Annotated in this window: 57 protein-coding genes and 5 pseudogenes; 30 read left to right on the forward strand and 32 right to left on the reverse strand. The window is 53.3% G+C overall.

Going from position 1 to position 55,218, the window contains the following annotated elements; genetic code table 11:
- Nucleotides 1-231 precede the first annotated feature (231 nt).
- From M5B43_RS13590 to M5B43_RS13600, 3 genes are read left to right on the forward strand one after another with little or no spacing between them, the layout of a single operon-like run.
- Nucleotides 232-1,353 (forward strand): beta-ketoacyl-ACP synthase III, encoded by a 1,122-nt coding sequence (locus M5B43_RS13590; protein WP_248750596.1) that lies wholly within the window; start codon nucleotides 232-234, stop codon nucleotides 1,351-1,353.
- Nucleotides 1,354-1,398: 45 nt separating this feature from the next.
- Entirely contained in the window at nucleotides 1,399-2,013 is a 615-nt protein-coding gene (locus tag M5B43_RS13595; protein WP_248750597.1) for an RNA polymerase sigma factor, read from the forward strand.
- Entirely contained in the window at nucleotides 2,007-2,240 is a 234-nt protein-coding gene (locus M5B43_RS13600) for a zf-HC2 domain-containing protein (RefSeq protein ID WP_248750598.1), read from the forward strand. The genes M5B43_RS13595 and M5B43_RS13600 overlap by 7 nt, the downstream gene beginning before the upstream one ends.
- 109 nt (nucleotides 2,241-2,349) lie before the next feature.
- On the opposite strand, the gene M5B43_RS13605 is transcribed toward M5B43_RS13600, so the two are convergent.
- Complete coding sequence (locus tag M5B43_RS13605; protein ID WP_248750599.1) at nucleotides 2,350-3,672, reverse strand: putative porin; 1,323 nt, start codon at nucleotides 3,670-3,672, stop codon at nucleotides 2,350-2,352.
- A gap of 283 nt (nucleotides 3,673-3,955) precedes the next feature.
- Between M5B43_RS13605 and M5B43_RS13610 the strand changes: the two genes are divergently transcribed.
- The 3 genes and pseudogenes from M5B43_RS13610 to M5B43_RS13620 all read left to right on the forward strand — a co-directional run bounded on the left by M5B43_RS13610 (nucleotide 3,956) and on the right by M5B43_RS13620 (nucleotide 5,661).
- A complete protein-coding gene (locus tag M5B43_RS13610) occupies nucleotides 3,956-5,080 on the forward strand; it encodes a GNAT family N-acetyltransferase (RefSeq protein WP_248750600.1) in 1,125 nt (374 codons plus the stop codon).
- A gap of 77 nt (nucleotides 5,081-5,157) precedes the next feature.
- Nucleotides 5,158-5,435 (forward strand): annotated as a pseudogene (locus tag M5B43_RS13615) (BrnT family toxin).
- Nucleotides 5,413-5,661, forward strand: a complete 249-nt coding sequence (locus M5B43_RS13620) for a BrnA antitoxin family protein (protein ID WP_248750601.1) — start codon at nucleotides 5,413-5,415, stop codon at nucleotides 5,659-5,661. Before M5B43_RS13615 ends, M5B43_RS13620 begins: the two are co-directional and overlap by 23 nt.
- Nucleotides 5,662-5,716: 55 nt before the next feature.
- On the opposite strand, the gene aqpZ is transcribed toward M5B43_RS13620, so the two are convergent.
- The 5 genes from aqpZ to M5B43_RS13645 form a co-directional block, all read right to left on the reverse strand.
- A complete protein-coding gene (gene aqpZ, locus M5B43_RS13625; protein ID WP_248750602.1) occupies nucleotides 5,717-6,418 on the reverse strand; it encodes an aquaporin Z in 702 nt (233 codons plus the stop codon).
- Between the two features lie 179 nt (nucleotides 6,419-6,597).
- Complete coding sequence (locus M5B43_RS13630; RefSeq protein WP_248750603.1) at nucleotides 6,598-8,430, reverse strand: ABC transporter ATP-binding protein; 1,833 nt, start codon at nucleotides 8,428-8,430, stop codon at nucleotides 6,598-6,600.
- A gap of 82 nt (nucleotides 8,431-8,512) precedes the next feature.
- Nucleotides 8,513-9,109, reverse strand: a complete 597-nt coding sequence (locus M5B43_RS13635; RefSeq protein ID WP_248750604.1) for a peptidylprolyl isomerase — start codon at nucleotides 9,107-9,109, stop codon at nucleotides 8,513-8,515.
- 3 nt (nucleotides 9,110-9,112) lie between these two features.
- A complete protein-coding gene (locus tag M5B43_RS13640; protein ID WP_248750605.1) occupies nucleotides 9,113-9,916 on the reverse strand; it encodes an alpha/beta hydrolase in 804 nt (267 codons plus the stop codon).
- Between the two features lie 14 nt (nucleotides 9,917-9,930).
- Nucleotides 9,931-10,854: a LysR family transcriptional regulator gene (locus M5B43_RS13645; protein WP_248750606.1), complete on the reverse strand. Its 924-nt coding sequence runs from the start codon at nucleotides 10,852-10,854 to the stop codon at nucleotides 9,931-9,933.
- A gap of 49 nt (nucleotides 10,855-10,903) precedes the next feature.
- Between M5B43_RS13645 and M5B43_RS13650 the strand changes: the two genes are divergently transcribed.
- The 3 genes from M5B43_RS13650 to M5B43_RS13660 all read left to right on the forward strand — a co-directional run bounded on the left by M5B43_RS13650 (nucleotide 10,904) and on the right by M5B43_RS13660 (nucleotide 13,041).
- Nucleotides 10,904-11,218: a 3-phosphoglycerate kinase gene (locus M5B43_RS13650; RefSeq protein ID WP_248750607.1), complete on the forward strand. Its 315-nt coding sequence runs from the start codon at nucleotides 10,904-10,906 to the stop codon at nucleotides 11,216-11,218.
- A 151-nt stretch (nucleotides 11,219-11,369) separates the two neighbouring features.
- Nucleotides 11,370-11,969, forward strand: coding sequence for an FMN-dependent NADH-azoreductase (locus M5B43_RS13655; RefSeq protein ID WP_248750608.1), 600 nt, complete (start codon nucleotides 11,370-11,372; stop codon nucleotides 11,967-11,969).
- A 202-nt stretch (nucleotides 11,970-12,171) separates the two neighbouring features.
- Nucleotides 12,172-13,041, forward strand: a complete 870-nt coding sequence (locus M5B43_RS13660; protein ID WP_248750609.1) for a carboxylate/amino acid/amine transporter — start codon at nucleotides 12,172-12,174, stop codon at nucleotides 13,039-13,041.
- On the opposite strand, the pseudogene M5B43_RS13665 reads toward M5B43_RS13660, so the two are convergent.
- Together M5B43_RS13665 and M5B43_RS13670 are read right to left on the reverse strand one after the other, a co-directional pair.
- Nucleotides 13,038-13,634, reverse strand: a pseudogene (locus tag M5B43_RS13665) (mechanosensitive ion channel family protein); the annotation flags it as partial. The gene M5B43_RS13660 and the pseudogene M5B43_RS13665 overlap by 4 nt on opposite strands.
- Nucleotides 13,635-13,954: 320 nt before the next feature.
- On the reverse strand, nucleotides 13,955-14,416 hold the full coding sequence (locus M5B43_RS13670) for a helix-turn-helix transcriptional regulator (protein WP_248750610.1): 462 nt from the start codon (nucleotides 14,414-14,416) through the stop codon (nucleotides 13,955-13,957).
- A 130-nt stretch (nucleotides 14,417-14,546) separates the two neighbouring features.
- On the opposite strand from M5B43_RS13670, the gene M5B43_RS13675 reads away from it, so the two are divergent.
- From M5B43_RS13675 to M5B43_RS13685, 3 genes are all read left to right on the forward strand, one after another.
- Complete coding sequence (locus M5B43_RS13675; protein ID WP_248750611.1) at nucleotides 14,547-14,942, forward strand: hypothetical protein; 396 nt, start codon at nucleotides 14,547-14,549, stop codon at nucleotides 14,940-14,942.
- A 54-nt stretch (nucleotides 14,943-14,996) separates the two neighbouring features.
- A complete protein-coding gene (locus M5B43_RS13680) occupies nucleotides 14,997-15,443 on the forward strand; it encodes a hypothetical protein (protein ID WP_349292373.1) in 447 nt (148 codons plus the stop codon).
- A gap of 91 nt (nucleotides 15,444-15,534) precedes the next feature.
- A complete protein-coding gene (locus tag M5B43_RS13685; RefSeq protein WP_248750613.1) occupies nucleotides 15,535-15,918 on the forward strand; it encodes a hypothetical protein in 384 nt (127 codons plus the stop codon).
- Nucleotides 15,919-16,645: 727 nt separating this feature from the next.
- On the opposite strand, the gene M5B43_RS13690 is transcribed toward M5B43_RS13685, so the two are convergent.
- Nucleotides 16,646-17,275, reverse strand: coding sequence for a hypothetical protein (locus M5B43_RS13690; protein WP_248750614.1), 630 nt, complete (start codon nucleotides 17,273-17,275; stop codon nucleotides 16,646-16,648).
- A gap of 323 nt (nucleotides 17,276-17,598) precedes the next feature.
- On the opposite strand from M5B43_RS13690, the gene M5B43_RS13695 reads away from it, so the two are divergent.
- Together M5B43_RS13695 and M5B43_RS13700 are read left to right on the forward strand one after the other, a co-directional pair.
- Nucleotides 17,599-18,585, forward strand: a complete 987-nt coding sequence (locus tag M5B43_RS13695) for a nucleoid-associated protein (protein WP_248750615.1) — start codon at nucleotides 17,599-17,601, stop codon at nucleotides 18,583-18,585.
- On the forward strand, nucleotides 18,582-20,021 hold the full coding sequence (locus M5B43_RS13700; RefSeq protein ID WP_248750616.1) for a hypothetical protein: 1,440 nt from the start codon (nucleotides 18,582-18,584) through the stop codon (nucleotides 20,019-20,021). The genes M5B43_RS13695 and M5B43_RS13700 overlap by 4 nt, the downstream gene beginning before the upstream one ends.
- Before the next feature lie 400 nt (nucleotides 20,022-20,421).
- Here M5B43_RS13700 and M5B43_RS27270 read toward each other — a convergent pair whose 3' ends face one another.
- From M5B43_RS27270 to umuD, 3 genes are all read right to left on the reverse strand, one after another.
- Complete coding sequence (locus M5B43_RS27270) at nucleotides 20,422-20,550, reverse strand: hypothetical protein (RefSeq protein ID WP_283099472.1); 129 nt, start codon at nucleotides 20,548-20,550, stop codon at nucleotides 20,422-20,424.
- 243 nt (nucleotides 20,551-20,793) lie between these two features.
- Entirely contained in the window at nucleotides 20,794-22,074 is a 1,281-nt protein-coding gene (gene umuC / locus M5B43_RS13705; protein ID WP_248750617.1) for a translesion error-prone DNA polymerase V subunit UmuC, read from the reverse strand.
- Entirely contained in the window at nucleotides 22,061-22,492 is a 432-nt protein-coding gene (umuD, locus tag M5B43_RS13710) for a translesion error-prone DNA polymerase V autoproteolytic subunit (RefSeq protein ID WP_248750618.1), read from the reverse strand. Before umuD ends, umuC begins: the two co-directional genes overlap by 14 nt.
- A 98-nt stretch (nucleotides 22,493-22,590) precedes the next feature.
- On the opposite strand from umuD, the gene M5B43_RS13715 reads away from it, so the two are divergent.
- From M5B43_RS13715 to M5B43_RS13730, 4 genes are all read left to right on the forward strand, one after another.
- Nucleotides 22,591-23,301, forward strand: a complete 711-nt coding sequence (locus M5B43_RS13715; RefSeq protein ID WP_248750619.1) for an SOS response-associated peptidase family protein — start codon at nucleotides 22,591-22,593, stop codon at nucleotides 23,299-23,301.
- A gap of 295 nt (nucleotides 23,302-23,596) precedes the next feature.
- Nucleotides 23,597-23,896 carry a hypothetical protein gene (locus M5B43_RS13720; protein ID WP_248750620.1) on the forward strand — a complete coding sequence of 100 codons (300 nt, stop codon included), beginning with the start codon at nucleotides 23,597-23,599 and terminating at the stop codon, nucleotides 23,894-23,896.
- Between the two features lie 168 nt (nucleotides 23,897-24,064).
- Nucleotides 24,065-24,430: a histone-like nucleoid-structuring protein, MvaT/MvaU family gene (locus M5B43_RS13725; RefSeq protein ID WP_248750621.1), complete on the forward strand. Its 366-nt coding sequence runs from the start codon at nucleotides 24,065-24,067 to the stop codon at nucleotides 24,428-24,430.
- A 281-nt stretch (nucleotides 24,431-24,711) separates the two neighbouring features.
- A complete protein-coding gene (locus M5B43_RS13730; RefSeq protein ID WP_248750697.1) occupies nucleotides 24,712-25,977 on the forward strand; it encodes an APC family permease in 1,266 nt (421 codons plus the stop codon).
- Nucleotides 25,978-26,192: 215 nt separating this feature from the next.
- Here M5B43_RS13730 and M5B43_RS13735 read toward each other — a convergent pair whose 3' ends face one another.
- From M5B43_RS13735 to M5B43_RS13755, 5 genes and pseudogenes are all read right to left on the reverse strand, one after another.
- Entirely contained in the window at nucleotides 26,193-26,867 is a 675-nt protein-coding gene (locus M5B43_RS13735) for an HAD family hydrolase (RefSeq protein ID WP_248750622.1), read from the reverse strand.
- Between the two features lie 87 nt (nucleotides 26,868-26,954).
- A complete protein-coding gene (locus tag M5B43_RS13740; RefSeq protein WP_248750623.1) occupies nucleotides 26,955-27,137 on the reverse strand; it encodes a hypothetical protein in 183 nt (60 codons plus the stop codon).
- Nucleotides 27,138-27,395: 258 nt separating this feature from the next.
- On the reverse strand, nucleotides 27,396-27,716 hold the full coding sequence (locus tag M5B43_RS13745) for a hypothetical protein (protein ID WP_248750624.1): 321 nt from the start codon (nucleotides 27,714-27,716) through the stop codon (nucleotides 27,396-27,398).
- A 282-nt stretch (nucleotides 27,717-27,998) separates the two neighbouring features.
- Nucleotides 27,999-28,265, reverse strand: a pseudogene (locus M5B43_RS13750) (short chain dehydrogenase); the annotation flags it as partial.
- 84 nt (nucleotides 28,266-28,349) lie between these two features.
- Complete coding sequence (locus tag M5B43_RS13755) at nucleotides 28,350-28,574, reverse strand: hypothetical protein (protein ID WP_248750625.1); 225 nt, start codon at nucleotides 28,572-28,574, stop codon at nucleotides 28,350-28,352.
- Nucleotides 28,575-28,922: 348 nt separating this feature from the next.
- On the opposite strand from M5B43_RS13755, the gene M5B43_RS13760 reads away from it, so the two are divergent.
- Both M5B43_RS13760 and M5B43_RS13765 read left to right on the forward strand, forming a co-directional pair.
- A complete protein-coding gene (locus M5B43_RS13760; protein ID WP_248750626.1) occupies nucleotides 28,923-29,744 on the forward strand; it encodes an alpha/beta hydrolase in 822 nt (273 codons plus the stop codon).
- On the forward strand, nucleotides 29,734-31,245 hold the full coding sequence (locus M5B43_RS13765) for a PAS domain-containing sensor histidine kinase (RefSeq protein WP_248750627.1): 1,512 nt from the start codon (nucleotides 29,734-29,736) through the stop codon (nucleotides 31,243-31,245). The genes M5B43_RS13760 and M5B43_RS13765 overlap by 11 nt, the downstream gene beginning before the upstream one ends.
- 44 nt (nucleotides 31,246-31,289) lie before the next feature.
- Here the strand turns inward: M5B43_RS13765 and M5B43_RS13770 are convergent, their stop codons facing one another.
- A complete protein-coding gene (locus M5B43_RS13770) occupies nucleotides 31,290-31,568 on the reverse strand; it encodes a DUF6555 family protein (RefSeq protein WP_248750628.1) in 279 nt (92 codons plus the stop codon).
- 325 nt (nucleotides 31,569-31,893) lie between these two features.
- On the opposite strand from M5B43_RS13770, the gene M5B43_RS13775 reads away from it, so the two are divergent.
- Nucleotides 31,894-32,160 carry a DUF1652 domain-containing protein gene (locus M5B43_RS13775; protein WP_248750629.1) on the forward strand — a complete coding sequence of 89 codons (267 nt, stop codon included), beginning with the start codon at nucleotides 31,894-31,896 and terminating at the stop codon, nucleotides 32,158-32,160.
- Between the two features lie 351 nt (nucleotides 32,161-32,511).
- Here the strand turns inward: M5B43_RS13775 and M5B43_RS13780 are convergent, their stop codons facing one another.
- Nucleotides 32,512-32,922: a response regulator gene (locus M5B43_RS13780; RefSeq protein WP_248750630.1), complete on the reverse strand. Its 411-nt coding sequence runs from the start codon at nucleotides 32,920-32,922 to the stop codon at nucleotides 32,512-32,514.
- A gap of 265 nt (nucleotides 32,923-33,187) precedes the next feature.
- On the reverse strand, nucleotides 33,188-34,411 hold the full coding sequence (locus tag M5B43_RS13785) for a zinc-dependent alcohol dehydrogenase (protein ID WP_248750631.1): 1,224 nt from the start codon (nucleotides 34,409-34,411) through the stop codon (nucleotides 33,188-33,190).
- A 186-nt stretch (nucleotides 34,412-34,597) separates the two neighbouring features.
- Between M5B43_RS13785 and M5B43_RS13790 the strand changes: the two genes are divergently transcribed.
- Nucleotides 34,598-35,299 carry a glycosyltransferase gene (locus tag M5B43_RS13790; RefSeq protein ID WP_248750632.1) on the forward strand — a complete coding sequence of 234 codons (702 nt, stop codon included), beginning with the start codon at nucleotides 34,598-34,600 and terminating at the stop codon, nucleotides 35,297-35,299.
- A 30-nt stretch (nucleotides 35,300-35,329) separates the two neighbouring features.
- Complete coding sequence (locus tag M5B43_RS13795) at nucleotides 35,330-35,575, forward strand: hypothetical protein (protein WP_093543584.1); 246 nt, start codon at nucleotides 35,330-35,332, stop codon at nucleotides 35,573-35,575.
- Here the strand turns inward: M5B43_RS13795 and M5B43_RS13800 are convergent.
- Entirely contained in the window at nucleotides 35,566-35,823 is a 258-nt protein-coding gene (locus tag M5B43_RS13800) for a YgjV family protein (protein WP_248750633.1), read from the reverse strand. The genes M5B43_RS13795 and M5B43_RS13800 overlap by 10 nt on opposite strands.
- A gap of 373 nt (nucleotides 35,824-36,196) precedes the next feature.
- Here M5B43_RS13800 and M5B43_RS13805 point away from each other — a divergent pair, with 373 nt between their 5' ends.
- Both M5B43_RS13805 and M5B43_RS13810 read left to right on the forward strand, forming a co-directional pair.
- Nucleotides 36,197-36,640, forward strand: a complete 444-nt coding sequence (locus M5B43_RS13805) for a DNA methylase (protein WP_248750698.1) — start codon at nucleotides 36,197-36,199, stop codon at nucleotides 36,638-36,640.
- A 45-nt stretch (nucleotides 36,641-36,685) separates the two neighbouring features.
- Nucleotides 36,686-37,513: an alpha/beta hydrolase gene (locus M5B43_RS13810; RefSeq protein WP_248750634.1), complete on the forward strand. Its 828-nt coding sequence runs from the start codon at nucleotides 36,686-36,688 to the stop codon at nucleotides 37,511-37,513.
- 31 nt (nucleotides 37,514-37,544) lie between these two features.
- Here the strand turns inward: M5B43_RS13810 and M5B43_RS13815 are convergent, their stop codons facing one another.
- Together M5B43_RS13815 and M5B43_RS13820 are read right to left on the reverse strand one after the other, a co-directional pair.
- Complete coding sequence (locus M5B43_RS13815; RefSeq protein WP_027613487.1) at nucleotides 37,545-38,357, reverse strand: DUF1206 domain-containing protein; 813 nt, start codon at nucleotides 38,355-38,357, stop codon at nucleotides 37,545-37,547.
- Between the two features lie 112 nt (nucleotides 38,358-38,469).
- Nucleotides 38,470-39,003 (reverse strand): SH3 domain-containing protein, encoded by a 534-nt coding sequence (locus M5B43_RS13820; RefSeq protein ID WP_349292374.1) that lies wholly within the window; start codon nucleotides 39,001-39,003, stop codon nucleotides 38,470-38,472.
- 251 nt (nucleotides 39,004-39,254) lie between these two features.
- On the opposite strand from M5B43_RS13820, the gene M5B43_RS13825 reads away from it, so the two are divergent.
- Nucleotides 39,255-40,556 (forward strand): hypothetical protein, encoded by a 1,302-nt coding sequence (locus M5B43_RS13825; protein ID WP_027613486.1) that lies wholly within the window; start codon nucleotides 39,255-39,257, stop codon nucleotides 40,554-40,556.
- A 365-nt stretch (nucleotides 40,557-40,921) separates the two neighbouring features.
- Here M5B43_RS13825 and M5B43_RS13830 read toward each other — a convergent pair.
- Nucleotides 40,922-41,529: pseudogene (locus M5B43_RS13830) on the reverse strand (histidine phosphatase family protein); the annotation flags it as partial.
- Between the two features lie 171 nt (nucleotides 41,530-41,700).
- On the reverse strand, nucleotides 41,701-42,342 hold the full coding sequence (locus M5B43_RS13835; RefSeq protein WP_155953507.1) for a helix-turn-helix transcriptional regulator: 642 nt from the start codon (nucleotides 42,340-42,342) through the stop codon (nucleotides 41,701-41,703).
- 74 nt (nucleotides 42,343-42,416) lie between these two features.
- Here M5B43_RS13835 and M5B43_RS13840 point away from each other — a divergent pair, with 74 nt between their 5' ends.
- Both M5B43_RS13840 and M5B43_RS13845 read left to right on the forward strand, forming a co-directional pair.
- Nucleotides 42,417-42,974: a hypothetical protein gene (locus M5B43_RS13840; protein WP_027613483.1), complete on the forward strand. Its 558-nt coding sequence runs from the start codon at nucleotides 42,417-42,419 to the stop codon at nucleotides 42,972-42,974.
- 225 nt (nucleotides 42,975-43,199) lie between these two features.
- The gene (locus M5B43_RS13845) at nucleotides 43,200-43,607 is read left to right on the forward strand and encodes a hypothetical protein (protein ID WP_248750636.1); all 408 of its coding nucleotides are present in this window, start codon (nucleotides 43,200-43,202) and stop codon (nucleotides 43,605-43,607) included.
- Nucleotides 43,608-43,700: 93 nt separating this feature from the next.
- Here the strand turns inward: M5B43_RS13845 and M5B43_RS13850 are convergent, their stop codons facing one another.
- The 6 genes from M5B43_RS13850 to M5B43_RS13875 form a co-directional block, all read right to left on the reverse strand.
- Nucleotides 43,701-43,919 (reverse strand): hypothetical protein, encoded by a 219-nt coding sequence (locus M5B43_RS13850; RefSeq protein WP_248750637.1) that lies wholly within the window; start codon nucleotides 43,917-43,919, stop codon nucleotides 43,701-43,703.
- 207 nt (nucleotides 43,920-44,126) lie between these two features.
- Nucleotides 44,127-44,606 carry a hypothetical protein gene (locus tag M5B43_RS13855; RefSeq protein ID WP_248750638.1) on the reverse strand — a complete coding sequence of 160 codons (480 nt, stop codon included), beginning with the start codon at nucleotides 44,604-44,606 and terminating at the stop codon, nucleotides 44,127-44,129.
- Nucleotides 44,607-44,824: 218 nt separating this feature from the next.
- Nucleotides 44,825-46,807, reverse strand: a complete 1,983-nt coding sequence (locus tag M5B43_RS13860) for a DUF3732 domain-containing protein (protein ID WP_248750639.1) — start codon at nucleotides 46,805-46,807, stop codon at nucleotides 44,825-44,827.
- On the reverse strand, nucleotides 46,791-47,297 hold the full coding sequence (locus M5B43_RS13865; protein ID WP_248750640.1) for a three component ABC system middle component: 507 nt from the start codon (nucleotides 47,295-47,297) through the stop codon (nucleotides 46,791-46,793). The genes M5B43_RS13860 and M5B43_RS13865 overlap by 17 nt, the downstream gene beginning before the upstream one ends.
- Nucleotides 47,294-48,487, reverse strand: a complete 1,194-nt coding sequence (locus M5B43_RS13870) for an ABC-three component system protein (protein WP_248750641.1) — start codon at nucleotides 48,485-48,487, stop codon at nucleotides 47,294-47,296. Before M5B43_RS13870 ends, M5B43_RS13865 begins: the two co-directional genes overlap by 4 nt.
- A 435-nt stretch (nucleotides 48,488-48,922) precedes the next feature.
- Entirely contained in the window at nucleotides 48,923-49,960 is a 1,038-nt protein-coding gene (locus tag M5B43_RS13875) for a hypothetical protein (protein WP_248750642.1), read from the reverse strand.
- Between the two features lie 1,056 nt (nucleotides 49,961-51,016).
- Between M5B43_RS13875 and M5B43_RS13880 the strand changes: the two genes are divergently transcribed.
- Together M5B43_RS13880 and M5B43_RS13885 are read left to right on the forward strand one after the other, a co-directional pair.
- Complete coding sequence (locus M5B43_RS13880; RefSeq protein WP_248750643.1) at nucleotides 51,017-51,520, forward strand: 3'-5' exoribonuclease; 504 nt, start codon at nucleotides 51,017-51,019, stop codon at nucleotides 51,518-51,520.
- Nucleotides 51,513-51,909: pseudogene (locus tag M5B43_RS13885) on the forward strand (hypothetical protein). Before M5B43_RS13880 ends, M5B43_RS13885 begins: the two are co-directional and overlap by 8 nt.
- Nucleotides 51,910-52,068: 159 nt before the next feature.
- Here the strand turns inward: M5B43_RS13885 and M5B43_RS13890 are convergent.
- Nucleotides 52,069-55,044, reverse strand: a complete 2,976-nt coding sequence (locus M5B43_RS13890; RefSeq protein WP_248750644.1) for a TrlF family AAA-like ATPase — start codon at nucleotides 55,042-55,044, stop codon at nucleotides 52,069-52,071.
- Nucleotides 55,045-55,218 lie beyond the last annotated feature (174 nt).

Genomic DNA, 55,218 nt, shown 5'->3' on the forward strand with positions numbered 1-55,218 from the left:
GTGGATCAGTCAGCTTATCCTCAGTTGACCCATTCCCATCGGGAGCAAGCCCCCACATTTGGGTGTTTGTCTGGCAGATGGCGCCAAATCACCGGCGTTGTGGCAAACTTCGCGGTTACAAGATTGAATAAAGCGTTGCCAGTTTGATGCCCGCTGGACGGAATCAAACGCCTTAAAGTTTGGTACGACAGTACCAATATCTTCTGCCTGACAGCTATTAGAGGAACGACCGTGCATAACGTCGTGATCAGCGGCACTGGCCTGTATACCCCGGGCAACAGCATCTCCAACGAAGAGCTGGTGCAGTCTTTCAATGCCTACGTGCAACAGTTCAATAGCGACAACGCGGCCGCCATCGGGCGCGGTGACGTGCAGGCGCTGACCGAGTCCAGCGCCGCGTTTATCGAGAAGGCCTCCGGCATCAAGAGCCGTTTCGTGATGGACAAGGACGGCATTCTCGACCCGCAGCGCATGGCCCCACGCCTGCCCGAGCGCAGCAACGACGAATGGTCGGTGCTCTGCCAGATGGCCGTTGGCGCCGCCGAGCAAGCCCTGCAACGCGCCGGCAAGACGGCCGCCGATATCGACGGTGTGATTGTTGCCTGTTCCAACCTGCAGCGTGCTTACCCGGCCATCGCCATCGAAGTCCAGGAAGCCTTGGGCATCCAGGGCTTTGGTTTCGACATGAACGTGGCCTGCTCATCGGCTACGTTCGGTATCCAGAACGCGACCAACAGCATCCAGCTGGGCCAGGCCCGGGCGATCCTGATGGTCAACCCGGAAGTGTGTACCGGCCACCTGAACTTCCGCGACCGCGACAGCCATTTCATCTTTGGTGACGCCGCCACTGCCGTGATCCTCGAACGCGCTGACCTGGCGACTTCCGAGCACCAGTTCGACGTCGTGAGCACCAAGCTGCTGACCAAGTTTTCCAACAACATCCGCAATAACTTCGGTTTCCTCAACCGTACGGCGCAAGAGGGCATCGGTGCGCCCGACAAGCTGTTCGTGCAGGAAGGTCGCAAGGTTTTCCGGGATGTCTGCCCGATGGTGGCCGAGCTGATCGGTGCGCACTTGGCCGAAAACCAGCTGAATGTCACTGATGTGAAGCGCTTCTGGCTGCATCAGGCCAACCTGAGCATGAACCACCTGATCGTCAAGAAGCTGCTGGGCCGTGAAGCCTCGCTGGAAGAAGCGCCAGTGATCCTTGATACTTACGCCAATACCAGCTCGGCGGGTTCGGTGATTGCGTTTCACACTTATCAGGATGATTTGCCCAAGGGGTCTGTGGCCGTACTCAGTTCCTTTGGTGCCGGCTATTCGATTGGCAGTGTGATCCTGCGCAAGCGCTGATCTTGTGTGAGCTGGCTGTATTTTCAAGGCAAGATCGAGGTTTGAATGGCAGCAGCGGACGACGCGCACCTGCTTGAACGCCTGCTCAAGGGCGAGCAGCAGGCCTACAAGGAATTGGTCACTACCTACCAGAGCGCCATGCGGGCGGTGGCTTACGCCATCGTCGGCCAGCGCCACGCCGACGAGGTGGTGCAAGACGCCTGGCTCTCAGTGGTACGCAACCTGGCCAGGTTCGAAGGGCGTTCCAGCCTCAAGACCTGGCTGTTGACCATCACCGCCAACTCCGCCAAGGGCCGCTATAAACAGAATCGGCGGGAAGTGTTGCTCGACGATTTGCCTTCGCCCCACGGCACCATCGGTGATGACCGCTTCGTCCCTGACGATGGCCATTGGGCTGTTGCGCCCTATGCCTGGCATCAGGACACCCCGGAAGCCTTGCTGACCGAGGATGAGCTGCGTAAATGCCTGGAGCATACGATTCTGAGCTTGTCCGAATTGCAAAGCAGTGTGCTGGTGTTGCGTGAGCGCCAGGGCCTGGAACTGGAAGAGATCTGTAATCTTCTGACCCTCTCGCTCTCCAATGTCCGTGTGCTGTTGCATCGAGCACGGCTTAAAGTCTTCGCCACGGTGGAGCATTTTGAGGAAACGGGCGAATGTTGACCTGTAAAGAGCAAGTAGCGCGTTCCAGTGACTATCTCGATGGGCAATTGACCTTTCGCGAGCGTCTGATGGTGCGTCATCACTTGATGTTTTGCCCGAACTGCCGACGATTTATCCGTCAGATGCGCCTGATGCAGGCGACGTTGAAGATGCTGCCGGACGAACCGGTCAAAGAGGCTGATGCCTTGGCTGCACGGCTGGCGGCCGAACGGTTGAAGGACCAGTAAGGGCAGGCTCGCGTGGGGGAGTCGAACGGATGATGGGGATCGACCCACCCACGCAAGGCTGTTGAAACGACCTCGGGCCGTCCTGGCCCAAGGCTTATTGCTCACACCTTTAGAACTTGGCTTCAGCATCCAACTGCAGGGTGTTGGTGTTGGCGTCACGTTGCGTGCGGCTGGCGTAGTCGGCTTTGGTCAGGAAGTAGGTGGCGCCGAGGGCGAAGTTCTTGTCGATGTCGTAACTGACCTTGAACTTGTGGCCGCGTGAACCCGTGGTGCCGTTGGCGAAGTCCGAATCGGTGAAGGCACCCACGACGGCATCGCGTTGGAGATCGCGGTAGTTGTAGTCCAGGTTGAAGCCGAACACTTTGGATTTGGCCCCCAGCAACCAGGCGGTGTCCTGATCGGTCACGGCATCGTTGTTTTTCACGTACTGGCCGTAGAACGCCAGAGGGACTGCCAAACCGCCGATGTCCGCTTGGGCAAAGCCTTCATACAGACGGAACTGGTTGTTGGCCGAGTTGCCGTTGACCGCCAGTGCGCAAGGCGTTGTGGTGGTTGTGCAGCGGCTGTCCTTGTCGTTCTGGTAGGCGTAGACACTGCCGCCCAGGGTCAGCTTCAGGTTGTCGGTAACCGAGAAGCGCGTCCCCAACTGGCCGGAAGTCAGGCGCAGGTCGTGGCGGAATTGCACGCCATCACCGTCGACGTTGTCCTTGAGGTTGTAGTTGCCAAGGCTACCGAACAGCTCCGCGCTGCTCCCCAATGGATACTTGTAGGTCACTGCCAGACCTTCCGGGTTGATATCGCTATCCCAGATCACATCACCCATGTTCACCCACGGCTGGAGCATCTTGCCGCCGATCACATGCAGGTTCTTGATCTGGTCCGGGTGGTAGTCGATATAGCCGAGGTCGAGCCAGATCTGCTTCTTATCGAAGTAGTTGTCCTGATCCTGGTTGGTGGAGCGGGCATCGTCGCTGCTGCCAGTGGCGATACGAATACCGGTGTCCACTTGCGAGTTGATCTCGGTGTAGGCGCCCAGGCGGGCACGGATGCGCTGACGGTCCTTGTCACGACCACCGTTGTTGGACTCGCCCTGGATCTTCACGGTTTCCTGACGGAAACGTACATCACCCTTGAGCTGAGTACGGGCGGCCCAGGCCAGCTTCTGGTCGAACACGCTCAGGTCGTTGGTTTTTTTCGCGGTGGCCGCGATCTGCTCGTTGGTCTCTTGTTGAGCTTGCTGTGCGATCTGCTTTTCTTTCTGGTCCTTGGCCAATTCCGCTTGCAGCTCGTTGTACTGCGCAGCGGAAATCTGGCCGTTGGCCTTGAGCATGTCGAGCAATTTAGCGTCGACTGCAGCGCTGGCCGGAACGCTCAGGGCCAGCAACAGGCCGCCACACAGGACCGCCGCAGTTTTAGTGGAAGCAAGACGCATATCAATCTCCGAAAGTGAGGAGGGATGGCAAACCATCCAGGACACAACCGACCGATGACGGACGGAAAATAGCCGCCTGCTAGAACCAGGCGCTCTAAAAACAGGCGTCAGTATCGCGATCGTTTATGACGGAGTAGTGGCTAAGTGATTTCACGTAGATGACAAAATATTTAAGAATGGAACTATTTGTTTCAAGGCTTGTCCGCGTGTTTTCGAGGTGTGTCCGGGGCTGTGATAAGCGATACTCGCGAGGCTTTCACGCCAAGAAACAGTGAGGATGCCAATGCCGTTGCAACGCCTGGACAGCCTGTCCGAAATCGCCCCTGCGGCCTGGGATGCCCTGGTGCCGCAGGCGCAGCCTTTTGTGCGGCATGGGTTCTTGAGTGCGTTGGAAGACAGCGCCAGCCTGGGCCCGCAATCGGGCTGGCAGCCGGAGCATTTGCTGCATTGGGAAGGCCAGCGCCTGGTCGCGGCATTGCCCAGCTATCGCAAATGGCACTCTTACGGCGAGTACGTGTTTGATCATGGTTGGGCGGATGCCTGTGAGCGCGCAGGCATTGATTACTACCCCAAGCTACTGACCGCAGTACCCTTCAGCCCCGTGAGCGGGCCACGTTTATTGGCCGCGCGTGCCGAGGAGGGGCTGGAGCTGCTCAAGAGCCTGCCGGGCTACCTGGAAATCGAAGGGCTCTCCAGCGCCCATATCAATTTCACCGACCCTCTGGCCGACGAGGCGCTGGCGCAGCAGCCGGGTTGGTTGCAACGCCTGGGCTGCCAGTTTCATTGGCAAAACCGTGGTTATCGTGACTTCCAGGATTTTCTCGATGCCCTGAGCTCACGCAAGCGCAAACAGATGCGTAAAGAACGCGAACAAGTGGCGGGGCAGGGGATCGAGTTCGAGTGGTTGCAGGGCCATGAATTGAGCGAGGCGCAGTGGGATTTTGTCTACGCCTGCTACGCCAATACCTACGCGGTGCGCCGCCAATCGCCTTACCTGACCCGTGCGTTTTTCAGCCTGCTGGCCGAACGCATGCCCGAGGCGATCCGCGTGGTGCTGGCCAAACAAGGTTCACGCCCGGTGGCCATGGCCTTTAGCCTGATCGGCGGTGACAGCTTCTATGGCCGCTACTGGGGCTGCCTGGCGGAGTTCGACCGGCTGCATTTCGAGACCTGTTTCTATCAAGGCATGGACTACGCCATTGCCCACGGCTTGCAGCGCTTCGACGCCGGCGCCCAGGGCGAGCACAAGTTGATTCGCGGGTTCGAGCCGGTGATCACCCATTCGTGGCACTACCTGCGCCATCCGGGGTTGAAGACGGCCGTGGAGGATTTCCTGGAGCGCGAGCGGGTGGGCATGCTGGCGTATGCGCAAGAGGCGAGGGCAGCCCTGCCTTATCGACAGGGCTGAACCATCGGTCTGGCCGCGCTGCCAATAAACAATGAAATCGCTATCCTGTATGTACAAAAGTACATACAGGATGTGCCATGCGTTTTGAGTGGGATGAATCCAAGAATAAAGCCAATATTTCTAAGCACGGCATCGATTTCAACGACGTTCCTGACATTTTCGGCATCCGATGCTGGCCTTGCGCGATGATCGAGCGGATTATGGTGAGGAGCGTTGGATCAGTATCGGTTGGATCAAATTGTTAATGGGTGTAGTCGTATACACCGAGCGGTGTGGTGATGTGATCCGTATCATCTCCGCCCGAAAAGCAACCAAGAAGGAGGCCAAATACTATGACGCAAACATCGAAAACTGATTGGGAGCGCCTGGCCAAGTTGAATGATGAAGCGATCGATACCAGCGATATTCCTGAGCTGGACGCCGAGTTTTTCCGGCGAGCGCAGCTGCGTGTTCCGGTGAAGCAGGCAGTGACGATTCGACTGGACGCTGATGTTTTGGAGTGGTTCAAAGGCCAAGGTACGGGCTACCAGACACGAATCAATCAATTGTTGCGCCAGTACATGCAGGCCCATCAGGGTTGAGCAGCAGTCCATTAAATTCAGCCCTGCCTTATCGACAGGGCTGAACCCGCTTGCCTCAGGCCGAGTCTTCCTTGCCCAACCAGCGATAGGTCACGCCGCCCACCACTGCACCGAGGATCGGCGCGAGCCAGAACATCCACAACTGCTGGAGCGCCCAGCCGCCAACGATCAGTGCAGGCCCTGTACTGCGGGCCGGGTTGACCGAGGTGTTGGTGACGGGAATGGAGATCAGGTGGATCAAGGTGAGCCCCAGGCCAATGGCAATCGGCGCGAGGCCCGCCGGGGCACGGCGGTCGGTGGCGCCAAGAATGATCAGCACGAACATCGCGGTCATCACCAGCTCACAGACAAACCCTGCCGCCATCGAATAACCACCGGGTGAGTGTTCTCCGTAGCCATTGTTTGCCAGGCCGGAGGCCAGCTCGAACCCAGGCTTGCCGCTGGCGATGAAGTACAGCAGCGCGGCGGCGATGGTGGCTCCGATCACCTGGGAGACGATGTAGGCCGGTAACTCTTTGGCGGGAAATCTTCCGCCGACCACCAACCCTACCGAAACGGCCGGGTTAAGGTGGCAGCCGCTGATGTGACCGATGGCGAATGCCATGGTCAGCACCGTGAGCCCGAACGCCAGGGCCACACCCAGCAGACCGATTCCGACGTTGGGGAACGCTGCGGCCAGCACCGCACTCCCACAGCCGCCCAACACCAGCCAAAACGTACCCAAGCCTTCCGTAACGGAACGTTTGAACAGTGACATGCACACATCCTTAGTAGATTGCTCTATCTGATTAACGGGTCGATGACGCTTCCCTGCTGCCTTAAATCAGGGCCCTCCTGGGGCCTGATTGCAGTACAGCAGGATTGTGTCGCAAGACCAGTGAGAGAGAGAAAACTGTCAGAATTGTTCGGAATTGATGAAGCACTTAACCAATGGAATCAGTCTATTCCTACAAACCCCCCCGTCTGGTGCTGCCATAAACGCGCATACAAACCGCCGTGCGCGAGCAACTGCGCATGGTTGCCACTTTCGGCTATCTGGCCTTTCTCCAGCACCACCAACCTGTCCATTCGCGCAATGGTCGACAACCGGTGTGCAATCGCAATCACCGTCTTGCCCTGCATCAGGGTTTCCAGGCTTTCCTGGATCGCGGCTTCCACTTCCGAGTCCAGTGCTGAGGTTGCTTCGTCCATGATCAGGATCGGTGCATCCTTGAGCAGTACGCGGGCGATGGCGATGCGTTGGCGTTGGCCGCCCGAGAGCTTCACACCACGTTCACCCACATGGGCGTCGAGCCCGGTGCGGCCTTCGGAGTCGGACAGCAGTGGGATGAACTCATCGGCGCGCGCCTTGTGCACGGCGGCCCAGAGTTCTTCGTCGGTGGCGTCGGGCTTGCCATACAGCAGGTTGTCGCGAATCGAGCGATGCAACAGCGAAGTGTCCTGGGTGATCATGCCGATCTGTTCGCGCAGGGTTTCCTGGGCGACCTCGGCGATGTTCTGGCCGTCGATCAGGATGCGCCCGCCTTGCAGGTCGTACAGCCGTAGCAGCAGGTTGACCAGGGTCGACTTGCCTGCGCCGGACGGGCCGATCAAGCCGATCTTTTCACCGGCCTTGATCTCAAGGTTCAGGTCGCCAATGATCCCGCTCTTCTTGCCGTAGTGGAAATCCACCTGTTCGAAGCGCACTTCGCCATGAGGCACGCTCAGGCGCGGGGCGTTGTCGCGGTCGATCACCGCGAGTGGCTGGGCGATGGTTTTCAGGCCGTCCTGCACCATGCCGATGTTTTCAAAGATGCCGTTGACCACCCACATGATCCAGCCGGACATATTGACGATGCGAATCACCAGGCCGGTGGCCAGGGCAATCGCACCCACCGAAATCAGCGACTGTGTCCACAGCCACAGGGCCAGGCCGGTGGTGGTGACGATCAGCAGGCCGTTCATGGTGGTGATGACCACGTCCATGCTGGTCACTACGCGGCTGGCCAACTGGGTTTTTTCGGTCTGCTCGATGATCGCTTCCTTGGCGTACTGTTGCTCAAAGTGCGTATGGGCGAACAGTTTCAAGGTGGTGATGTTGGTGTAGCCGTCGACGATGCGGCCCATCAACTTGGAGCGCGCTTCGGAGGAAATCACCGAGCGTTCCTTCACTCGCGGCACGAAGTAGCGCAGCGCCAGGCTGTAGCAGATGATCCAGGTTACCAGCGGAATCATCAGGCGCCAGTCGGCCTCGGCGAACAGCACCAGGGAACTGATGGCGTAGATTGCCACGTGCCAGATTGCGTCTACCGCCGCCACGGCGGAGTCGCGCAGCGAGTTACCCGTTTGCATGATGCGCTGGGCGATGCGCCCGGCAAAGTCGTTCTGGAAGAAATTCAGGCTCTGTTTGAGCACATAGCTGTGGTTCTGCCAGCGAATCAGGCTGGTCATGCTGGGGCTGATGGTCTGGTGCACCAGCAAGTCATGCAGGGCGCCGAAAATCGGACGTAGCAGCAGGGCGACCACGGCCATCCAGATCAGCTCGACGCTGTGGATCTGAAAGAAATTGGCGGGCGGTGTGCCCTGGGCCAGGTCGATGATGCGGCTCAGGTAGCTGAACAGCGCAACTTCGATCAGAGAACCGATCAGGCCCACCACCAGCAAGGCGGCAAAGCATGGCCATACCTGGCGCAGGTAATAGAGGTAGAAGGGCAGGACTTTATCGGGAGGGGCCGCGCTGGGAGCGTCGCGGAAGATATCGATCAGTTGTTCAAAGCGACGATAGAGCATTGGGGTTGACGCCCGCCGGGCGGGCTCTCCTTTCAAATGCGCACGCAGCCTCATGGGCTGCGCGCGGGGCTTGCTGCTGACCTCAGTCGATGCGCTTGGCCGACTTGATCACGACAGGATCGATAGGCACGTTCTGCATGCCCTGCTTGGTGGTGGTCTGCGAGTTGACGATGACGTCGACAACGTCCATGCCTTTGACGACTTTGGCGAACACGGCATAACCGGCATCGCGACCTGGGTCGAGGAACGCATTGTCGGCCACGTTGATGAAGAATTGGCTGGTGGCCGAGTTCGGGTCGTTGGTACGTGCCATGGACAAGGTGCCACGCACATTATGCAGGCCGTTGCTGGCTTCGTTCTTGATCGGCGCTTCGGTCGGTTTTTGCGACATCTGCGCGGTGAACCCGCCGCCCTGGACCATGAAACCCGGGATTACACGGTGGAAAATCGTGTTGGTGTAGAAGCCCTTGTCGACATAGGCCAGGAAGTTCTTGGTGCTGATGGGCGCCTTGACCGGGTCCAGTTCGATCTCGATGTCACCATTGGTGGTGCTGATCAGAACGTGGGGGGCGGTGGACTTTGCCGCAGCAACAGGTTTAGCCGGTACCGCTGCCGTCGCGGCCATCAGGTTGGCGGCAAACAGAAAGGAGCCTGCGAAGAAGGCGATTTTTTTCAGCATGGGTCAGTGATCCTGGGTAGTGGTTTCGACTGTCTTTAGAAAATCGAGCAAGGTAGCGTTAAAGACTTCGGGTTGATCCAAGGGCGTGGCATGGCGGGAATCTTCGATGACCACCAGTCGCGCATCGGGTAGCAGTTTTACATAGATTTCTTTGTGCGCCACGGGTGTGTAGTCGTGGTCGGCGCTGATGACCAGGGTTGGACAGGCAATCCTGGAAAGTTGTTCCAGCACCCCCCAGCCCACAATGGCGTCGAAGCTGGCGAGATAAGCACGTTTGTCGTTTTTTGCCCAGCGTTCGGCCATCTTGCGGCGCAGGTCGGCCTGCTCGGGCTTGGGGAATAACCGGTCGCCCAGCGCCTTGCCGATGGTGCCAAGGCTGAGCAGGCGTGCCAGGGTCCAACGCTTGGCCCACTGCCAGTAATCGTTGGCACTGCGTACCTTGACCTCGGGCGCGCTGTTGACGATGCACAGGCTCCTGACCCGCGCGGGTTCATCCACCGCCAGTTGGAACGCGATCATGCCGCCCATGGACAACCCCACCACATGCGCGGGCGGCAGGTTCAGGTGTTCGATCAGGGCGACCAGGTCGAAGGTGAAGCCCTTGATGCTGTAGCGTTCGCGGGGCTTGTCGGAGCGGCCATGGCCGCGCACGTCGACCACGATCAGGCGATAGTGCCGGGCGAGTGCCGGTACTTGCAGCTCCCAATCCTGGCTGCTGGAACCCAGGCCGTGGATCAGGATCAGCGGGTTGCCATGGCCATATTCCTCGTAATGCAGGCTGCAGCCTTCATGGTCGAACCAGGCCATGCGTGAACTCCGTTTCAGGCTTGTTGGGGGGCGGCAAAGGGCGCGTCCAGAGGGGCTGTATCAAAGGTGCGCAGCAGCTCCACGAGGATCTGCGTCGCCGGGCCCAGGGGTTTGTCCTTGTTCGAGTACAGGTAGAACGTGGGGTTGCGACTGCCGCCTTTTTCCAACGGCAGCTGTTTGAGCAGGCCGTCCTTGAGTTCGCGTTCGATCAGGTGGCGGGGCAGCCAGGCAAAACCCAGGCCGCTGCTGACGAAGGTGGCGGCGGTGGCCAGGCTGCCGACGGTCCAGCGCTGTTCGGCGCCAAGCCAGCCGACGTCCCGAGGTTGATGGCGACCGGAGTCACGGATCACCACCTGCATCTGGCTCTCCAGGTCCTGGAAACTCAGCTCGCGGTTCAGGCGATGCAGCGAGTGGTCGGGGTGGGCCACGGCGATAAATTCCACATCGCTCATTTCCGTGCCCAGGTAGCCGGGGATGATAAACCCGCTGATGGCCAGGTCCGCCATGCCCTCGAGCAACAACTCCTCGACGCCGGATAATACTTCTTCGCGCAGGCGCACCCGGCAACCACGGCTTTGCGGCATAAATGCGGTGAGTGCGCGCACCAGCCGCGCATTCGGGTAGGCGGCATCCACCACCAGCCGCACTTCGGCTTCCCAGCCCTGTTCCATGTGATGGGCGAGGTCTTCCAGTTGGCTGGCGTTTTTCACCAGTTGTCGGGAGCGACGCAGCAGCACTTCACCGGCGTCGGTCAGCACGGCCTTGCGCCCGTCGATACGCAACAACGGCACACCGAGCTGGTCCTGCATGCGGGCCACGGTGTAGCTCACCGAGGATTGCGAACGGTGCAGCGCTTCAGCCGCCTGGGCAAAGCCACCGTGGTCGACCACAGCCTGCAGCGTGCGCCATTGATCAAGGGTAACGCGGGGCGCTTTCAAGATGAGCTCCTCTTGTCCTAAGCTGGCAGTCCTTACTGGAGACTGCCGAATGAGAAAGTTCTGTTGTGTGCTGCTGGCGCTGTTGCCGTTGACTGCGTTCGCCTATTCCACTGAGGTGTCCAAAGATATTCAGGGGGTGAAGATCGATTACAGCGCATCCGACATCGACAGCAACATCAGTTCAATCCAGTTGACCAACTACGGCACCCATGACGCGGTGTGCAAGATGGTCTTCATTAACGGCCCGGAAGCGCCGCGCACGCGTAAGGTCACGGTCGAAGCGGGTAAAAACACCAACACTACCGTCAACTTCAGTCGCGCCATCATCAAGATGCGCATCAAGCTGACCTGCGCCCCAAAATAAAGCAACGGCGGAGCATGCCCACAGGAATACTCCGCTTATCAACAAAATTCTAGATGGGTTATAGCAGTTTTTTGCGCTTTTTTATCGAATGAGCCCTGGTTAATCTTTTCTCCATCGACTTACAGCAAATACCGATGGAGCCTACATAGCCATGTCTAATGTTCTGATTATCGAAAGCAGTGCTCGCCAGCAGGATTCGATCTCCCGCCAGCTCACCCAACAGTTCATCAGCCAATGGCAAGTCGCCCATCCGGCCGATCAAATCACCGTACGTGACGTGGCGCTTAACCCGCTCCCACATCTGGATGCCAACCTGCTCGGTGGCTGGATGAAGCCTGTCGAACAGCGCAGTGACATCGAACAGGCTTCCCTGGATCGCTCCAACGAATTGACCAATGAGCTGCTTGCCGCCGACGTGCTGGTGATGGCTGCGCCGATGTACAACTTTGCTATCCCGAGCACCCTCAAAGCCTGGCTGGATCACGTGTTGCGGGCCGGTGTGACCTTCAAGTACACCGCCACCGGGCCCCAGGGGCTGTTGACCGGTAAACGTGCGATCGTGCTGACCGCTCGCGGCGGCATTCATACCGGCGCCACTTCCGATCACCAGGAACCGTACCTGCGTCAGGTCATGGCGTTTATCGGGATTCATGACGTCACCTTCATTCACGCCGAAGGGGTGAACCTGAGTGGGGACTTCCAGGAAAAGGGCATCAATCACGCCAAGGCGCTGCTTGCCCAGGTCGCTTGATCCTTTAATCGTCAGATAATCGCGCGGTGTTTATCTAGCCCCACGCAACCCTTCAAGTACGCGTATCGAACCTCCCTTTGCACTTGTTGCTCCTGAGTGCTCCTGCCCGACTGCCGCTTTAGCGAGGTCGGGTTTTTTTTGCCTCGAGTTTCGTCACACGCCGAAAACCTTTAATGTCCCGCCCATTCGAAACGAGGCGCGCATGGGCTATCTACTGGTTGTCACCCTGATTCAGGCATTTTCCTTCAGCTTGATTGGCGAATACCTCGCCGGTCACGTCGACAGCTACTTTGCGGTGCTGGTGCGGGTCGTGCTGGCCGGGTTGGTGTTTATCCCGCTGACCCGCTGGCGTTCGGTGGCGCCTGCGTTCATGCGCGGCATGCTGATCATTGGCGCACTGCAGTTCGGCGTGACCTATGTGTGCCTGTACCTGAGTTTCAGGGTGCTGACCGTGCCGGAGGTGTTGCTGTTCACCATCCTCACGCCGCTGCATGTGACCCTGATCGAAGATGCCCTCAACCGTCGGTTCAACCCTTGGGCGCTGATCGCCGCGCTGGTGGCGGTGGGCGGTGCGGCGGTGATTCGCTTCGACCAGATCACCCCGAACTTCTTCATGGGGTTCCTGCTGCTGCAATTGGCCAACTTCACGTATGCCGCAGGGCAGGTCATGTACAAGCATTTGGTGGCGCGTTACCCGAGCGATCAGCCGCATTACCGGCGTTTCGGCTATTTCTACCTGGGTGCCTTGCTGGTGGTGTTGCCGGCTTTCCTGCTGTTCGGCAAGGCCAACTTCCTGCCGCAAGCACCGTTGCAATGGGGAGTGCTGGTGTTCCTGGGGCTGGTCAGCACGGCGCTGGGGATGTACTGGTGGAACAAGGGCGCCTGCCTGGTCAATGGCGGTACCCTCGCAGTAGTCAACAACCTGCACGTGCCGGTGGGGTTGCTGCTGAATTTGCTGATCTGGAACCAGCATGAACCGCTGGGGCGGCTGGCCCTGGGGGGCTTGGTGATTCTGGGGGCGGTGTGGATCAGCCGGTTGGGCGTGAAGGCGCCCAACCGTGCTGAGGCTTAACCCACGCGGCTTTCGGGGGCTGGCAAGTGACTGGCTCCCAAGATCGCGGGCAACACGCCCGCGCGTAAATCATTGCCACTGGGCTGCTGGTACAAGCTCAAGCCAAACTCCGGCAGCACCGCCAGCAGATAATCGAAGATATCCCCCTGGATCCGCTCGTAATCCGCCCATGCCGTGGTGCGGGTGAAGCAGTAGATTTCCAGCGGCACGCCCTGGGCGGTGGTTTGCATCTGGCGCACCATGCAGGTCATGTTCGGCTGGATGTCCGGGTGGCTTTTCAGGTACGCCAGGGCGTAGGCACGGAAGGTGCCGAGGTTGGTCATGCGGCGGCGGTTGGCCGACAGTTGCGCGCTATGGCCCTGGGCTTCGTTCCACGCCTTGAGCTCGGCCTGCTTGCGGCTGATGTAGTCGGTGAGCAAGTGCACCTGGGTCATGCGCACTTCTTCGTCATCACGCAGGAAGCGTACGCCGCTGGCGTCGATATAGAGGCTGCGCTTGATGCGCCGTCCGCCGGAGGCTTGCATGCCACGCCAGTTTTTGAACGACTCCGACATCAGGCGCCAGGTCGGGATGGAGACGATGGTCTTGTCGAACATGTACACCCGTGAGAGGGCCCTAAAATGGACATTCGAAAATATTAAAAAACAATCACTTACAGACAATCGCACCTGTCCATCTTTTTCCAGAAAAATGGACAGGGCAGGCAAGATCTCAACATTGATAGGGGAGAGCTGTGGTGCCTGGCAAACCACGTCTCTGGAGTAAATCCTGACCTTGCTGGCCCTTTCAGATCTACCTCGCTCCTGCCGCCTGAAAGCGTGAATTTTGGCACCAGCCTGGTGGGGCTGCTGATTCACAATGCAAGATTCTCAGGTAGCCAATTGCCCCAGTTGATGCATTCGCCGCACCAGCCTTAATCTTTAAGCGTCTGATGCCACAATCGACGCAACGTCGATTCAGGCACCCCTAGATGTTTCGCTGCCTCACTCTGACTGAGCCCTTTCGCCTTCAGCTCTTGCACGGCCAACCATTTTCTCTTGGCTTCCAACACTCTAGACGGAGCCATAACTTGTGGTTCGGTTGGCAGAGGAGTGTCCGCTAGCCCTAGGGATTCAGCCTCAGCCAGCGCAGCCAGGAGAGCTTGCCGCACTGTGCACTTCTCATGGGAGGCAGCAGCGAGTGCCAGCAAAGTAATTGGTTCTACTTTCAGCGCTGAGGCAAGTCGGGCACTCATTTCGATGGTCGCTGAGCTTCTACCGAGCTCTAGCTCGCTCACGTGGGCTTGTGTTAATGAGCGCGCGAGTTTTGCTTGAGACAAGCCTTTCCGAGTGCGAAGCAGTTGAACTACTGCTGCATAAGATTTCCGCAGCGACATTTCACTATCCCAATTAAAAGAGACGGTATGTCGTATTTGCCTACCGCCACACAAACAGATATATTTGTGGTCGTGGCGGTTTTGCGCCTCAGCCGCTAATTATTGAATATTGACAGAGAGGGGTTGAGCCGTGGTTGGGATCATCGAAGACGGTCTGTTGGGCGATCCCGGAGTCAGCCTGATGGGTTCTGAGCACGGTCTCGAGGCAGCGATGTATGCAGCCAGAAAGCGCTACAAATGGATGCCCCTCTGCGCCGTAGAAGAATGGACAATCCTAGACGCTATCGTCACCGACGCCGAGCGAGCCAAAGTAGCTGCCGCAGGCTGCCAACCAATTTTCATGTTTGCCCACAAAGTTGTGGACGACGAGCAGAGGCGTTTCGAGCCAGGCCATTGGGTGCGCTCAAGCATGGGCACCGCTTTCAAGGAAGGCTACCTATTCGAAACACGCAACACGGTCTACGTCTTGCTCGGGCCAGGCCATCGTAAGTCTGCTTCTATCGAAGCGATATTTTCCCTTTTCTGATTACCAACCAGCTCTGCTGGGCAACTGACGTGCGCCAGCAGCTTGAGGCGACAGATGTTCAGAACCTTAGAAAACGACCTGATAGGCGTCCCTGGAATGTTCGGGGAGGGCGTGTCCCAATGGCGTGGAGTCTCAAGGCTGCTCCGAACGCCTTGGTACCACTTAACCCTTAGCGTCGAAAACGAGGGTCGGTTCAGCGAGTGCGTGATGATGATCGACGACACCCACCAGCTTCAAAAAATGTTGGTAAGCCAATGTGCGGATTTAGCTATCACCGAGATTATGGCTGTGACGCCATCTTGGATGAATAAGTCCGGAGGCTGGCAGATGGAGCGGTTAACCAGAGTAACCGTAGGTGAGGACAGGTCAGGTTTTGAGGTTTGCTTGTTGGAAGTGGCTAAGGGTGCGGTGTATCACACCTCACACCAGCAAGACTTCAAGATCGAGGCGCTGGCCAACCTGAGGCCCGTCTTTCTACCAAGCATGATTCGATCAGCCTGAAATTTACCAATAATTTCCCACGATACCAGCGCCTCTGGCTGCGTGTGAAATTCCTGATAACGCCATATGGACTGCCCAATGGAGCGCAAAGATGCTCGACACCATTGATGTCAATTTTCACGGAAAACGCCATACAGATTTCGATCTCAAGCGAATCATTAAAGCTCAGGAGCAAGGCTTTGACGTGCCAGTTACCGCTTATCTTTGCGGAGTTTCCATCAGGGCGCGCGCAGGCATCGGTGTGGTTTTTGGCCACAAGCGAAAAGACCAGTACGGGCGTTTCGGCGACGGTCACTTGATCAGGACTTCTGATGTGTTGAAGGTCGAACGCGAGGGGAGGTTTTGGGTGATGACGACGGAGAACTCGCGGTATGTACTGGCAACATTTCAGCGTGGGAATGGGCGTTCCAGTTTGCGTGAGTTTCTGCGTCTTTCACAAGGGCAGCATCACATAACCCCGCGAGTGCTGCAGTGATTTTAGAGTGGGGGGAAAAGCGCTAATTGCGGAGTTTAGAGCGTAGATGGCTTCGCCGGACGTTTACCGACGTGTTTTCGAGGCATGCGTTGGGATGAGCTACTGAGCCTGCAGCATCGGGACACTTGCTATTGGGACACTGCCAGAATTGATGTTTTCTGGTTGGTATTTTGAGAGGCAGACTTCGTTTGCTGACTCAAGCTCACCCCATCGGGTTCTTGAGGGGTTACCGTGGCCCCTTTGCCCGCCAGAATCATCGCAAGAATCAGAACGGTAAAGCCCACTAAAATTGGAAATGAGCCCAGCCAAAATTGGAAACGTCGGCGGCGCTGGTATGCGTCCATCTTTACTAGACCCTTTCAGCGATGGTGAGTATGTCTCGCTTCCTTGTACTTCCGTAGCCCAATGTAAATTCTACAGTCAATGATATCTAGCCCTTAAAAAGGGAGTGAGGCAGCAGTTCACATTGCTTCTGCTTTGGGCTTGAACCCTCCGGGGTACGGCTGGCGTGAACCAAACCCTGACTGCGCCAGGTTTTGACATCCTCAAGCCTTTGGCCCGTCTGGCCGGAGCGCTCTGCTCGCACCTTTGGTCACAACGTGCGGCGTTATCTCGATGATTGTAGAAGCAAGCCTCACCTGCGTATTACTGCGCTAGAGGCTTTGTATTTTGACGCCGCATCAATCGGGGGCAGAGTACCGTGTTTTATATTAGGCCCGAGGAGACTTCACGCAGAACGCTTCTGGATGAGATCCAGCAGCAACTTACCATCGGGCATGGGGGACATGGTTCGCAAGAATACGACGTTTTTCTGCACCGTTTTCTTGATCTCAGCGGCTGAAATTGGCTTGTCCAGGATGGTGAAATCCATCAGTCGTTGAAAGTGGCACTCTTCGAGATAGCCGTGATGCTCACGCTTTTCAGTTTCACCAGTGCCTTGGCCGAATGCGACGATTCCTTTGCCGTTCTCGTACAAGAAGACCACATCACCTTTCTGTATACGATCAATGTTGTACTTCCAGGGGCTATAAAAGGCTGCTGCGCTACCCTCGCTGAGCATGCGGTCATGGTCTTCCAATGAGTGACGCTTGTTCGTATTTAGAAGGTGGAAGCTCGATGGTTCGAGTGACTCGATGTCTACCGCCGCTTGCTCTTCGTCATCAAGCTTAAGAGCAACCTTAGCGGCTTCAACCCCCTTCTCAAGCAGTTTAAGCATTGTCTCCTGGCGACTCAGATCAAGCTGATCAGCTAAACCTTCGATGAAGGAGTAAAGCTCCTTGGGCATACGGATAGATGCGGACGCTAGGTCGTTCTTCGTCTTCGCGGCGTTTTCGATGAGCGAAATAATGTCGTTCATGGGATGGATCTCCTGTCAGATGCGCCAAAGCATCTCATGACATAAAAATAAAATCAAATTGTGCTTTTTTAAAAAAGCAAAAAAAGAAGCTAAAGAGTGAAAGCCAGGAGCTCCGATTTCATGCCCGCTTGAACAGCTGACCAGAGATCCTTCCATCGGACAGGTGATGCTGGATGGGGCATACGGAAGCCAATCGTTCCTTATGGGTGTATATTCATACAGTGATCATGCTATGCGCAGCGGAGGGCGCTGGCATAACGCTGGAAAGGTGCTTAGATCAATGCTTAATGTCATGTCGCCACCAGCAAGGAAGAGGATTTAACTTGGCCACTCTTACCGATAAAGAAATAGAAGCCCTGAAAATCGAGAACTTCATTTTTCACGTGGTGCATCATCGAGCTGATGATCCGATACTTTTTGACGATACTCCCTTGAGCACCTTCGAGCCGTTCTTCATTGACCGCATCAAAGAAACCCTCAAGGGCAATAAATTTTCTTTCGCTGAAATATCTCAAGTTAAGGCCAAATTGAATAGCTGGGAGAAGGGTGAGTCGAATTTTGTCGATATCTCCAAGAGCTTGGCGCGACAATTTCATCGCCTTGGCGATAAACGGATGAAGTCAGGCGTGTTGATTGTAATTGGCTTGGTTACAGGCGCTAAAAAGTTTTATTCTTTAATTAAGTATGACTCTGAAAAGGTTGTCACATTTGAAACCAAGGGCGCCCAGGCAATTCTTCAGGCAGTTACTAATAACTTTACTGAATCACCAAAAGCGTTGCAGAAATCAGCCCTTATTGATTTGGATTCCAAAGACTCAGAAGTAGTGATCATTGATAAAATGAGCCGTTCAGGAATTAGTGACTTCTTCAAAGAATTCCTGGGAGTAGAGCGCCTCCGGAACTCAAAGGAAATGACGGTAGATTTGGTTAAGGCAATCAAAAAAACTGTAAAGACACACCTGGGTGATCTGCCGCCTGCTATCACATCAAAAGTCGCTGAGAAAGTCGTTGAGATTGCGAAAAAACGTAAAGACTTTGAAGTCGACGAATTCTTCACAGATTTTTTTGGCATCAATGGCCAAGATGAAATTCGGGCGACCTTCGACAAAGAATTGGAAAGCCTGAATTTGACTGGTGAGGTGTTCTCCTACGATGAGGAAGAGTTACCTACCAATGAGGCAAAGAAATACGTAACAAGCGAAGGCATAACCATCAATATGCCTGCACGGGCAAAGGGAAGCTTAACTATTGAAAATGGAAAGGATGAAACTATCATTACTATCCGTACAAGTCGCTTGCGTGAATCATGAAACAGCTAGCGCTGGAACTTCGCAGCTTCTTTGAGCGACTCACGGCGTCGGGTGGTTCTGCGCAGATTGAAACTGCGAATATTGTGCGGGTTGATGAAATAAGCGTTACGTCTTCTGAGTTTGTTCGAGAGTTGAAAGATCTTGCCCAGCGTATTTTTTCTGAGGGCATCGGAACAATAGAGCTTTTTGGAGAGGTTTCCGACAGCATCGAGATCAAGGATTTCGATTTGGAGGATGTAGAAAATGACAGACTAACAGTCATCTTGGAGAAGCCAGCGGATGATGGTTGGTGTTATTTCCTCACTTTAAAAGGTTTCGAAAACTGGCTAAGAACAAATCAATTCTCAGCACAGAACTCACAGAAAAAAATGTGTGTATGGGTTGCAGGTGAAACCTGTGAGTTTTCTACTCATCAGTTTCTAGTGAAAGAAATGGGTGGAGATAAAAGTTTACCGACCGTCACTCAACATCCTGAAAAGCCTTGGAAAATGGTACGGGATCTTACCCACTCTTTTACCCCACCCTCTCTTGAGCCTTGGCTGCTCGCTGCAGAGCCAATTACTGGAAGCGAACCTTTTACAGCTTGGAAACGCGTGGCGGTGGAAAGGCTTTCCTTTTGCTTGCCTGCCGAGATTCGCAAGGAAGGTGATGAGACTCATGTAATATTCCGAGGCGGGCGCTCACTCCCCATAGCTATAGACCAGCCTATTAACTGGGCTGATATCAATTTTGAAACGCTTCACGACACCTGCCAGTGGATCTACTCCACCCCTAGGGAGTGTGAAACGAAATTCCAACTTTTCAACAACCACATTGCTATCAATTGGAACAATGGGACGACGTGGCCCTCTGGCTCAACGCAACTCTTAAAAAATAGCCTCTCGGGGGCCAAGGAAGCGTTCGCCTTTCATCTTCAGGATCAGAGCAAGGAGGCTGTCAAAAGCCTGGGGGATCTGCGCAAGGGTTTGCAGGACGAGGTTAATAAGACACAAACTGCGACAAGGGATTTAATATCAGCTCTCTGGCGTGATTTCGCGGTGGCGGGTGTTGTTTTAGCTCTCAAGACTCCGATAGCATCTACAGGCGTGGCCGATACAGCCACCACGATTCTGTATCTCGGTGTCTCTGCACTTCTCATATTGAGCATAGTTATCAACGCTCTATCAAACTTGAGGTTTAACAGTCTTGCTGACAGTAGTAGAGAGGGGTGGCGGAAGAAGATCTATAATTTCATGTCTGCCGACGACTGGAAGCGTTTGGTTGAAAAACCTATATCGTCTGGACGCACCGTTTACTGGCTCGCTTGGACTGTGTGTTTCTGTCTGTACGCAGCCATTGTCCACTACTTCCTGTCGCTTGCGGCACCTAACTTTTTAGCGAGCCACATCGATTATCATTTTTTCTGCGCGTGGAACTACATCACCGCCTTTTTTTAATAAAACTATAAATACAACTACGGTTGATTCTTTATGATGCAGTATTCCTGCACAGGTATTTAGAATCTATGCCAGGAACCATTTGGGGCTTGCTTCCAAATTAGAAGATAGTCTGGGTGAGGTAGGGGCTCTAGTCATCATTGTCCGCATTCCTTTGCTCAGCGTAATGTACCCAAATACGGCCATTAAGCCTAAAAATGATGGTTAGTGTGCCGTATTGGGGACATTAAAAATGTATCTCAGAGCAACGTACCACTAGCGTTCGACTCTAGGAGGATAGTCGACTAACGGATTCGGTAGCCTCATGGCCAGCCCAGCCCAGCCCAGCCCAGCCCAGCGCAACGCAGCTATCGACATGAATTGCATAATCGCCATTCGAGTAGCTCCTGTCAGCGAAAACCTATTTTTTTGAAGGCTTGCTAGGTTTCAAGTCGGGGTTATTTCCTTGCGTTTCTTTATTGTCACGACGACGCTTATCAACTTCGCCGGTTGATTTGGCAATCGGTTTTGGGCCTGGTTTAAGCGCCATAAAATCTCTCCTTGATGTTAATGTTATTTTAGCTGCTGCGGGATCATCCTATTGGCACGGACGGATACTTTCAATAGGCAAGAGATGCTTGATTTTAGCTATGTGAAAAATTGAATTAGCTTTGGCGCATCTACTGGAAATTTAATGACAGGTAAGGTGTTGATTTTACGTTCATTGGCGACATTTTGCAGGTAGCACTGCATTTCCAGAATCATTCGAGCATCGCCAGACCGCACCTGTCTGCTACCTAGCCTTTACCGTCCACAACTGATCAACCTTCGTCGTATAGCTCTGACTCATCAACTCGCGGCGCATTGCCCAACCAGGCGCCGCAGGAACACTGGCTAAACGGACAACTCCCTTACCCCAACGGCTGTTGATCTCGTCCAGAACGCTCATGACCTTGTCAGCCATCGCTGGCTGCGATAGCGCAAACAGATCATCGGTGAACTCGCCGGGCTGCCTTAGATCCATCAGCAGAACTTCCGCCTTGCTGTACTTGAAGCCTGGTCGAAAGAGGCGATTGACCGCTTCGGTCGCAGCCTTGGTCATGAGTCGAACGTCGTTTGTCGGATAGGGGAGTTCGACGAGCGCGCCGTTCGCGTACTTCGCTTCTTCGGGATTGAACATTCCTGTCCTAATGCTCACGCGGATCTTTTTGCACAGCGAGTTTTGCGCTCTGAGCTTTTCCGCCGCGCGTTGGGTGTAGGTGGCGACGGCCTCCTTGATCGGCTTGATCTGCGTCAGCCTGGTGCCGAACATCCTGCTACAACAAATCTCCTGCTTGGGTGGGTCAGCTTCACCTAGTTCCAGACATGAGGTGCCTGCAAGCTCGCGAGCAGTCTTCTCGATCACCACACTGAATTTCTGGCGCAGCATCCACGGATCGGCTTTCGCCAACTCCATTGCGGTCTTGATGCCCATCGTTTCCAGGTGTGCCTTCATGCGCCTGCCGATGCCCCAGACCTCGCCAACATCGGTGTTGCGCAGCGTCCAGTCGCGTTTGAATGGATCGCACAGATCCACCACGCCACCGGTAATATCCAGCAGACGTTTGGCTGTGTGGTTAGCGAGCTTGGCGAGTGTCTTCGTGCGCGCGATCCCCACTCCGACAGGAATGCCTGTGCGCTTGAGAAGCGTGGAGCGCATGTGCCTGCCAAACGCGGACAGATCTCCAGGCATGCCAGTCAAATCGGCGAATGCCTCATCAATGCTGTAGACCTCAAGTGCCGGCACCATCGACTCGATGATCGTCATAACGCGCTCGCTCATGTCGCCGTATAAAACGTAATTACTGCTAAAGGCTACGATTCCATGCTGGCGTAGATGGTCTTTGATCTGGAAGTACGGCTGACCCATTTTTACGAAAGGCTTGGCATCGTAGCTACGCGCGATCACACAGCCGTCGTTGTTGGACAAAACCACAATGGGCGTCTTTGCCAGGTCGGGTCTGAACACTCGCTCGCAGCTCGCGTAGAAACTGTTGCAGTCAATCAGGGCGAAGACGGGCTCACGTGTTGTCATGATCGCGCACGCTGTATTTCACCACACCCCAGATCACCAACTCATCGCCCTCCATGACATGCCTTGCCGGATATTTTGGGTTCTCCGATACAAGCATCACGGCGTTCTCACGCAGAAGCAGGCGCTTGCAGAATGGCTCTGAGTTCAGCGCTGCGATGACTATGTCGCCGCTGACCGCATCGATGCTTCGATCAACAACCACCAGATCCCCTGAGTAGATTCCTGCGCCCTGCATGCTGTCTCCATCAATTCTCACCAGGTACACGTGCGGCGCGCGGATATCGAACAGCTCATCGAGGGAAATGTGTTTTTCGATGTGATCAGCCGCAGGGGAGGGGAAGCCCGCCGGCACCCTGGATGAATATAAGGGCAGCCTCCTGCCGCCAGACGCGAGAGGGCCGAGGATGGTGATGCTCATGATGCAAGCCTTAGGAAGTTGACTGTATATGCATACAGTTAACGATTTGGTTCGCTTGCGGTCAATCTCATAGGTACGACAATTCGACGGGTGACACCATGTGCGGACGCTACTCGATCTACGAATCGATGGATCACTACCTCAAGGAGCTTGCGCCAAATCAGCTGGTGATCAATGGCTATGACCTTTGGCCTGTCGAGCGGTACAACGTTGCGCCGTCCACGCGAGTGGAAATCTTCCGGCCAGTAGGAGAGGGCTTGAGTGTCGATAAGGTTAAATGGGGATGGGCGCCGTTCTGGGCGAAGGGAAAACGCCCTGACCCGATAAACGCGAGAGTCGAGACCGTCATGACCGGGAAATTTTTCAATCAGCTCTGGCCAAATGGTCGCGTAATCGCGCCGGCGAACGGGTGGTTCGAGTGGGTCAAGGACGAAGATGATCCAAAGAAAAAACAGCCCTATTTCATAACACTGAAAGAGCAGATTCCGATGTTCTTTGCCGGTTTGGCTGAGGTGCACGAAGGTTTGGAACCAGATGATCGCGACGGTTTCGTCATCATCACCGCTGCGAGTGACCAAGGTATGGTCGATATCCATGACCGCAAACCTCTGGTTCTTGCACCTGAGCACGCCCGCGAATGGATTGATCCTGAGACTTCAGTTGAACGAGCGACAGAAATCGCGATGGAACATTGCCGACCAGTTACCGATTTTCATTGGTACAAGGTTCGCAAGGATGTGGGTAACGTTCGTAATCAAGGCCCGCATCTGATTCAGCCCCTCTCACTGGTCGAAGACGTGGATGACTGACTTCAGCCGCAGTCTGAGAGTCGGCGTATCGGCAACTGCACGCCAGCGAACAGAAGTATTGGCATGAGGAGGGAAGTAAGGCTTTTCCATGCGCGGCCATCTGCATGTAAAACCAGTCGGATTAGTCATGGAATTCCCGTCGTCTATTCGTATTTGCCGGCTTCAATCGTTGATTGTCCGACCTCAATCCGGGAGGTATTTCACCACCATCGGGCTGGGTAAACTGTCAGCAGTTGGAACGACCCCCTGTGGCCGGAAGTCTACCTGTAACTGCTTATTGGTAAGGTACAGAGCAATGGATAAGACCATCACCGTCGATCAACTGGCTACCACCGACCTAAGATCAATCAACGAGATATGGCTCGGCGAAACTCATACCCAGCTATGCCTTTGGCGTGGCGAACAAGTCTTCACCCACGAGATGATGAGCGAGGGCACCCACGATCAGAATGTCCAACGGTTGTGCTTGCAATTGGTCAACCCTGAAGATCAAGCCGCCGTTGCTAGCGTTGAGTTGATCGTGCGCGAACAGCTAAAAAGGATGGGGAAGGAGGGGGAGTTTTATCCGGCTGAGGAGGCGGATACTCATCTATAAGAAAAGTGGTATCGGCCATTCCCAAGGAATCAATCCAAGACCTACTGTCGCTTGGAAGCAGATATTAATATGGGCTGGACGGGTGTAAGGCCTCAGGCGCCACTCCTTGTAAGTGCGCCCCGTGATTTATGGTGTAACCTCTAGCTATTACTCACATCGAGAATTTCCATGTCCAAACTTGCCGAATTCCGCCAGCTTGAAAAACACCTCGCCGAACAGCTCCAGGCTCTCGAAGCCCTCAAGGGCGATGCTGGCCTCAAGAAAGAAATCGAGTTCGAAACGAAGCTGCGCGATTTGCTCGCAAAATACGGCTATAGCCTCAAGGACGTGATCAACCTGTTAGATCCACAAGGCGGTCGTCGCGCTCCAGCTGTCGAGTCCAAAGCAGGCAGCCGCAAGCCTCGCCAGTTGAAGGTTTATAAAAATCCTCATACCGGCGAGGTCGTAGAAACCAAGGGTGGTAATCACAAGACGTTGAAAGATTGGAAAGCTGAACACGGCTCCGCGACCGTTGAGTCTTGGCTGACCAAGTGATTTGGTTTGAATAAAAAAAGGGCCTAGTAGGGCCCTTTTTTCTTATCGTTTTTTTTATCTTCAGGGGCATTTCATCGCTCTATTCACGTTATAGGAACGGCGTTTTCTTCCCGACAGTCAGCCAAGATATGTGAACTTTAGACACACGCAAATTTCCATTGTTTCATAGCAAAGCCAACCAGCTACTAGCCGGGAATGTGCTATTGAACCCCCAAGCCAGGAAGTTGAACGTGAAGACCTCACCCCGGAAGAACTCGCTGCGCCGCGCCGTTACCGGCCCGATGCTTTTTCTGTTTATTCTCGGCGATGTTCTCGGGGCGGGCGTTTATGCGCTCGCCGGGACAATTGCGGGGGAGGTAGGTGGCGCAATATGGGTGCCCCTGCTCATCGCTCTGTTTTTTGCGATGCTTACTGCAGGTTCCTACGCAGAGTTGGTGACAAAATATCCTCATGCGGGCGCGGCTTCGGTTTTCGCAGAGAAGGCGTTCCGGTCTCCGCTCATTTCTTTTCTTGTTGGCTTTTGCATGCTATCGGCAGCTGTCACGAGCGCGGCGGGTTTATCTCTAGCGTTTGCCGGTGATTACCTAGCGGCGTTCATTCATGTACCGCCTCACATCGCAGCATTACTTTTCCTTCTCGTTATCGCGCTACTCAATGCGAGGGGAATTAAAGAGTCTTTGGGAGCCAACCTTGTGATGACAGTCATTGAGCTGTCAGGTCTTCTTTTGGTCGTCGTAGCCGCTGCTTGGTATCTCCGTACAGGCGAAGCTGACTTGGGTCGCAGCCTTGAGTTCAAACCGGGGATCAGCCCGATGTTAGCCGTTTTGAGCGCGGCATTAATCGCCTTCTATTCTTTTGTAGGATTCGAAACATCCGCCAATCTCGCGGAAGAAATCCGAGATGTTCGAAAAGTTTACCCGCGCGCATTATTTGCCGCATTGCTAACCGCCGGAGTCGTCTACATGGCTGTCGGCATCGCGGCATCTTCCGTACTGCCCATGGAAAAACTTGTGGCCACCTCGGCTCCTCTTCTTGAGGTGGTTCGGGCGTCAGGTTTAAACATTCCGCCTCGCGTCTTCGCCTTCATTGCACTGATCGCGGTAGCCAACGGCGCGCTGTTAACCATGATAATGGCGAGTCGCCTTACTTATGGCATGGCCTGTATAGGACTGTTGCCGACCGCCTTGAGCAAGGTGCTGCCTCGGCGACGCACCCCTTGGATCGCGGTCATCGCTACCACCGTGGTAGCAATCGCACTCACGCTGACGGGAACGCTAGCTACATTGGCCGAAACCGTCGTCCTGCTCTTACTGTTTGTATTTCTCAGCACTAATTTGTCCGTGTTAATCCTGCGCCGTGACGAGGTTGCGGAAAATCACTTTCGGGTGCCGACGTGGGTTCCGGTACTTGCTATCGTCTCGTGTCTGGTACTGCTCAGTCAGCAAAGTCTGGAAACATGGATGCGGGGAGGGTTCTTGATCCTGATAGGCATGCTGCTTTTTGTCTGTTCAAGAGCGGCACTGGCGGCGCCAGTGGAGCCTGGCTGATCATTTAAGCGCTTCGATGTGTATCGCAGCGTAAACTTATAAAAGCCTTAGGAGTGCGGGGTGGGCGCAGTTGTATCGGGTGCATCCAATGCCTCGGATCGTCGCTTCTGAGGAACACTGGAAGACCACCCGATCAATCGTCTGGCATAGCTGCATGCGTGAACATCGGCGCGAGCGGGGGGCACACCAACTCAATCCGCTTGCTTACAGATTGCTCACGGACGGGAAGCCACCTCGTCCAGGTGCCGCAGCAGTGCCAGAGGATCCTCGTAAACCCGCAGTGCACCTGCGCGTTCAAGCTCTCCGGTGTCGTAACCACCAGAAAGCAGCCCTATACCGGTGGCCTTACAGCGGCGTGCGGCAAGCATGTCCCAGATGGCATCGCCGATCACCAGGCAATCTTCGATGGGTACATTGAGTTTGCTTGCAGCGGCGAGGAAAAGGTCTGGATCGGGCTTGCCATACTTCACGTCATCACGGGTGATGAGATTGACCTTCGCGATATCCAAGCCCAATGCCTTCAGATTTATCGCCGCAGTGTCCATGCCACCACTGGTCGCAATACACCACTTGAGCTGATCACGGTTTAGAGCGTAGAGAAGCTCTACAGCGCCAGGCAGAGCGGTTATCTGGCCTTGCAGATCCTTGTAGGCTTTATCATGTTTATCGCTGAGTCTTTTAGCCTGGTCTGGTTTGATTTCCAAGCCGGTCTCACGGGCTAACATCTTGAGCATCAGCCCGCCGCTCATACCAATTTTCCTGTGAATTCGCCACATGGCCAATGGTATGTCTTCTGAATCGAGCGCAGTTTTCCACGCAAAGACATTCTGGTAAACGCTGTCAGTCAACGTGCCATCCAGATCAAATATGAATGAGGTTTGCTGGCGCATACGTGACACCTCCATTAAGCAAATTTTAAGTAGTAGACGTCGCGTATTGAAAATATTGGTCGCATCGAAAACGAAGCTGAGCTGGCTTTAATCCTTAAGTCTTTCCAAGTCTGCTGGGCCAGGTTCCACACGTGGTGCGTCGCCAAGGAACTCATCTTCTCTAACGACTCGTTCGTCATCTGTTAAACCTGCTTCAGACACGTCTGAGACGAGAACAGAATCTTCCAGTGCTTTGCTTTTTTTTGATGAAGTGGAGCTTTTTTCAGTCATGAGCTTTCTCCTCGACCCTCGAAATTTGAAGCGCTCAATTTTTCGAAAGCACATGGTCTGAGTCGTTCCGTCTTTTGCAGATATCGAAGCGGAGAAACTGCAGCGCATGAGTGCCACTGCGGTTTCCATCGCACTACTTCCGCTTTTTCATCGAGGTTGTTCAACACGTACAGGTTGTGGTTTAAGTGCAAAAAGGGCCCTTGAAGGTCTTTTTTATTAGCCGGCAAGGCATATTGAATATGCACCTTGAGCCAAGGGTTAATCAGACTCATAAAGCGAGCTGAACCATTTGGCATACGGGGAATTGATGACCAGCCGCCGGTTGAAGTCCGGGCTTCCATCTGTCCACCAAACAGGGCCCCGCTCACCAAGCGCTACTTTTGCCACTTGTACCTTTTCCCGAGCGCGCTTTAGCTGCGATGCGTCTTCCGATTCTTTTGCTTTCTTCACCTCGCGTCGCGCTGCCATGAGGGCATCGACAAGACGCTGGCGCACGTCCTCTTCTAATGACGGGTTTGAACAGCGCCACAGCTGCCCTTTGACAACGAAGTAACGACCGTCAGGGGTCACTGGATGCATTTCTCACTCCGATCTTTCAAAGGGCGCTTCTCCAGAATTCACGAAGGACGACTACCTCAGCTTTCGGATAGGAAGGCGTTTAGCTTGTTTGACCCCAAACAGTATTCCCAGTAATAGCGCTGCGCCCGCCGCAAGGAGTATGGGATAGGGATGTTTACCTGACATCCATACGCCCTCAACTCCGTGCTGATCGCTTGGTGACGTAGGGCGATGTCCCGATGACGATAGATTACGACTGATCGGAATGTCAGAGGGATCGATCTCAGCTTCGTAGGGCATTTCGTTTAAAGGTAAACGCGCTCCGTCTGCAAGAATGAGGGTTAGGTCTTCTACAGTGCCGGCGAGTCGATTGGGGAATACTGGCTCACCTGTGGGGTCAAGCTCATCGTAATAAAACTGCTGACCTTCCAGCCAACCTATGGCCGTCATCAATTCGGGGCCAAGGTAATATTTCCCGTCGAGGAAGAAGCCTGGAAAATGTCGTGTGCGTTCGAGACTTTCTACGATATAACGCTCGCCCGCCTTCATACCGGTTGCTGGGTCAATCATGATGAAGTCCTCAGATTCACTCGTGTTGCGATAGAGGACGGGGTTTGGCGCAACGTTCCATCGAGATGACTGAAAGGCTGAAGTTTAAGCGTAAGATTGACGTAGGCGCATGATGGCATCTGTGATGCCTTGAGCATTCTTGTCGAGCGTTTCCATCGACGCGAGTGCATTGGCGGCGACGTGTTCCGCTCCGCTTTCAGAGAGCCAGTTGGTTACCTCTTCAATGGCCGCGCAGATTGCATGTTGGTTGTGAAGGAGCAGTGTGAGAGCGTCTGCAGCTGCTATGTTCGCGTCAGAGCTATCTGGCATGGAAATACTCCTTGAGCTTTCGATGAGGGTGAGCCTAGCTGAACCGTCGTCTTTCAGTGAACTCTTCGTGCAATGAGCAAGCATAGTCATGGACATAAGCCTAAGCTCACAAGGCGTGATACTGGACTCTCGTTGCTAAACATCCGCTCGAATGAATTCATTAGCGTCCTGTTTGTCTGATTCCTATTCCCGCTTCGTTGGCCGCCCGGTACCTACAGGGGTCAATGGATGTCCTTACAAGGTAGCGGGCGATCAATGCAGACTCCTCTCAGCGGCAGTTGAGGCTCGCGATGTAGACTGCCAAAACCCGCTTCAACGAATCCACTCCCCATCGACGCAGGAACAAAAATGTCTGTACAAATTCGCAACAACGTTCGCGTTCGAGGTTCCGGCCCTGCCACTTTGGTTTTTGCGCACGGTTTTGGATGCGATCAGAATATGTGGAGACTGGTTGAGCCGGCTTTTTCAGAGAGCTATCAAACAATTCTTTTCGACGTTGTGGGGTGTGGGAAGTCTGACCTTTCGGCTTACGATGTTGCTAGGTACTCCACCTTGAAAGGGTACGCGCAGGACATCGTCGAAATCATCGGTGAGTTTGCCAGCGGGCCGGTCATATTTGTTGGGCATTCGGTCAGTGCAATGGCTGGAGTAATCGCCGCCAATATGCGTCCAGGCCTGATCGGTGCGCATGTCATGGTTGGGCCTTCTCCCTCATATATCAACGATGGGGATTACTTTGGCGGATTCAGCCGTGAAGACATTGACTCTCTCTTGGAGACTCTTGAAAGCAACTACCTTGGCTGGTCGAGTTCCATGGCTCCCGCCATCATGGGCGCGCCTGGACAACCACACCTTGGCGTTGAGTTGACTAATAGTTTCTGCCAGACAGATCCAGACATTGCAAAGCGATTCGCGAGGGTGACATTTCTTTCGGACAATCGCAGCGACGTTGCAAAGCTGCAGGCCCCAGCGCTGATTATTCAGTCGTCCGAGGACATCATCGCGCCTGTGGAGGTTGGTCAATACCTTCATAACGTGATTCCAGATAATCGACTTGAGGTGATTGAAAACATGGGCCACTGCCCGCACCTCAGCGCACCTGATCTTTGCATCAATGCGATTCAAAGCTTTATTGAAAGCGTGCAGAGTCGAATTGCTGATGCAGGCTGATGCCGACTCGCTTCCCGGTGCTGACTCACTTTATGAGCACGCTCCCTGTGCCCTGATTCTCACGAGTAAGAGTGGCGTTATCCTTCGGGTGAACACCACTTTTTGCGAATGGCTGAGATACTCGAAAGACCAGCTAATTGGCCATCGTAAGTTGCAAGAATTGCTTACCATCGGAGGTCGAATTTTTCATCAAACTCACTGGATTCCTTTATTGGAAATGCAAGGTCCCATTTCCGAGGTAAAGCTTGAGTTTGTAACGTCTGACGGAAAAAAAGTGCCGATGATTCTCAACGTGAGAAGAAGAGAGCACTCGGGTGGCACTTTCGATGAGGTTTCGGCATTTGTAGCGATCGAGAGGCACCGATTCGAGCAAGAGGTATTGATTTCCAAGCGGCAGGCGGAGGATTCACTCGAAGCACACTTAGCGCTCCAGCGAGATCTTTCGGTAGCCGATGCCAGGCTTCGGGTTGCATTAGAATCTGCCCAGATGCATGTCTGGGATGTCGACCCTGTGACACGTGAGCGCCGTTACGATGAGAGCGTCGCACGCTTGCTTGGCTACCCCTCAAGCCAGATTGTTTCCGCAGCCGCTTACTCAAGCTTCATTGAGCCCCAAGACCAGAAGCGGGAAGCCGAACTCTTCTCGGCAGCTCTTGAGTCGGTAGCTCAAGAGTATCGCTGCATCTACAGATTGAACGGAATTGATGGCATTCAGCGTACTGTGCTCTCGACTGGACGTGCCGCATTCGATCCCGACAATAAGCTTGTGCAGTTTGTTGGCGTACTTCATGACATCACCGACGTGAAACGTGAGCAAGCTGCCGCTGAAGACCGCGCACTTTTTTCCGAGCAGATGATCGGTATCGTAAGTCACGATCTGCGTAATCCTCTCTCGGTTATATCAATGTCCATGGAAATGCTTGATCGCCAAGGACTAACGCCGAAGCAGCAAAAATTGGTTCGTCATGCCCATGAAGCGGAGCAAAGAGCACGCAGGCTCATCAACGATTTGTTGGATTTCACGCAAGCGCGAATAGGGCGTGGTATAGGAATTACGAAAGCGGCCATCGATCTACATCAACTCATTGCAGGAACCGTAGAGCAACTTAGAATCGTTTACCCCGATCAAGTGCTTGTCCATTCAACATGTGGCAATGGTTTATGTATCGCGGACGGCGATAGGCTTGCGCAATTGACAGGTAACTTAATTTCTAACGCAGTCACCTACGGTGCGGAAGACCGTCCCGTGACGGTTACATCCTCTATTACGGCGCTGGGCTTTGAGTTGATGGTGCACAACTGGGGTTCACCGATTCCTCCAGACTTTCTGGCCACTGTCTTCAGTCCAATGACTCGCGGCGTCAACCTCCCGCAAGGCACCCGGAGCGTAGGTCTAGGGCTATTCATCGTCAGCGAAATCGTAAAGGCGCACGGCGGCACGGTTTCAGTTACCTCCAATATTGATGAAGGTACAATATTCAAAGCTACTTTCCCGTTATGAAGCGGTAACTCAGACAACTCCGTGATCAAATTCTACGGTCACGGTCACTCGCTAGTTGCGCCGCCTGGATGATGTGAAAGCTCTGTCCAATCAAGAACGCCCGTTTCGCGCCATTTCACTTCTGTCACTCCGTATCTCTCAGCTTGAGGTTTCGAGACGACCTTTAACGGAGGTCTGCCAGGCTTAGGGATTGGAGCTAGGCCGGCGTCGCAGCTTGCCCAATGCCAGGCATCCACATTGCGCATTGTTTTGGCGCGAATGACGAATGACTTTGGCTGCCCATGGAGTTTGTAGTCGATGACAAAAATATCCGTCTGGCTCATGAGTTCCTCCTTACGCTCATAGGCAAAAGAGTGGCGCTCGCAAAAAAGATTCCAACGTTTTTCACGTCTTCCATGGAGGACGATTTTTCGCCAGGCTATATGAATTCGAGGACGCCGCTGTTCTGATAGGCATCCCTAACAGCGGCGAGATAGAAAGGGTCAGAGCGTTGTGTATTTTTTCCAGGAATGCGATGTGGCGCGCACAGACAGATGCAACGTTTCAGCAAAAGTAGCCTTAAAATGCGTTGTCAGATTGCTTCGGTGGGCATTTGACTCGCTCCGAATTTGGACAACAATCAATGAACACTGCCCTTAGGAAAACGTGATGATTTCCGCTCTTGAGCTCCGACATATCATTGAGTGTGGCTTCCTGCCGCTGTCCTGCTCATGCACGCTAAATGTGGATGGTTCGCTAATGATCAAGGTTACTGAGCCTTCTTCAGGCAGTGTTGAGCTATTGGTCACGGGAGTATCGACGGCGCCGCTAACTACGAGTCGTGCAATTGCCAATCTGGTAGGTGAGCTTCGCAGTGAGATGGCTGCACGAAAAACCAGCTTTGAATCGAGCGAATGCAGAGCTCCGGGGCATTGAGCAGATAGATGCGGGAGGATCAACCTTCAAGATCGCCTTTGATGTCAAATTGATATCGGCTCATACTAGGCTTCATTTTAATGGAGTCGGTATCTTGTCCTCCGATAGAATTCAGCAACTTGAGCAAGCACTTTTAGCGCTCATCGCATCAGCCACAAAGATGGGCGTGAGCTGTGAATAATTATGTGCAGAAGCGGTAGGCGGTCTGATGGCAGATCGTTACTGGCAGTGGTCACTCACGGAGCACAAACACGGCGCCGCTGATGAGATAGAGGAAGCTTTAACCAAGCTTCTGATGAGGGGGGCAACCAAGTCGACCCCGGTCTACCTCGCATCTACAATGCCTTAAAATCAGGCTTTGTGAATCGCGATGCCAGGCTGCAATAGCGCCGCCATAGCGATAACGAAATCATCCAGTGACCATGGTTTGTGCAGATAAATGGTAGAAGCTGGGATAGCCTCAGGGTCTATTAGGTATCCAGAGGTCAGGATTGCCGCAATTGATGGCCATCGACTACCTACCATTTCGATAAATTCGATACCCTGTATCTGGCCAGGTACACCGTGGTCTGCGATCACTAGACGGCATTGTTCATGAGTTTGGAGCAGATAGGTTAAGGCGTCATCTGCAGTCTGAAACGAGATTGCCTTCCCTCCGACTTCCGATGCGATTTCTGCCATTAACTCTCGCAATGTAGGGTCGTCCTCGATGACGATCACCTTTCCCTCGATTGGCAAAAAACCTTCCCATTGGACGATCAATCAAAGATTCCTTAGCTGGGCACACGTGGCCGGCGTCTAATGAGTCAGTGCCTGAGTGTATGCGTGTTTCAGTATTTTATGGCTCTCCTTGCAACGCTTTTGATGACCCAGGTCACAGATAGACTTCAGCACGTAACGACCTGAGGTTTCAGAATTGACCGAGGCAGGCGTAAGGTTGCCACTTTCATATCGACCTCAAATGAAGAAGGACGGGAGGTTTCGGTGAGGCACCGAGCCTTCTCGTCCTCTCCACTTATCGACAGATTTAGGTAGTCAGCACCGTCGCGCTTCCGTCGGTTTCCGGCAAAGCGATGTGGTTATCGCTAGGTGTCAGGATGACTTTTCGGCAGTCCTCTTCTTTTTTATCAAAGATTTTATATCCCTCAGCGGCCTGTTCCAGTGACATGCGATGGCTGATGATGACTTCTGGTGCGAGACGACCTGTCTCAATGTGATCCAGGAGCTCGGGTAGGAAACGGTGCACATGGGTCTGCCCCATTTTGAAGGTCAGCCCCTTGTCGAATGCGTCTCCGAACAGGAAGCCATGGATGAACCCTGAATAAACGCCAGGGACACTGACGATGCCGCCGCGTCGAACGGCGGCGATGCACTGACGTAAAGCCTTGCCGCTGCTGCCCTCAAGCTTGAGTGTCGCGAGAACTGTTTCCGTCGTACTACCTTTTGCTTCAAACCCTACCGCATCTACGACGCCATCAACTCCCCGCATTCCTTTGGTTTGCCGAATGATCGTATCTGCAGGATCGTCGTCTTCATCGAAGTTGATCGGAATTACACCATACGTTTTCTGCGCGTAAGCCAAGCGGTAAGGATGGTGATCGACCATGAAAATTTGGTCGGCACCGAGCATCCTTGCACAGGCCGCGCTCAACAAACCGACGGGCCCTGCACCATAAATTGCGATGCTGGAACCATTACCAATCCCCGCGTTAGTTACAGCCTGATACGCCGTGGGAAGGATGTCTGAAAGGAAAAGAACCTTTTCATCCGACAGTGTCCCCGGCACCTTAAACGGCCCGGTGTTGGCTTTCGGCACGCGCACGTATTCGGCTTGCCCGCCAGGAACGCCGCCGTACATATGACTGAAGCCGAACAGCGCGGCTCCTGGTGGTATCGCCTTTTTATTTATGATCGCTCCGCGCCCTGTATTTGTTGTTTCGCAGGCCGCGAACAGATCCATTGCGCAGAAGAAACAGCTGCCGCAGGCGATTACAAAGGGAATTACCACGCGGTCGCCGGGTTGCACTGCGGTAACCGCTGAGCCTGCCTCTTCAACGATCCCCATGAACTCATGCCCGAAGATATCGCCATGCTCGACAGTCGGAATCTTGCCCCGATAGAGATGGAGGTCAGATCCGCATATCGCCGTCGCGGTAACCCGAAGAATGATGTCATCACTTTCCTGGATAACCGGATCAGGAACCGTGTCGACCTTGACGCTGTGCGCGCCGTGATAGGTGAGTGCTCTCATGACGTCTTACCTACTTCAGCTGGATGGTAAGTGGGAGAGAAGGATCGAAGAAAGTAAGTTCAGAGTGATATCGACGCAAATGACTAGCGGTCGCTTGTGTAGGCACGCTCGTAATTTTTTAAACCTAATGGAGCGCAAGTAGGTCGACTGCAGGAGCCTTAACTCAGTCAGTCGGAGGTGTCGTTAATGATCGGTGTGGTCATACCTGCCCACAATGAAGAACACCACATTGCTGCGTGTTTAACATCTGTTCTGTTCGCGGCTGAGCATCCTGCATTGGCGGGCCAGCCAGTCTCCGTAGTCGTCGTCTTAGATGCCTGCTCTGATCAGACCGAACAGATTGTTTCATCACACGGTGTAGGACGGATCGAAGTTTCTTTTCAGAACGTGGGTAAGGCGAGAGCAACCGGTGCAGATCATCTTCTGGCCGCTGGCGCGACGTGGCTTGCTTTCACCGATGCCGACACCGTCGTGCCACATGATTGGCTGGCGCGTCAGATTGGGTTCAAGGCTGATGCAGTTTGTGGAACAGTAGAGGTGGATAGCTGGAATATTCATGGAGATCTGGTTCGCTCAAAGTACATGGAGCTTTACCAGTTCAGCGAGAATCACCGGCACATCCACGGAGCTAACCTTGGCTTGAGTGCCGATGCCTATCGGAACGCAGGTGGGTTTCAGCATCTCACTGCACACGAAGATGTCCATTTGGTTGCTGACCTTAAGAGGATCGGTGCTCATATCGTTTGGACAGCAACGAATCCGGTCATCACCAGCGCCCGCAAGGATTACAAATGTCGTGGAGGTTTTGGAGAGTATCTGGTCAATCTGGGTGTCTCACTTGGATTGCCTGCGCTTGATCCACAGGCTAGCGCCGGCGTCTCTCTTTAAAAAAGCGCCGCCTCTGCAGGAGGGAACAATTTGGAGTACATCGATTACCTGCAATGGCCAGCCATGGTAGTGACGGTAGCCTCAGCCTGGTTCATCGGGTCGCAACGAGCGTACCGTCGCATGATTGCCTTTTGGGGATTTATCACCAGTAATGCGCTTTGGGTAATCTGGGGGCTTCACGCTGATGCCTACGCTCTGATCCTCCTTGAGTGCATCCTTTTGGGGATGAATGCGCGTGGCTTCAAGAAGAATTTCGATGGTCAACGTCAGTCCTGAGAATGCTCGTTTTCTTTACCCTTCGAATTTTTCTTGAGCCCTCGAAGGTTCATCAGGAAAAGACAAACCTGTAATACGATCAATGCATACGCGCCTGCGTAAAACCCCCAAATTACCCACAACACGTTGCTCATACTGAAGCAAATAAATCCGATCATCCGCCGTCTTGGCCGCTGCGATCCGATTAGCCATGCGGCGAGAACGGTAACAACCATCGCTGGCCATTGAATCCAATCCAGATAAGCCAAATCATCCCCCCGTTACAGTTCAGTGCAACAAATCTCTTATCGATGTAACCCATTCAATCGGGCTTTTGATGGTTGGATGAGGTTTTCGATTTGCCGAGAATGTGGCAAGGGTGGAGCTGACCATTTGGGTGAGTGGTGACGACCACAGATATCAATGACCAGCCTTCGTGAAGCTTAAGATTTGCGTCGTTAGCTGACAGCGCTTCCATGACTTGGATTGTGTCGGAGATATGCATTTCTTCTTTCTCAAATCGTAAGGTTCAACCATTAGGCGTCGAGCATGAATAAGGGTTCCTTTATCACGGCGTCGCACAGCTGGATCATTCGCGATAGCGCCTGGTCTACATTAAGACCATCGTTTGAGGGTGAACCAGTGAGCAAAATCATCTGCGCACGTGACTTACAAATCGACCTTCAAGGTGCGAACGAAGCCGGGTTATTCAGATGGCTGCTTGCCAGTTTCCTGATGGGCAAGAGAATCCAGGGGCCAATTGCCGCCAACGCCTATCAAGTGATCGTCGATAAACATCATCGGGATACGCCGCACAAATTGGCGAGCTGCACTCACCGCCAGCTGGTCATGATGCTTGGTGAGGCTCACTACGTGCGTTACGACGAGACCACCGCGTCGCGGTTGTTGGCATTGGCTAACAAGATCAATGCTGAATATCACGGCAAGGTCAGCAACATCGTCGCGGCAAGCGCAGATCGTAAGGCATTCGAAAAACGGCTATCTGAATTTGAAGGGATAGGGCCGAAAACCATTGAGATTTTTATGAGGGAAGCGGCTGCGGAGCTCTTCGGAACTTCCCCCTAAGTCTCACCAATACTGCCTCCCAATTGCGTGCAGCAAGGAGAAATCATGACAACGCACAGGCTAATAGCGAAGGGCTTGCAGTTGAATGTTTCGATCTGCGGTCAAGGCTCTCCGCTGCTTTTACTCAATGGTTTGGGTGGTTTGATTCGTACCTTCAATCCGTTGCGCGAAGAACTGGACGACTTCACGACCATCACGCTGGACGTGCCAGGGGTCGGCAAGTCGCAAATGCCCCGTTGGCCCATTCGCCTGCCAAGCCATGCCGACGTGATTGCCGAGATGCTCCAGCAATTGGGAGTCGACCAAGTCGATGTGTTCGGGGTGAGTTGGGGAGGTGCACTGGCTCAAGAATTCGCTCTTCGTTACCCGAGCATGGTACGCAGGCTGATCCTCGCGGCGACCTCTCCCGGCCCAGTGCTGTTCATGAAGCCTGCTGACGTTATGGATTTTTTCCGCAAGAGTAAAAACGCCAATGTGCGCAAGCAAGATAGCTCCCGCAATCCAATTCACACACTGCTGCGGTTCGGTGTGATGAAAGGCATGCTCTCTGTTAATCCACGAACCTACTATTTCCAGCTCGCAGCCTTGATCGGATGGACAAGCCTGCTTCGGTTGTCCCGGCTGCCGCAACGCACGCTGGTTCTTACCGGCGACTGCGATCCGTTGATACATGCGTACAACGCCCATATCCTGCGCCGCACAATTCGCCGTTCAGAGCTTCGCATTCTGAAGGGGGAGGGGCACTTCTTTGTGGTGACTAGCGCTAGACGAACTGCCGCACTAATGCGCGAATTTCTCTGTCAGCAGCACCATGATGAAGAACAGGAGGTATCCCTCATCGCAAACGACAGGTTGAGGCCATGCCTGCGCTAATCCGAAAGCGTGCCACCGTTAATGCGGCAACCTAAGGTCTCGATACTCCAGGCACGTCCATATTGATCTTGCGCCAGAAAGCCTCGGAGAAGCTGTAAGCCGAGAAGGCAATCAGACCTAGGGCCATCACAATCAATATCAGCCATCCAGCAGGTAGATTCTGCAGAGCGTCGAGCGCTTGTTTCATACCAGGTGGATCCATAGCTTGATAAGTGGAACCGCTAATTGCCAGCAGGAAGGCAATTTCTATGAATACGACTCCACGAGCTATTAGACCGAACCGAGACACTGGCCGGACGTACCGCATGACGTCCTCGTCGGCTTCAAAATATTTCTCGAACGACGCCTTCCATCCTTTGATGATGTGAGCAATTCCAACACCAAGCGGAATGAGAGCGATCAGGTACACCAATAAATTCGAGTGATCCCAAGACAGAAGATGCGCTAGCCAGTCTTTGGTCTGCCCTCCAGAATCCCCCGAGCTTCTAATACCGCTAATGAGTAGACCCATTGCAAAAAACGCTAGAGCGGCGTTGACCAAACCTCCGGCAAACAGACCAGTGCGAATCACCACTCCTTTGAGTTCTTTGCCGTGATGATCGACATCTCGCGTAGCTTGCAAGACACGCCAAGCCGAAAATGCGAGCAGACCCGCCACCACAAGTCCAACTAGAAAATATCCGAATGGCTGGTTTAGTAAAGCTTCCAGGCTCTTGTGGCTGTCCTTTGGTTTTGTCGAATCAAGTGCTGCCAGCAGCGCGAAGATACCGATGATCAAATAAAGCACTCCTCGAGCGGCGTATCCTCCCCGAGCGAGTATTACAAGGCTATGTTGCGCGGACATCGGATCTATTCCCGAGAGTAGTACAAAAGCAGACCCCTCTCGTTGGGAGGGGTTCGATACCAAACGAAGACGCACTGACCTGACCGAGAATTTACTGCCCCCCTACAATTGCTTAAACACCGTAACGCTTATTGCCACCTGAAGTAATGCAGTACCGACCGCCTCGTGGCCCGATACAAATGTGTCCCGAAGAACAAGGGCAGGAGGATCCGTATTCTGGAGTCTGTCTCCGGACTGGTTGTACTGGCGAAGGCGACTGTTTTGGTTTAGAGGCGGTGTAGCAATTCGATCCGGTACAAAGGCTTTTGGAAGAAAGCCACTTCGCAGGTTGGCCATCGACGCTTATGCGCACCCAATCATCCCGTTTTTCGAAGACCTGAACCTTGGCTCCCCGGCTCAACTTGGAGATAACTTTTCCGCCTGGTTGATTTCGGATATTTAGCTTGTCTGTGCTTACGTATTGATCAACCGAGGGGGCAGGTGTCGATGATGGAACCGAGGTAGATGAGACCAGAGTATTCGGAGTGGGAGGGGGGCTCGGTTGCACCTGAGCGGGAGGCGTGTCTTTTTTGCCTATCGCCCAAAGGATCGCGAAAAGAATCAGGAGTGGGACAAACCATGACTGGGATTTCTTGCGCATTTCCATTGCTCTCGCTCAGCAAGCACTATCCAGCCTGTCTTTCCAGACCAACCTGGCGTCATAAACCTATTGCGAGCTTAGCCAAACCTCAACTTTCTGCAGCCTACCTAGCCCTAACATTTTGGGTTTCCCCGGATTAGCGTCGTGAGCTATCGCTATCTTTATTCTAGGGATGGAAACCACTCAGATAAGCATCCATGTAGCAGTGACGGATAAGCTACGATAATTTGCTCCTCAATCGCTGAAAAGTGATCACTATGGAAGGAATGCCTAAGGCTCAAAGCCCAGCTGGTGATATGTCGGATGAAGTCGTGACGAGAGAAGCGCTTTTCGATCTGGCTTGGTCGACTCCAATGACCAAAATTAGCTCGCGATATGGAGTCTCCTCCAGCTACCTCACGAAGGTGTATGCCAGCCTGAATATTCCAAGACCGCCCGTTGGCTACTGGGCGCAAATCGCGGTAGGAAAAGCTAAAGCTCGCCCGGTCTTGCCTGAGGCTCAACCAGGCGATTCAACTGTTTGGAACAGAAATGAAGCACCGCTTCAGGTTCCGCGATCCTCACCTATAAAACGAAAGCAAATGAGCCGGAAGACACCGCTCAACTCTGACATGCAACCTCGTAGGCACCCACTTTTACTGAGTATTGAAGATCACTTCAAGAAAGTGCGGGAAAGCGAGAACGGCTACGATAGGCCTACAAAGCGTGCGATGGCGGATTTAATAGTAAGCCGCAGTGGGGTCACTCATGCGGTCGACTTCGCAAACCAGTTGTTCCTCGCGTTTATGAAAAAAGGCCTTACGGTTACCTTGAGCGATCCTGCCGAGCGCATGAGCCGCGAACCAGTTGATCATAGGGACAAGTCGTCATCGAGATACGTCTATCCCTCGCTTTGGCAGCCCCAACGTCCGACAGTGGTTCATGTTGGAAGCGTTGTTTTTGGTTTGTCCATTTACGAAATCAGCGAATACGTTGAAGTCAAAAGCGTAGATAAAAGGTTAGTCCGGCTGGGTTCGCGTCCAGAGAGAAAACGCGTTGCCCCCTTCCGAAACGAATGGGTAATGAGCGCCGACATGCCCAGCGGTCGACTGTGCCTTCAAGTTTACTCCCCGTACTATCGGGCAGAGTGGGTTCAGCGCTGGAAGGAAGACAAGCCTGGCGATCTGATCAGTAAGATCCCAAGCATCGTGAAGCTATTGATCGCTGAAGCTCCAGGGCTTGCGGAGAAAGTGAAGCTTGAACGGGAGAAAGCCGACCTCGAGTGGCAAAAGCACCAATTGCAAATGGCGGAATGGAAAAGAAAAGAGGAGGAAAAGCGCCAGCTCAAGGCCATACAGGAAAGTCGCGAGCAACTGGAAGCCGTAATCCAGACGTGGGCAAAAGTGAACAGTATTCACGCATTTTTTGCCGATATCGAAGGGTCAGCACAACGATTGGATGGTGTGTCGAGAGAGGCTGTCATGGAGCGGCTGGCCAACGCGAAGGAATTGATTGGCGACCTTGATGCGTTAAAGCACTTCGCTGACTGGAAACCGCCACTCCTCAAGGGCGGTGAGTAGAACGTCCAGCTTTTACAGTGGGTGGGTGCGCGTGGAGTTAAAATGTGAGTGCGGAAGAATGCAATCGGACTCAAATCGTGACGCTGAGATTTGCCAGCAGCGCTTTTCCTCCCAAAGTCACTCAGCTCCCAAGGGTTTTCCAGCGGGAATGTTCAAGGGCGTCAGACACGCAGCTGCTTTAGCCTCTTGCAGCCGTGTTCGGCGTACGTGGCTGAATCATCATTTGGAGTCGGATAACCTGCTGCTGAAGGAGCCTCTGCGCGCTCTTCAATGAGCAGGCGCTCAGGATCACGAGCGACTTGATAGACTTTTCCTGGTACGCGGCAAGTTGCGTCCATTCGTGGCTCCTCAGGGGCTGACCGACATACTCTCCACCCGGTTTCGTCGGGATCTTTCAAGGGTAGGCATCCACCACAATTGGGCACGTGGTTACCGATCTCATAATCACGCCAGTCCAACATAGCTGCGCCATCAATGCCGAGCGGCTTGTGCTCAATCAGCCAGGCTGCAGCGTTGATAACCTGACCATGCGAAAACGCTACGATGTCTTGGGCGGAATGTTCAGCAAGACGCTCCAGGAAAGACTGAGCTCTAGCTATGAAATCTAGAAATGACTCAGCGCCTTCACCATCCGTAGAACCAGGATCTGCTTTGGCCCAATACGCCTCCACCCATTCGCGCCGATCAGCGACGGTTGTGCTAGTGCACCGCGCGGGTTCAAGGTAAGTGAATTCCTGGATGGGCCATATTTCGAATGGTACTGAAGGGAAATCAGCCACTGTCTGAATTGCAGTTGCTTGGCTCGGGAGAATGGCGAGGCAACGATCAGATCTGGGGCCTGGACGAATGACCCTGCCACTAGGCGCGCTTGTTCGACACCTTTTGGCGTAAGAGGAATGCTCGCGTGATCCAGACTGGCTTTGCCGGCGTTAGCCGCGCTTTCACCGTGCCTGATTAGCCTGACATGCTTCATCGAAGACTCTCACAGGCTGGTACGCAGCGCGTTCCATCCATTGCTGATATTGGCGGCTTATGAGATAGGGCCAACGGATCGTTGCCCCAACGATATCAGAACGCTTTGGTCAGCGGTCTGCATAGGCAGTGCAGAGCCTCTGAGCATACCGACAGCACTGTAGTGAGAAAACTATTCCTTGTGCCAGTAACGCTGCACAGTGGAGGCAGGTAAACCGAGCTTGATCACGGTCTCACGCTGAGTCATGCCCGCGACCTTGCACTCTCGCACAGCAGCCAGTTTTTCCTGAGAAACCTGAGCTCCGGAAGGTCTACGCACCAGCTTGCCATTTTCTATTTGGCTTGCGAAGTCGGCTAGAAAACGTGGCGAAGAAAACTCGCGTACTTCCGTTTTTACTTGGGCCAGTAACTCATTAGGCGATATTTTTTCGCGAAGACTTGTTGCGAGTACCAGCAACGAGATTGTTCTGAGGTCAAGGATCTCTGCTACGGATTCGAGCGTTTCAAGCGATGCGCTGACTTTACCGTTTTCAAGGTTATTCACGTGAGTGGGGTCGATGCCAGTCGAAAAATCCTCTGCTTTCAGATCACGTGCACGTCTGAGAACGCGTAGGACAGCGGCAAGTGAGTCCCTAGCAAGCATTGGAATCTCCAAATGCGAGGATAAGGCCACATTGCTAAAACCCATTCCATCTAATATATTCAGCTTTGGGTATGGCTGGTTGATATCACCTGCGTATCGCCTACCAGCAGGGAAACGCCAGAGCTCTTCCCAGCAGGGGCTCCCGCGCGCACCTCCCTGATACCGGAACATGGTCACATTTGGGGGTAGCTGTAGATTTCAACTGCTCCAGAACTCTATTACGTGAATAAAAGGTAAATGTTGTAATGAAGTTTGAGTGCCTAAAAGTTTCCGGAACGCTCGACTATGTCCGATCTGTGATGCCCATGAACGGTGGGTATAAAGCCAAGATCAGTATTGATGGATCTAGCATTCCTAATTTGACAATGACCAGTAAGATTTACGAAGAATTAGAGGTTGGCCAAAGTGTGACATTGTATGGGATGTTCAAGAACAGTAGTAAAAAAGAAAAAAATATTGGTGTGATTTATGGTGTTCAAAAAGAAGGTGGTGAGAAAGTGTTCGCTACTTCCTTTAGGCTCATGGTACCAATGATTTTAGCAGGCGCCGCTGCTCTCGCATTCTGCATGGTATTTCTCATCGGCTGGTTTCCTTCTTTATTCGCATTGATCTTCTTATTCGGACAAGATCAAAGCTATATGTATAACGCTACAGTGCTGACAATAGTTGAAGCTGGGTTGGTTGCGTTGTTTTTCCTTTGGCGTGCCTGGGTAATTTTCAGTGCCTCCTCGAGGCCGGAATCGTGGGAAATTATTGCCCCTTCCACGCTGTCGAGTCGATTCAGCAAGTTTCATAAGGAGTAAAGTTCGCGGCTGGCGGGAAAAGCGAAATTATTGGCCCACACATTCGCTAGAAACTGAACTCAGGCAAATCCCGGCGCGCATAAGCATTATGCAAGCGGAGCGCGCAGGCGTGCAGGATGAGAGCCCGAAGGGCCGAGACGCGGTTTGCCGTGGCTCGGTTCACGCCAGCCATCCGCCGAAGGCGGCACGCCATAACTACCGCCAGCGTTGTAAAGGGGGGCTGAAATGACCTGCGATTTGCTCTGCAAGCGTGAGAGAACTAGGCGGAGAGCTCTGTGGGCGCTTGTAAGCTTTCGTCCAGGTGAGACCACTGCATCTGAGCTCCTTACCATCCTTGATGAGCTCGACATCCAAGAGCGATACGACACCCCTTGTCGCGATAAGCCACTCGAACTCATTGAGGTTCGTAACTCTATCTCGGTGATGCGCCATAACTCCGGAATCGACATCATTTTGGAGCAGACTATTCCGCAACCCTGGAGGGAGCGTTTCCATCAGGCGAGCATCGGATCAACAAGAATTCCTGATGGGCCTTACGCCACAGACTGGGATAAATTCTTGGCGAGTTGGGAAGCAGAGATGCGGTACCTGGAGCAGCATAGAGCCGCAGGAAATAAATCTAAAAAAGACTGAGCGGGTGAGGGCATTGGCGGGAACATTCTTTTCCTTATCGTTCAGTCGAATTGGCTGTGTGCGATAGGTGCGCAGGGCTCGGGGTAGCAGCACTTAAGACTGTCGAATCCTCAAAATGGAAGCGGTGATGGCTTGAGCATTTGCGTCCAGCGCTTCCATGGCCGACATCGCATGAGCGGCGACGCTTCCCACACCATTTTCTGAAAGCCACTTGGTTATTTCTTCTATTGCTGCACCTAGTGCGTGCTGGTTATGCAGCAGCAATGTCAGGGCGTCCGCCGTGGCAATCTTGTAGTTCGAATTCTCTGGCATGGTAGTCTTCCCTGGGATGATGTACAGAGCCTAGTCCATCTCACCGCTGGCTCAAACGGTGCGGATAGTCGCAAAGGTTTGCGCGATGTTATGGCAGAGCACGACCTGGGCTGACGGGGGGGCCAGAAGGCTCCACTCACCGTCTGTGCCTACCCGCCGTGTGCGGTCTGTGGAGCACGCGATGGGTAAAACTTATATACCCGAGCTTCAGGTTTGCGTACGCAGCCATGATTCCACTTTTTGCCATCGGCCAACCTCGGAAAGCTTTGACCTTCCTGTATCTAGGGTCTCAAGCAGTCGCTGTCTCTCCGCACGAGAGGGAAACCAATCATCAATCTCGACGCTGCAGTGGTTGGACTCGCTCAGTGCCCATCTCACGATCATGTCTGCAGCGGCTCTGTAGTGATCTGCCATGAACAGGCGATGGCCATCCACAGACCAGCCGCGCTCCGCTAGCTCATCGGTCACGTCAATAATGCCAAGGTCACCAAAGTAGGCGGTGGTGTCAGGATAATGAATGCCCGCCAATGACACCTTTGTTTCGCCGGATTCCCGATCAAAATATGAAAGGAAATGCCATCCACCCGTGGTGCTTCCAGGATAGGGGAAGTTGATGGCGGCTTTGCCTGTTATGTAGTTTTCGCGGGAGACGCGTTTGAGGTCGAAGTCGAACAGTGGTTGTGGCATGTAGTCCTTCCTCGTCTCGCGTACTCCCACTTGATGTCGCTGGGAGCCTCCATGGAGGCTTTTTCCTACAAAACTGCAAGAGCATGCCCGCACTTCTCGCTTGGATATTGTTACAGAAGGGGGGCTATATAAAAAAGCATAACGTAACCGCTGGAGGTTCAGAAAAGCCACCTTGATAACGGTGGCTTTTTCCACATGGCTGTACTCACGGTGTGAGATTAATCCCACGTTGCTGGGATAAGGCCGTCGCCTTTTGTACTCCAAGCGGCTACTGAGTGCGTGTGCTCTATGTCACCCCAGATTTCCTGCCCTGCATGCTCAAGTACGATAATTTGGAGGTTGGCATTCGTCCGTGAGATCGCCTCTCCAAGTACCTCGAAAATTCGTCGCGTGGCCTGCAGGTCTTCGATTCTGTGCCTACGCAACACGGCCATGTCCAAGTCCAGTGCATTGCCCCCAAGATCGCTGCTCGGGAAATACACTTGGCTAGGCTGGTCTATTACCAGAAAGCTCAAGGTGGGCAGGTGTAGATTTTCTTTCTGAAGCAAAAACTCATGGATGCCGAGAAACGCAGCCACGTGATATCCCATCCAGTTAGCCCCGCTACCGACTTCCCAAAGGTAGTCAAACTGATCGAATTCCTTGTCGAATCGGATGGTCAATTCCTTCTGATCCAACCTGAGAACTGAGTTAGCAGCACCTTCAAGGGCGCCAAACTGATCTGCGTAATGCTCAATGAGTTCGGTAAGCTTGGCATCTACCTCGCGTTCTCTAGCAGCGCGGTTACCGCCGGCCATCAGTCTGTTGAAATCGCTGATCTTTTTGCTTTCGGCCTTCATGCGTTGGGCAATCGCCTCGTCTGCTGATGTATGGCCGATCTTCTTGAGTACCTCAGAAATTTTCCCAGCAACATAATAGATATCACCAATTACGCTACGAAGCCTTTCGTCCTCCGCCAAAATTGCATTTTTGTCAGCGCGATAGGTATGAAGCGTCTTCTCCTCCTTTGCCAGATTTCGTTTAAGGTTGGATATCCTGCTATCAAACGCAGGATTCTGTTCCAATATCTCAGCCACGCGCGTGATTTTTTTGACCTTCGTTTCGAGGTTGGTGATTACCGTGCTCATTGTGTCCGATGTGGATCCGCACGCTACGCATTTGCCCTCATCCCGAAAACTTTTTTTCAGCCAATCCAAGCCGACGACATGGCTCTTTTCTTCATTTACCGCTTTGACGAACTGCTGGCTACTCTGGGCCAAGCTGCTGTAGCCACTGATCTCCTCCCCTAGCTCGTCTACCAGTCGCTGCTGTGCAGTTTCCTTGGCGACTGCAGCATCAAATCGTTCGTTGATATGTAGGCGCTTTGGCGCAATCAGTGTTTGTTCCAGCCGCTTGTTTCGGTATGCATCCATGACCGATTTTAGCTTCGCGACTTTGATGTCTAGATCGTCAGGTATGTCAGCTTCGAGGAGACCGATTTCGATGCATCTGTCGATCATCCGGTTTACCTCATGACGCCAGTGAAGCTTTGCTTTCTCGACAACCTTGAGTTCTTTTTCGAGACCATCCAGCTCTTTTTGCGCGTCGTCCCGTCTGCGTTCATTTATAACGTATTGCGCATCTACAATGCCTAGAGCGTAAGGCATTGCCCTGGTCAGCTTTTGACGGTGGATCCATGTGTCTGCTTTGAAAAATAGCGTGTTTGGATTGGCCACGATGTGTTGTGGCAAAAAATTGAACGCGGCCAAGTCCCTGAAAGAAGTTCGGGCATCAAGCTTGCTTGGTTTTTCTGCATCAGAATGCGGAAGGTCGCTCACGCCTATCAAGTTGTTGAGCTTATCCTTGAAAGTCGACCTGTTGGTTTTGGTAGGCACAATCTCTGGGATCGAGCCAGAAAACGGTTCAAAGTAGTAGTCGTTCGAAGGGGTACTGTCTATTGGGCCTTTGCGTGCGATTAACCAGCTTTCCCCTCGCAAAGTTACCTTCACCCCAAACCACATGACCTTGTCTCGAATCGTGCCGATGGGGATCTGGCATTTGGTTGCCCCCATCGCATAATCGATGATATGAAGAACGGATGACTTACCTGTTCGACTCAGTCCGTGAATAATATTTATTTTTCCTGGCTTGAATTGGATCTCTTGAATCTCGTTGTTCTGATTTTTTGGCCAGAGAATAATTGAGTCAATTTGAAATTTCATTGGGAATACCGAACAGAAGCTTCAGGAGGGTAGGGGTATCAACACTTGCGTACCAATTGGCCAGACGGTTGACTGTCATCACCATCTCTTTGGGTAGGGCAGACTTTGTTCCACGCGGCCAGCGATCAATTTTGTTGCTGAAGACTGGTAGTTCATCTGTGCGATGAACCACTGCCAACAGATTGGCCGAAACTGCGAGGTTCAAGCCCTGCAGAGCTACTGGCGCTCGAGATGCGACGCGTTGCTCCAAGTCAACCTTAAGACCTGGTGCCTCTCTAAAAACCTTGTCTAGCCTGGTTTTAGCATTCCTTGAACACAAGGCTTCCCGGGAAGCCTCATCCCAGACAAACGGTAAAACGAGTTCGAGTTTCAACATATCGAGCGGGTGCTCGGAAGCTTCCAGTTCGTATTGCTGTACGAATACGGTCAATAAGAAGCACGCCAGCGCGCTATTGTGTACTACATAGGTATCCAAATATGGCCCGCTCACTTACCTTCACCTTTGACCTGATGCCAGAGAATCGGGTGATCTGTACCGTCATCATTTGCTTGATGGTGATATGTGCCTAGGTAAAGGTAACGATGGTCTGACTTCAAACGGCCAATTTCTATGGTGAATTTTTCTGGAGTGGTCGTACTGATGTAGATCTGCTTGTGATCGTCACCGGAGAAATCTTCGAAAGGAATGCCTTTCAGGTTTGAGTAAGCTTCGCGAAGACTATCCCACCTCCCATGAAGTGTGTTCTCAAGCTCGTTAAAGTGCTCCGGGAGTACCTTACCTTTGAGTAAAAGTCTCGACCGCTCGGCATACCCAGCCCAGTAATGTCCAAGCTCCTTTTCGATTGTTCGCTCCATTAGCCCCAATTCTTTGAGCTGGAAAATGAAAGGCAGATTCAATTCTTGGTTGAGCGCTATCAGCTCGCGATATTCGGTTTCGTCCTGACTTCGCGCAGTCCAAGCTTCGCTGAGGAATTTTTCGAAAAGGAGCTGCTTGCGGTTGAAAAGTGGCAGGGATGTAGTCCAGAAGGGCTCCCTGCGTCTCCATGTCTCACGCGCCATGTTGAAAAGGTGGCCCGTGAGACTATCCAATATGACTTTCTTATGCTCGTCCAGACCCTCTGGCAGCTGCAATGCGGCGTACATCGCATCGGTTATCGAAGCAGATTCATGCTTGTGAATGACCTCGAAACGACCGACAACATAGGCAATTGATTCATCATCAAACGCGGTAACCTTTGCTGCAATTTCAGCGGTAGCACCATCCATGGTGAGTGCGTGAGTACGAAGGGTCTTAATAGCGTGCTCTACGTCTTTTGGGGATGACGCTGCTGACAACAGATGTACGAGGCTGTTGCTGCCGACCACTCCATTGGTCACTAGAATAAAGTTGATCTCCTCATGAGTTGCCTGGGACTGCTCGAGCTTCTCAAGCCAGTTTTTGAATGTGTTCCACAGGTTTTTGCTGCTGTCTTGCAGCGGATTTTTTCCAGAGAGCGTGAGTTTGTCTTGCTCTTGGATTGAAATAGTTCCTGTTGCCGTAGGAATCACTTCCTCGACGTCATCCGTTGTTTCTATCCCGAAGAGCGCATCCCTATGTGAACTGTGAAATATTCTATAAAGCGCACGCTCGAACTGGTAGCCATACCCAGCAATGCTTGCACTGGCTTCTGTGTTGTCCATGTGTCCTTCTCTCGGATAATCGCACTGGGCGTCCATGTCGCGCCGGATAGACGAAGCTTAGGCCGCGTTGATGCACGAATTTACCGCGAATAATGGCAGTGGGCCACGCTGGCTTTGTGAGATATTGACAAAAAGATGATTAACTGTGTTTTTGTACAGTTGTTTCCAGTGCCGCTTTTTTTAAAGCGCTCCTTGAAGTTGCTCGTAGAACGCGTCTTCGCCGGGGATGGAGTATAACTTGCGTCCGGGAGGGGGGAGGGCATGCCGCTTCGCGGCCAGGCTGTCGCAAACGGAGCCTTCGCGTTTCGCATCGTCTCGGCCACTTTCGAGCTGATATTCTTCACGCCTTCGGCCTTCCTGGCCGGCGCGCTCCGCTTGCTACGAAAGCCGTTTAACAAAGGGCTTGTTATAATCTGCGAAAGAATAATCAGTGCCTTAAGGCTTTGAAGTGTCGCCCTCTTGCGCTCCCCACATCAATCTGTGGGCTTGAAAGTTTGGATGGAAAAACACCTTGTAGAATATATTTCTTTTTTCTGCAGCAAATACTCCGTCGCGGATCGTATCGAATTTTGGATGTGATGCTTTTTGTTTGTCAAAATCAAAGTCCGCTAAGGTTCCGGCAATGTAGTCAGGAACTCTAACGAAGCTATCGTAAGCGAGTTTTCCTACGGTTTCAGGCTTTGTTAAAATTAATTTTCCTTTAGGATCTACGTCGCTGTTTACACAAAAAGTATGGTAAAGGTTGCTGACTTGCTCAAGCATGTAGTCGCCTATAAATTTATGCTTGAACGTAAGCATGCTGTCACGGTCTGACAGCCAGGCTATAATTTCAACATTGGCCCTTTCGCTTACTTCTGCAAGGAAGTAAGCAGCTAGGCTTGCGATAATCTCAATGTCTCGGAGTAAGCGTAAATTTAATTTTGAGGACTTGACCAGTTGCTTGAGCTGCTTTAGCTCTTTGATGGTTTTTTTATATCTCTGTTCTGCATTTGGTGTTGACGTGCACCAGTATTCAAGCATGCCAATCATGGCATCAATTCGGCTTATGTGATAGAGCTTTTCATCACTGTGCATTCTGCGCTCACGGTCTAGTATCAAGGTGATATTGAAGACCGGCCCTTCTTTAAGGAATGAAATGAACATGTCTTTAACTGACCTTACTTTTTTAAGGTCTGATGGAGCCATTATGTTTATACACTCTGACATTGTCTCAAAGGATGCTAGGTGCGGGAAGAGAGAGAAAGTTACTACATCGCTATTTTTTTCGGAGTCATAAAAGGCATAGTCTGACGATAGAATCCACTTTTTAGTGTCTTCATGTTCTTTTATGAAATCGTCAAGAAGTTTTGCGCCGCTTTGCAAGAAGCTATTGTTAAAGTGTGTAATGGACTCATGTATGCCGAATCCAAGCAAGGGTTGGTCAGGATTGACTTCTTCAAGAGAGTGCGACTTCATAAATTTTGAAAAATCCATTGCTATTCCGGTCTGGCGTAAAAAATTTGGCTGGTTCAGCCCACTTTATGTTGGCAAAAAAACTTTATTTTGTGATGGTACGTAAAAACTGGGTAGTCAGTCCTCACACCCTTGCGGCTGATCACATTGGGCCACCGACCATACATCTCCATTGGATCTTGAGATCGTCTTACTCGTTATTGTCCACCTCGTAGCCCTTTCCGTCACGCCTAGCGTCTTCAAAGATCATCCTCTGCATAGAGGTTGAAATACTCAGTTGGTGTGTAGAATGAAGTCTCGGTGAAGCGTTGCCCATTCCGCATGCTGAAAGCTTGAAGAATCCGCTGATCTTCAACCGACAAGCTACACACTCGAACGAGGAGGGCAGCATGGCTTGACGTTGAATCACCTCGTCATCTCCGATTGACGTGTCGACGGTTCCAATTGGGTCACCGTTCAGCAGCCCAGGGGAGAGACAAGCTGGGCATTCCTCTCTGTGATCGGATTGCATGTCATCGATGTCCTCACTGACGTCCACTGATCGCAAACGGAGCGCGCAGGCGCGCGGATGGAAGCCCGGAGGGCCAAGACGCGGCGGTTCAGCGGCTTGGGTCACAACATCCGGCCCCCGCTAGGGAGCGCCCTCAGCTCCCCAAGCTATTTAAAGGCGTTTCAGCATCCGTTCTAGAGTTTGATGCTCCCACGTGCTAAGCAGAGTTACAGGGTCAGCGCCGAATCGATCACCCGAGTCGAATGAACAATTCCATCCACCCAGGCTCACGCACGCTTCGCAGTAATCGAGCTCATCACAGTCGTTGAAGATCGTAATGCTCCATCCCTCGATATCGACCATGAATATGCCGGCATAGAGCTCGTTCCACGTCTGCGGGCTTGCTCTAACTATCACGCGCCGGCCAAGCGCGACTTGCGTAATACCTGGCCCACCTCCCTTGCTGTGAGCGCGGCATAGACTCCTCAGGGTAATCAGTTAAAGTCATAAAAGAATTCAGTCAGCCTTGATCATCTGTCGAAGGTACACCGGCAGGCGTGAACCAGGTGCCCATAGGGGAGGGGGAGATGAAGGTATTTTTGGACTGCGAGTTCACTCGGCTTAACCGCGACACGAAGCTGATTTCACTAGCACTTGTGTCCGAGGCTGGCCACGAATTCTATGTCGAGCTCACAGATACCTACCATGTGGCAGATTGCAGCGATTTTGTGATCCAAAACGTCCTGCCTCAGCTCAACCTACCTGAACATGGGCAACCCTTGGTCGAAGCTCGAACCTCACTGCTCGCTTTCCTGGGCAACCTTGAAGGCCCGCTCGAGATCTGCTCGGACGCCCCGGATTGGGACTGGGTTCTCTTCTGCCAATTGGCATACGTACATCATCGTTGGCCTGCTAACGTTGCCAATAGTCCAACCAACCTGATCCTGCTATTCAGTCATCTTGAAGCGGATGATATCGGCAACGTGACGCTCCCGGAACTTCCCCATCACGCGCTGCTGGATGCTCGCCTCTTAGCCGACCTTTATCGTCGACTGACTGCCGGTTCCAATCGAGGCACTGAACATGGCTGATGATCTTCGTACGCGTGAGTCTGTCAGGCGCAAAGCGCTCTGGACACTTTCGCACCTGGTGCCGGGCGACCCACAAGCAGCCGCTATTTTGAATGTGCTTGATGACATTGAAGACCAAGAGCGCGTCGACTTAAACCAGAATCATCCACGCCTCGATATTGATGCTGTCCGCAAAGCAGTCCTGATTGAACGCCACAGTTCCGGTATCACTGCGCGAGGCCGGTATTCCCCAGCCATGGCTTGAGCGTTTTCTGCAAGCGAGCATCGGGTCGACGCGCCTTGTCGATGGCCCGTACGCCCATGATTGGGAGAAATTTCTCACTCAATGGCAGGCTGAAATGCTGCACTTGGATGCTCACATGTCTGCTAGTGGAGCACATCAGCCGTAAGCATCTGGGGCACCTCCGATTGGCTTGAGGTTGATGGACTGATCGTCTCATCACGGGTCACCAATTTCCCAAACGACCTGGCATGCATGTCGCCAGGGTAATCGGAGGTAAAGCAACTGCATGGGCAGCCAGCCGTGCCTTTCACTACCTGCCAGGGCGCTACCTTTCAAGCCGCACACGAAGCCTGCGAGCGCGCTCTCGAAAGGCCTTTTCACCACCCTCAAGGATTTCACACACTGCTTTTCGTATGGCCGCATTTTCTAACCCCCCTGACTGATAGTAGATGGGTGGAAGGCCGCCAGGTTGGTGGGGGCCGGCAGTCGCAATGATGATTTGATCTGCGTCGGTATTGATCACAAGGTTTGCGTTGTGCGTGACCATGATGACCTGGCGCTTGGATTTGGCGGCTATGAACAATGATACCAACTCGTCGAAGACAGACTTTGGGTCGAGATTTTCTTCAGGCTGGTCGATAATCAGGGGGCGGTCATCAGAATCGTCCAGCGCTAGATATAGTAGGAGCAGGACAATCCCGCGCGTGCCAGGCGATAGCTTCTGAATGTCTACGCCGTCATAGGAAATCTCATATCGCACAGTCAGGTGGTCGGTGCTGAACAGCCAGTGAGCCATCTGTTTTGACCAAGCCCGATATTTCTCATGATCGCTGGCCGCATAAGGCGCGTGCTCCAACAGTGACGGTTGATATCGAGCTAGGAATGCTGACATAGCTCCTTGGACTTCTGCTGCCGTGCCGGTCTCCCACACTGATTTTAACGATTGGGTGGCGGCTTGGGTCAGTGCACCGCGACCGTAGAAGGGGCCAGCTTTTCGTCGATCCAGTAGCAGCTCTTCAGCAGTTGCCCCCCAAGCATTCACGTCAGCAATTCGCCGGACGTCAAAGCTCAGTTTTTTGAGCGTGCCAGATGACGCACCAAGTCGGGCCATTAACGGAACGTAGAGATTCGCAAGTTCTCGCTGCTCGCTAATGATGGCATCAAAGACTCGACCGTAGGTGCTGTCGCGCTCAGCCTGAAGTAGTTTGCGACGCTCCAGGGCCCCTTGGGCATCGATCAATCTGGTTTGCAGTGTGGCCAAGGATGCGTTTTCGATGCCGATGCGCTTTGTCAGGGCAGCGTACTGGTCGCGGATCAGCTTGTCGGCGCTGAAGAGCGCCTCCAGACGGGTCATCTCAGCACTGATCAATGCGAGCGGAACATTCTCCAGCGGGACGTCCTGCCCAATCAGCTCCACTTGCGGGTCTGCATGCGTCACAGGTACACCCGAAAGCTTGGAGATGTGCTCATCTGCCCACACGAGATAGCCCTTCAGATTGGTGTCCACATCTCCATGGTATTCCAGTAGAAACTCAGCCCATTGGTTGGCATCAAGTCCAGCGTTGAAGTGCCTCGACTGCGATTGACGAAGCATTTCAGGCGCCTGGGTGTTACGCATGCTTTGCACTTCATCTTGAAGGGAAACGAAGGTGCGACGTTGGGCGCTAAATGACTGAATTTGAGTTCGTAGGTGCTGAGCGGCCAGGGCCAGTTGAGAGTGTCTTGCAACCTGCGCCTCGGTTCCTTTTACCACGAGCTTGGCAAGGTCAGCGTTGTAACCCGCTATCAACGTCTTCTTTTGTTCCACCTGAGTTGTCAGAGCGGGCACAAGGTGCTCTTTTTCATATTCTGAACCGATGCGATTTGAGATATCTGAAATCGCAGCCGCCTCTCTCGCTCTGGCCTGTTGGAATCGGGCCGTTTGTTGCTCGCGAAACTCAGCGAAATTGACCGCGCCATCTTGATCATCTTGCGTGTGCGATTCGAATATTACCCGCTCGATTTCTTCAATTAGGCCATCGGAAACGCCTTGGGCAGAGCAAAGCTCCTCCACGAATTGTTGAGACAGATAACGAGCACGCGGGAAGGATAGGTGGCCATAGGCATCTCGCCCATCCAGGTATCTTTTACCTGTCGCGCCACCACCCCAAGTCAACGTGGTGGACGCATCGCCCAAAAGGCCTTTGGCACGAGTGAGGAACGAGGGGCTGATCCCGTTGCCGCCATCGGTGCCGATGTCCAAAACTGCGTCGCATCCAGCGGCAATGATGTCCGCGAGCGCAGTCTTGCCTGAACCCCGAGCTCCGATGATGGCCACCAGCCCTGGATTTAGAGGGATACTGGGCGTGGCTGCCCAAGAGGCATCCCCGATATTGAGGTGGGATATCACTTGCGAGGGCATGGCTGAGCTGGGCGGCTGATCGCCGATGTAGGCACGCCCGTCTGGATCGATGCATGCTTGACGTAACGCGTCGAATTCCAAGCCTCCTTTTATCCAAGAAAACCGATTCTCGACAGGCTGTCCGACCGATGCTTGGGAATGGGCGTCGCTGCCATGAAGGCAAGGCTTGCAGCCGTCGTACCGAGCATTCAGCTCTTCAATGGACACCGTTCGTTGGCCTAACCAGAATTCTCGCTGAGCGGCATTGCTTGAGAAGATGATGTGCGCAAATTTCTCAATCTCCTGACGCACTGTGGTGTCGGCTGCCATCCTTAACCCCGATGTCCCGTCACCGGAGCCTCCCGCGACCGCGACTAGGATGTTTTCTCTGGCCCACTCACTCTCCTGCATCACTTCGCGTAATTGGGAAAAGTTGACTTTGAATTGGGTTGCTCCGGTCTGCAGCGCGACGCTGTCGTCAGTAATCGTGGCATCAGTTTTTCGGCCAAGCCGGATCAGTTCTTCACGCGTGCAATCGTATCGGTCTTTGTGTGCAGCAAATTGAAGTCGTTTAAGAAGCCTTTTGAGTTCGATCAAGTGGTCGGGATCTTCATTGCTGACCAGTAGATGGATGTTTACGTACCCTGACTTTGCTGCCACGTCGAGGCGCAGTTCAATATTAGGGAAAAGCAGCTGAACGTTAGGTAGCCGGCCCGCCACCTTGTGTGCAAGCAGTTGCTCATATGCGTCGGTGACGTAGTAGTCGGTGACAGCGATAGCCTCTATGGTTGGAGTCGACCTTTCGAGCCTAGCGAGATACTCTTCCCAAGGATCGCGCGCTCCATACTGATCATTCAGCACGGTACCAGGTGTATGGATGTGCGGCTCCCATCGGTGCCATTGTGAGCCTCGACTATTCATTGAGCATCCTCATGCTTATCCATCTCCATTTTGGGCTGGAATATCACGCAGAAACGCTACTCACCGCACCTTTTTGGCATGAGCCGGTTTGGGGAGCACATGCTGTTTTACCATCGTTGATCTTAGCTATTCAGGGCGTCTTCGCCACCGTTGGTGCACGACAAACTCATGGCT

The organism is Pseudomonas sp. MWU15-20650 (assembly GCF_023242475.1).
Lineage (GTDB): Bacteria > Pseudomonadota > Gammaproteobacteria > Pseudomonadales > Pseudomonadaceae > Aquipseudomonas.

Bases quoted from the DNA above. Each gene is read 5' to 3' on its own strand.
- M5B43_RS13595 (WP_248750597.1), top strand. From the start codon at position 1,399: ATGGCAGCAGCGGACGACGCGCACCTGCTTGAACGCCTGCTCAAGGGC.
- M5B43_RS13600 (WP_248750598.1), top strand. From the start codon at position 2,007: ATGTTGACCTGTAAAGAGCAAGTAGCGCGTTCCAGTGACTATCTCGAT.
- M5B43_RS13605 (WP_248750599.1), bottom strand. From the start codon at position 3,672: ATGCGTCTTGCTTCCACTAAAACTGCGGCGGTCCTGTGTGGCGGCCTG.
- M5B43_RS13610 (WP_248750600.1), top strand. From the start codon at position 3,956: ATGCCGTTGCAACGCCTGGACAGCCTGTCCGAAATCGCCCCTGCGGCC.
- M5B43_RS13620 (WP_248750601.1), top strand. From the start codon at position 5,413: ATGACGCAAACATCGAAAACTGATTGGGAGCGCCTGGCCAAGTTGAAT.
- aqpZ (WP_248750602.1), bottom strand. From the start codon at position 6,418: ATGTCACTGTTCAAACGTTCCGTTACGGAAGGCTTGGGTACGTTTTGG.
- M5B43_RS13630 (WP_248750603.1), bottom strand. From the start codon at position 8,430: ATGCTCTATCGTCGCTTTGAACAACTGATCGATATCTTCCGCGACGCT.
- M5B43_RS13635 (WP_248750604.1), bottom strand. From the start codon at position 9,109: ATGCTGAAAAAAATCGCCTTCTTCGCAGGCTCCTTTCTGTTTGCCGCC.
- M5B43_RS13640 (WP_248750605.1), bottom strand. From the start codon at position 9,916: ATGGCCTGGTTCGACCATGAAGGCTGCAGCCTGCATTACGAGGAATAT.
- M5B43_RS13650 (WP_248750607.1), top strand. From the start codon at position 10,904: ATGAGAAAGTTCTGTTGTGTGCTGCTGGCGCTGTTGCCGTTGACTGCG.
- M5B43_RS13655 (WP_248750608.1), top strand. From the start codon at position 11,370: ATGTCTAATGTTCTGATTATCGAAAGCAGTGCTCGCCAGCAGGATTCG.
- M5B43_RS13660 (WP_248750609.1), top strand. From the start codon at position 12,172: ATGGGCTATCTACTGGTTGTCACCCTGATTCAGGCATTTTCCTTCAGC.
- M5B43_RS13670 (WP_248750610.1), bottom strand. From the start codon at position 14,416: ATGTCGCTGCGGAAATCTTATGCAGCAGTAGTTCAACTGCTTCGCACT.
- M5B43_RS13680 (WP_349292373.1), top strand. From the start codon at position 14,997: ATGTTCAGAACCTTAGAAAACGACCTGATAGGCGTCCCTGGAATGTTC.
- M5B43_RS13685 (WP_248750613.1), top strand. From the start codon at position 15,535: ATGCTCGACACCATTGATGTCAATTTTCACGGAAAACGCCATACAGAT.
- M5B43_RS13690 (WP_248750614.1), bottom strand. From the start codon at position 17,275: ATGAACGACATTATTTCGCTCATCGAAAACGCCGCGAAGACGAAGAAC.
- M5B43_RS13700 (WP_248750616.1), top strand. From the start codon at position 18,582: ATGAAACAGCTAGCGCTGGAACTTCGCAGCTTCTTTGAGCGACTCACG.
- M5B43_RS27270 (WP_283099472.1), bottom strand. From the start codon at position 20,550: ATGGCGCTTAAACCAGGCCCAAAACCGATTGCCAAATCAACCGGCGAA.
- umuC (WP_248750617.1), bottom strand. From the start codon at position 22,074: ATGACAACACGTGAGCCCGTCTTCGCCCTGATTGACTGCAACAGTTTC.
- umuD (WP_248750618.1), bottom strand. From the start codon at position 22,492: ATGAGCATCACCATCCTCGGCCCTCTCGCGTCTGGCGGCAGGAGGCTG.
- M5B43_RS13715 (WP_248750619.1), top strand. From the start codon at position 22,591: ATGTGCGGACGCTACTCGATCTACGAATCGATGGATCACTACCTCAAG.
- M5B43_RS13720 (WP_248750620.1), top strand. From the start codon at position 23,597: ATGGATAAGACCATCACCGTCGATCAACTGGCTACCACCGACCTAAGA.
- M5B43_RS13725 (WP_248750621.1), top strand. From the start codon at position 24,065: ATGTCCAAACTTGCCGAATTCCGCCAGCTTGAAAAACACCTCGCCGAA.
- M5B43_RS13730 (WP_248750697.1), top strand. From the start codon at position 24,712: ATGCTTTTTCTGTTTATTCTCGGCGATGTTCTCGGGGCGGGCGTTTAT.
- M5B43_RS13735 (WP_248750622.1), bottom strand. From the start codon at position 26,867: ATGCGCCAGCAAACCTCATTCATATTTGATCTGGATGGCACGTTGACT.
- M5B43_RS13740 (WP_248750623.1), bottom strand. From the start codon at position 27,137: ATGACTGAAAAAAGCTCCACTTCATCAAAAAAAAGCAAAGCACTGGAA.
- M5B43_RS13745 (WP_248750624.1), bottom strand. From the start codon at position 27,716: ATGCATCCAGTGACCCCTGACGGTCGTTACTTCGTTGTCAAAGGGCAG.
- M5B43_RS13755 (WP_248750625.1), bottom strand. From the start codon at position 28,574: ATGCCAGATAGCTCTGACGCGAACATAGCAGCTGCAGACGCTCTCACA.
- M5B43_RS13760 (WP_248750626.1), top strand. From the start codon at position 28,923: ATGTCTGTACAAATTCGCAACAACGTTCGCGTTCGAGGTTCCGGCCCT.
- M5B43_RS13765 (WP_248750627.1), top strand. From the start codon at position 29,734: ATGCAGGCTGATGCCGACTCGCTTCCCGGTGCTGACTCACTTTATGAG.
- M5B43_RS13770 (WP_248750628.1), bottom strand. From the start codon at position 31,568: ATGAGCCAGACGGATATTTTTGTCATCGACTACAAACTCCATGGGCAG.
- M5B43_RS13775 (WP_248750629.1), top strand. From the start codon at position 31,894: ATGATTTCCGCTCTTGAGCTCCGACATATCATTGAGTGTGGCTTCCTG.
- M5B43_RS13785 (WP_248750631.1), bottom strand. From the start codon at position 34,411: ATGAGAGCACTCACCTATCACGGCGCGCACAGCGTCAAGGTCGACACG.
- M5B43_RS13790 (WP_248750632.1), top strand. From the start codon at position 34,598: ATGATCGGTGTGGTCATACCTGCCCACAATGAAGAACACCACATTGCT.
- M5B43_RS13810 (WP_248750634.1), top strand. From the start codon at position 36,686: ATGACAACGCACAGGCTAATAGCGAAGGGCTTGCAGTTGAATGTTTCG.
- M5B43_RS13815 (WP_027613487.1), bottom strand. From the start codon at position 38,357: ATGTCCGCGCAACATAGCCTTGTAATACTCGCTCGGGGAGGATACGCC.
- M5B43_RS13820 (WP_349292374.1), bottom strand. From the start codon at position 39,003: ATGGAAATGCGCAAGAAATCCCAGTCATGGTTTGTCCCACTCCTGATT.
- M5B43_RS13825 (WP_027613486.1), top strand. From the start codon at position 39,255: ATGGAAGGAATGCCTAAGGCTCAAAGCCCAGCTGGTGATATGTCGGAT.
- M5B43_RS13835 (WP_155953507.1), bottom strand. From the start codon at position 42,342: ATGTTCCGGTATCAGGGAGGTGCGCGCGGGAGCCCCTGCTGGGAAGAG.
- M5B43_RS13840 (WP_027613483.1), top strand. From the start codon at position 42,417: ATGAAGTTTGAGTGCCTAAAAGTTTCCGGAACGCTCGACTATGTCCGA.
- M5B43_RS13845 (WP_248750636.1), top strand. From the start codon at position 43,200: ATGACCTGCGATTTGCTCTGCAAGCGTGAGAGAACTAGGCGGAGAGCT.
- M5B43_RS13850 (WP_248750637.1), bottom strand. From the start codon at position 43,919: ATGCCAGAGAATTCGAACTACAAGATTGCCACGGCGGACGCCCTGACA.
- M5B43_RS13855 (WP_248750638.1), bottom strand. From the start codon at position 44,606: ATGCCACAACCACTGTTCGACTTCGACCTCAAACGCGTCTCCCGCGAA.
- M5B43_RS13860 (WP_248750639.1), bottom strand. From the start codon at position 46,807: ATGAAATTTCAAATTGACTCAATTATTCTCTGGCCAAAAAATCAGAAC.
- M5B43_RS13870 (WP_248750641.1), bottom strand. From the start codon at position 48,487: ATGGACAACACAGAAGCCAGTGCAAGCATTGCTGGGTATGGCTACCAG.
- M5B43_RS13875 (WP_248750642.1), bottom strand. From the start codon at position 49,960: ATGGATTTTTCAAAATTTATGAAGTCGCACTCTCTTGAAGAAGTCAAT.
- M5B43_RS13880 (WP_248750643.1), top strand. From the start codon at position 51,017: ATGAAGGTATTTTTGGACTGCGAGTTCACTCGGCTTAACCGCGACACG.
- M5B43_RS13890 (WP_248750644.1), bottom strand. From the start codon at position 55,044: ATGAATAGTCGAGGCTCACAATGGCACCGATGGGAGCCGCACATCCAT.